General features: G+C 66.0%; 51 protein-coding genes (2 of these 51 cut by a window edge). 29 read left to right on the top strand and 22 right to left on the bottom strand.

The window, feature by feature from the left end; all coding sequences use genetic code 11:
* From nuoF to C8J47_RS08015, 13 genes are all read left to right on the top strand, one after another.
* A protein-coding gene (nuoF, locus tag C8J47_RS08075; protein ID WP_107955021.1) for an NADH-quinone oxidoreductase subunit NuoF crosses the window boundary here: on the top strand, positions 1–382 show its final stretch. 920 nt of this gene lie to the left of the window's left edge; the window shows 382 of its 1302 coding nt (coding positions 921–1302); its start codon lies beyond the left edge, outside the window; its stop codon occupies positions 380–382.
* Positions 382–2376, top strand: coding sequence for an NADH-quinone oxidoreductase subunit NuoG (gene nuoG / locus C8J47_RS08070; protein ID WP_121885194.1), 1995 nt, complete (start codon positions 382–384; stop codon positions 2374–2376). The genes nuoF and nuoG overlap by 1 nt, the downstream gene beginning before the upstream one ends.
* Positions 2373–3419 carry an NADH-quinone oxidoreductase subunit NuoH gene (gene nuoH / locus C8J47_RS08065; protein ID WP_056058320.1) on the top strand — a complete coding sequence of 349 codons (1047 nt, stop codon included), beginning with the start codon at positions 2373–2375 and terminating at the stop codon, positions 3417–3419. Before nuoG ends, nuoH begins: the two co-directional genes overlap by 4 nt.
* The gene (gene nuoI / locus C8J47_RS08060) at positions 3416–3901 is read left to right on the top strand and encodes an NADH-quinone oxidoreductase subunit NuoI (protein ID WP_055877898.1); all 486 of its coding nucleotides are present in this window, start codon (positions 3416–3418) and stop codon (positions 3899–3901) included. Before nuoH ends, nuoI begins: the two co-directional genes overlap by 4 nt.
* A gap of 119 nt (positions 3902–4020) precedes the next feature.
* Complete coding sequence (locus C8J47_RS08055) at positions 4021–4632, top strand: NADH-quinone oxidoreductase subunit J (protein WP_056048540.1); 612 nt, start codon at positions 4021–4023, stop codon at positions 4630–4632.
* Positions 4629–4937: an NADH-quinone oxidoreductase subunit NuoK gene (gene nuoK, locus C8J47_RS08050; protein ID WP_082441002.1), complete on the top strand. Its 309-nt coding sequence runs from the start codon at positions 4629–4631 to the stop codon at positions 4935–4937. Before C8J47_RS08055 ends, nuoK begins: the two co-directional genes overlap by 4 nt.
* 5 nt (positions 4938–4942) lie before the next feature.
* On the top strand, positions 4943–7048 hold the full coding sequence (nuoL, locus tag C8J47_RS08045) for an NADH-quinone oxidoreductase subunit L (protein WP_121885193.1): 2106 nt from the start codon (positions 4943–4945) through the stop codon (positions 7046–7048).
* The gene (locus C8J47_RS08040) at positions 7048–8580 is read left to right on the top strand and encodes an NADH-quinone oxidoreductase subunit M (RefSeq protein ID WP_121885192.1); all 1533 of its coding nucleotides are present in this window, start codon (positions 7048–7050) and stop codon (positions 8578–8580) included. Before nuoL ends, C8J47_RS08040 begins: the two co-directional genes overlap by 1 nt.
* The gene (gene nuoN / locus C8J47_RS08035) at positions 8580–10025 is read left to right on the top strand and encodes an NADH-quinone oxidoreductase subunit NuoN (RefSeq protein ID WP_056058328.1); all 1446 of its coding nucleotides are present in this window, start codon (positions 8580–8582) and stop codon (positions 10023–10025) included. Before C8J47_RS08040 ends, nuoN begins: the two co-directional genes overlap by 1 nt.
* A 2-nt stretch (positions 10026–10027) precedes the next feature.
* Positions 10028–10759, top strand: coding sequence for a biotin--[acetyl-CoA-carboxylase] ligase (locus C8J47_RS08030; protein ID WP_121885414.1), 732 nt, complete (start codon positions 10028–10030; stop codon positions 10757–10759).
* Positions 10760–10769: 10 nt separating this feature from the next.
* The gene (locus C8J47_RS08025) at positions 10770–11546 is read left to right on the top strand and encodes a type III pantothenate kinase (protein ID WP_121885191.1); all 777 of its coding nucleotides are present in this window, start codon (positions 10770–10772) and stop codon (positions 11544–11546) included.
* 63 nt (positions 11547–11609) lie between these two features.
* Entirely contained in the window at positions 11610–13247 is a 1638-nt protein-coding gene (locus C8J47_RS08020) for a ribonuclease J (RefSeq protein ID WP_056048555.1), read from the top strand.
* Between the two features lie 4 nt (positions 13248–13251).
* Entirely contained in the window at positions 13252–13533 is a 282-nt protein-coding gene (locus C8J47_RS08015; protein WP_121885190.1) for a DUF1467 family protein, read from the top strand.
* Positions 13534–13678: 145 nt separating this feature from the next.
* Here the strand turns inward: C8J47_RS08015 and C8J47_RS08010 are convergent, their stop codons facing one another.
* The gene (locus C8J47_RS08010; RefSeq protein WP_121885189.1) at positions 13679–14458 is read right to left on the bottom strand and encodes an SDR family oxidoreductase; all 780 of its coding nucleotides are present in this window, start codon (positions 14456–14458) and stop codon (positions 13679–13681) included.
* Positions 14459–14559: 101 nt separating this feature from the next.
* Positions 14560–16848, bottom strand: coding sequence for a hypothetical protein (locus tag C8J47_RS08005; RefSeq protein ID WP_259467436.1), 2289 nt, complete (start codon positions 16846–16848; stop codon positions 14560–14562).
* Positions 16849–16951: 103 nt separating this feature from the next.
* On the opposite strand from C8J47_RS08005, the gene C8J47_RS08000 reads away from it, so the two are divergent.
* The 4 genes from C8J47_RS08000 to C8J47_RS07985 all read left to right on the top strand — a co-directional run bounded on the left by C8J47_RS08000 (position 16952) and on the right by C8J47_RS07985 (position 21042).
* The gene (locus C8J47_RS08000) at positions 16952–17245 is read left to right on the top strand and encodes an Hpt domain-containing protein (RefSeq protein WP_121885188.1); all 294 of its coding nucleotides are present in this window, start codon (positions 16952–16954) and stop codon (positions 17243–17245) included.
* A gap of 106 nt (positions 17246–17351) precedes the next feature.
* A complete protein-coding gene (locus tag C8J47_RS07995) occupies positions 17352–18533 on the top strand; it encodes a hypothetical protein (protein ID WP_121885187.1) in 1182 nt (393 codons plus the stop codon).
* Positions 18534–18568: 35 nt separating this feature from the next.
* Positions 18569–19669, top strand: coding sequence for a DUF2336 domain-containing protein (locus tag C8J47_RS07990; protein WP_121885186.1), 1101 nt, complete (start codon positions 18569–18571; stop codon positions 19667–19669).
* Positions 19666–21042 carry a sensor histidine kinase KdpD gene (locus tag C8J47_RS07985; RefSeq protein WP_121885185.1) on the top strand — a complete coding sequence of 459 codons (1377 nt, stop codon included), beginning with the start codon at positions 19666–19668 and terminating at the stop codon, positions 21040–21042. The genes C8J47_RS07990 and C8J47_RS07985 overlap by 4 nt, the downstream gene beginning before the upstream one ends.
* Here C8J47_RS07985 and C8J47_RS07980 read toward each other — a convergent pair.
* From C8J47_RS07980 to gltX, 3 genes are read right to left on the bottom strand one after another with little or no spacing between them, the layout of a single operon-like run.
* Entirely contained in the window at positions 21016–21219 is a 204-nt protein-coding gene (locus C8J47_RS07980; RefSeq protein WP_060524735.1) for a hypothetical protein, read from the bottom strand. The genes C8J47_RS07985 and C8J47_RS07980 overlap by 27 nt on opposite strands.
* Entirely contained in the window at positions 21219–22502 is a 1284-nt protein-coding gene (locus tag C8J47_RS07975; RefSeq protein WP_056048581.1) for a citrate synthase, read from the bottom strand. Before C8J47_RS07975 ends, C8J47_RS07980 begins: the two co-directional genes overlap by 1 nt.
* Positions 22503–22527: 25 nt before the next feature.
* Positions 22528–23958 carry a glutamate--tRNA ligase gene (gltX, locus tag C8J47_RS07970; protein ID WP_183129050.1) on the bottom strand — a complete coding sequence of 477 codons (1431 nt, stop codon included), beginning with the start codon at positions 23956–23958 and terminating at the stop codon, positions 22528–22530.
* A 90-nt stretch (positions 23959–24048) separates the two neighbouring features.
* Between gltX and C8J47_RS07965 the strand changes: the two genes are divergently transcribed.
* Positions 24049–26232, top strand: a complete 2184-nt coding sequence (locus tag C8J47_RS07965) for a ComEC/Rec2 family competence protein (RefSeq protein ID WP_183129060.1) — start codon at positions 24049–24051, stop codon at positions 26230–26232.
* 710 nt (positions 26233–26942) lie between these two features.
* Here C8J47_RS07965 and lexA read toward each other — a convergent pair.
* Positions 26943–27617, bottom strand: coding sequence for a transcriptional repressor LexA (lexA, locus tag C8J47_RS07960; protein WP_121885183.1), 675 nt, complete (start codon positions 27615–27617; stop codon positions 26943–26945).
* 68 nt (positions 27618–27685) lie between these two features.
* Positions 27686–28867, bottom strand: coding sequence for a gephyrin-like molybdotransferase Glp (gene glp, locus C8J47_RS07955; protein ID WP_121885182.1), 1182 nt, complete (start codon positions 28865–28867; stop codon positions 27686–27688).
* Positions 28868–29448: 581 nt separating this feature from the next.
* Between glp and C8J47_RS19720 the strand changes: the two genes are divergently transcribed.
* Complete coding sequence (locus C8J47_RS19720; RefSeq protein WP_310886121.1) at positions 29449–30189, top strand: energy transducer TonB; 741 nt, start codon at positions 29449–29451, stop codon at positions 30187–30189.
* A gap of 91 nt (positions 30190–30280) precedes the next feature.
* Here the strand turns inward: C8J47_RS19720 and moaC are convergent, their stop codons facing one another.
* Genes moaC through C8J47_RS07930 form a run of 4 tightly spaced genes read right to left on the bottom strand, consistent with a single transcriptional unit; the run spans position 30281 to position 33195 of the window.
* Positions 30281–30748, bottom strand: coding sequence for a cyclic pyranopterin monophosphate synthase MoaC (moaC, locus tag C8J47_RS07945; RefSeq protein ID WP_121885181.1), 468 nt, complete (start codon positions 30746–30748; stop codon positions 30281–30283).
* Entirely contained in the window at positions 30745–31521 is a 777-nt protein-coding gene (gene trpC / locus C8J47_RS07940; protein ID WP_121885180.1) for an indole-3-glycerol phosphate synthase TrpC, read from the bottom strand. The genes moaC and trpC overlap by 4 nt, the downstream gene beginning before the upstream one ends.
* 1 nt (position 31522) lies before the next feature.
* Positions 31523–32515 (bottom strand): anthranilate phosphoribosyltransferase, encoded by a 993-nt coding sequence (gene trpD / locus C8J47_RS07935; protein ID WP_121885179.1) that lies wholly within the window; start codon positions 32513–32515, stop codon positions 31523–31525.
* Complete coding sequence (locus C8J47_RS07930) at positions 32512–33195, bottom strand: aminodeoxychorismate/anthranilate synthase component II (protein ID WP_121885410.1); 684 nt, start codon at positions 33193–33195, stop codon at positions 32512–32514. Before C8J47_RS07930 ends, trpD begins: the two co-directional genes overlap by 4 nt.
* A 211-nt stretch (positions 33196–33406) precedes the next feature.
* On the opposite strand from C8J47_RS07930, the gene C8J47_RS07925 reads away from it, so the two are divergent.
* A complete protein-coding gene (locus C8J47_RS07925) occupies positions 33407–33811 on the top strand; it encodes a hypothetical protein (RefSeq protein WP_121885178.1) in 405 nt (134 codons plus the stop codon).
* A 188-nt stretch (positions 33812–33999) separates the two neighbouring features.
* Here the strand turns inward: C8J47_RS07925 and trpE are convergent, their stop codons facing one another.
* Together trpE and C8J47_RS07915 are read right to left on the bottom strand one after the other, a co-directional pair.
* Positions 34000–35490 carry an anthranilate synthase component I gene (gene trpE, locus C8J47_RS07920; RefSeq protein WP_121885177.1) on the bottom strand — a complete coding sequence of 497 codons (1491 nt, stop codon included), beginning with the start codon at positions 35488–35490 and terminating at the stop codon, positions 34000–34002.
* 4 nt (positions 35491–35494) lie between these two features.
* Entirely contained in the window at positions 35495–37450 is a 1956-nt protein-coding gene (locus C8J47_RS07915) for a peptidylprolyl isomerase (protein ID WP_121885176.1), read from the bottom strand.
* 161 nt (positions 37451–37611) lie between these two features.
* On the opposite strand from C8J47_RS07915, the gene tpiA reads away from it, so the two are divergent.
* A complete protein-coding gene (tpiA, locus tag C8J47_RS07910) occupies positions 37612–38358 on the top strand; it encodes a triose-phosphate isomerase (protein WP_121885175.1) in 747 nt (248 codons plus the stop codon).
* Positions 38359–38500: 142 nt separating this feature from the next.
* Entirely contained in the window at positions 38501–39199 is a 699-nt protein-coding gene (locus C8J47_RS07905) for a hypothetical protein (RefSeq protein WP_121885174.1), read from the top strand.
* A 139-nt stretch (positions 39200–39338) separates the two neighbouring features.
* Here C8J47_RS07905 and C8J47_RS07900 read toward each other — a convergent pair whose 3' ends face one another.
* Both C8J47_RS07900 and C8J47_RS07895 read right to left on the bottom strand, forming a co-directional pair.
* Positions 39339–40724, bottom strand: a complete 1386-nt coding sequence (locus C8J47_RS07900) for a M17 family metallopeptidase (RefSeq protein ID WP_121885173.1) — start codon at positions 40722–40724, stop codon at positions 39339–39341.
* The gene (locus C8J47_RS07895; RefSeq protein ID WP_121885172.1) at positions 40721–42112 is read right to left on the bottom strand and encodes a serine hydrolase; all 1392 of its coding nucleotides are present in this window, start codon (positions 42110–42112) and stop codon (positions 40721–40723) included. The genes C8J47_RS07900 and C8J47_RS07895 overlap by 4 nt, the downstream gene beginning before the upstream one ends.
* Before the next feature lie 166 nt (positions 42113–42278).
* Between C8J47_RS07895 and C8J47_RS07890 the strand changes: the two genes are divergently transcribed.
* Positions 42279–42425 (top strand): lmo0937 family membrane protein, encoded by a 147-nt coding sequence (locus C8J47_RS07890; RefSeq protein ID WP_107954842.1) that lies wholly within the window; start codon positions 42279–42281, stop codon positions 42423–42425.
* A gap of 104 nt (positions 42426–42529) precedes the next feature.
* Here C8J47_RS07890 and rimO read toward each other — a convergent pair whose 3' ends face one another.
* The gene (gene rimO, locus C8J47_RS07885; protein ID WP_121885409.1) at positions 42530–43882 is read right to left on the bottom strand and encodes a 30S ribosomal protein S12 methylthiotransferase RimO; all 1353 of its coding nucleotides are present in this window, start codon (positions 43880–43882) and stop codon (positions 42530–42532) included.
* Between the two features lie 94 nt (positions 43883–43976).
* Here rimO and C8J47_RS07880 point away from each other — a divergent pair, with 94 nt between their 5' ends.
* On the top strand, positions 43977–45119 hold the full coding sequence (locus C8J47_RS07880; protein ID WP_121885171.1) for an anhydro-N-acetylmuramic acid kinase: 1143 nt from the start codon (positions 43977–43979) through the stop codon (positions 45117–45119).
* Between the two features lie 267 nt (positions 45120–45386).
* Here C8J47_RS07880 and C8J47_RS07875 read toward each other — a convergent pair whose 3' ends face one another.
* The 6 genes from C8J47_RS07875 to C8J47_RS07850 all read right to left on the bottom strand — a co-directional run bounded on the left by C8J47_RS07875 (position 45387) and on the right by C8J47_RS07850 (position 51382).
* On the bottom strand, positions 45387–45713 hold the full coding sequence (locus tag C8J47_RS07875; protein ID WP_056048621.1) for a hypothetical protein: 327 nt from the start codon (positions 45711–45713) through the stop codon (positions 45387–45389).
* An 89-nt stretch (positions 45714–45802) separates the two neighbouring features.
* Complete coding sequence (locus tag C8J47_RS07870) at positions 45803–46981, bottom strand: VWA domain-containing protein (protein ID WP_121885170.1); 1179 nt, start codon at positions 46979–46981, stop codon at positions 45803–45805.
* 12 nt (positions 46982–46993) lie between these two features.
* A complete protein-coding gene (locus tag C8J47_RS07865) occupies positions 46994–48907 on the bottom strand; it encodes a CocE/NonD family hydrolase (RefSeq protein WP_121885169.1) in 1914 nt (637 codons plus the stop codon).
* A gap of 213 nt (positions 48908–49120) precedes the next feature.
* Positions 49121–49687, bottom strand: a complete 567-nt coding sequence (locus tag C8J47_RS07860) for a CHAP domain-containing protein (RefSeq protein ID WP_121885168.1) — start codon at positions 49685–49687, stop codon at positions 49121–49123.
* Between the two features lie 107 nt (positions 49688–49794).
* Positions 49795–50649, bottom strand: coding sequence for a MoxR family ATPase (locus C8J47_RS07855; RefSeq protein ID WP_121885167.1), 855 nt, complete (start codon positions 50647–50649; stop codon positions 49795–49797).
* A gap of 67 nt (positions 50650–50716) precedes the next feature.
* Complete coding sequence (locus C8J47_RS07850; RefSeq protein ID WP_259467433.1) at positions 50717–51382, bottom strand: DUF6975 family protein; 666 nt, start codon at positions 51380–51382, stop codon at positions 50717–50719.
* Between the two features lie 311 nt (positions 51383–51693).
* Between C8J47_RS07850 and C8J47_RS07845 the strand changes: the two genes are divergently transcribed.
* The 5 genes from C8J47_RS07845 to C8J47_RS07825 all read left to right on the top strand — a co-directional run.
* Positions 51694–53967, top strand: a complete 2274-nt coding sequence (locus tag C8J47_RS07845) for a DPP IV N-terminal domain-containing protein (RefSeq protein ID WP_404969258.1) — start codon at positions 51694–51696, stop codon at positions 53965–53967.
* Between the two features lie 6 nt (positions 53968–53973).
* Positions 53974–54690, top strand: a complete 717-nt coding sequence (locus C8J47_RS07840) for an MgtC/SapB family protein (protein WP_121885165.1) — start codon at positions 53974–53976, stop codon at positions 54688–54690.
* Positions 54691–54783: 93 nt separating this feature from the next.
* A complete protein-coding gene (locus tag C8J47_RS07835; RefSeq protein ID WP_121885164.1) occupies positions 54784–55245 on the top strand; it encodes a VOC family protein in 462 nt (153 codons plus the stop codon).
* A gap of 179 nt (positions 55246–55424) precedes the next feature.
* The gene (locus tag C8J47_RS07830; RefSeq protein WP_121885163.1) at positions 55425–56450 is read left to right on the top strand and encodes an aspartate-semialdehyde dehydrogenase; all 1026 of its coding nucleotides are present in this window, start codon (positions 55425–55427) and stop codon (positions 56448–56450) included.
* Positions 56451–56519: 69 nt separating this feature from the next.
* Positions 56520–57108, top strand: partial view of an alpha/beta fold hydrolase gene (locus C8J47_RS07825; protein WP_404969257.1) — the 5' portion only. Its footprint extends 185 nt past the window's final position; the window shows 589 of its 774 coding nt (coding positions 1–589); the start codon lies at positions 56520–56522; the stop codon falls past the right edge of the window.

The raw sequence follows: 57108 nt of genomic DNA, 5'->3' as shown, positions 1-57108 counted from the left end.
CGACGGCCTGAAGGCGGTCGGGTCGGGCCTCGGCACCGCGGCGATCATCGTCATGGACAAGTCGACCGACATCGTCCGTGCGATCAGCCGCATCTCGTACTTCTACAAGCATGAGAGCTGTGGCCAGTGCACGCCGTGCCGCGAGGGCACCGGCTGGATGTGGCGCGTGATGGAGCGGATGCGCACCGGCGACGCCGAGCTGTCCGAGATCGACATGCTCCAGCAGGTCACCAAGCAGGTCGAGGGTCACTCGATCTGTGCGCTCGGCGACGCAGCCGCATGGCCGATCCAGGGCCTGATCAAGCATTTCCGCCCCGAGATGGAGCGCCGTATCCGTGAGCGCGGTGGCGACACCGCGCCGATGATGGAAGCCGCAGAGTAATGCCCTTAGTCAAAGTCGATGGCGTAGAGATCGAGGTGCCGCAGGGCGCCACCGTGCTGCAGGCGTGCGAGCTTGCCGGCAAGGAGATCCCGCGTTTCTGTTATCACGAGCGGCTGAGCATCGCCGGTAATTGCCGGATGTGCCTGGTCGAGGTGAAGCCTGGTCCGCCCAAGCCGCAGGCGTCGTGCGCGCTGCCGGCGGCGGACAAGCAGGAGATCTTCACCAACTCGCCGATGGTGAAGAATGCCCGCGAGGGCATCATGGAATTCCTGCTGATCAACCATCCGCTCGATTGCCCGATCTGCGATCAGGGCGGCGAGTGCGATCTGCAGGACCAGTCGGTCGCCTATGGCCGCGGTCATTCGCGCTACGACGAGAACAAGCGCGCGGTCACCGAGAAGTATATGGGTCCGATCGTCAAGACGGTCATGACCCGCTGCATCCAGTGCACGCGCTGCATCCGGTTCGCCGAGGAAGTGTCCGGCGTCGAGGAGATCGGTGCGATCTTCCGCGGCGAGGACATGCAGATCACCTCGTATCTCGAGAACGCGGTCAAGAGCGAGCTGAGCGGCAACGTCGTCGATCTGTGCCCGGTCGGTGCGCTGACGTCGAAGCCGTATGCGTTCGAGGCGCGTCCGTGGGAATTGCGCAAGACGCTGACGATCGACGTGATGGACGCGGTCGGCACCAATATCCGGCTCGACAGCCGTGGTCGCCAGGTGCTGCGCTGCGTGCCGCGGATCAACGAGGACGTGAACGAGGAGTGGGCGACCGACAAGACGCGCCACGCGATCGACGGCCTTGTCCGTCGTCGTCTCGACAAGCCCTATGTCCGGGTGAACGGCAAGCTCCAGCCCGCTACCTGGGACGAGGCCTTCGCGGCGATCAAGGCGGTCAACGCCGGGTCGAGCGTTGCGGCTGTCGCCGGCGATCTGGTCGATTGCGAGACGATGTACGCCGCCAAGGCGCTGCTCGCGAAGATGGGTTCGAGCCTGCTCGAAGGCCGTCAGACCGGCATGGATTATGACGCGACGAGCATCGCCGCGGTCAATTTCAACACGACGATCGCCGGCACCGAGCGGGCCGACGCGATCCTGCTGGTGGGCACCAATCTGCGCTGGGAAGCGCCGTTGGTGAACACGCGGGTGCGGAAAGCGATCAAGAAGGGCGCGAAGGTCTTTGCGATCGGGCCGGAGACGGACCTGACGTACAAGGTCGAGTGGCTCGGCGACGATCTGGCGCTGCTTGGCGCTCTGCCCGAGGCGGTGACCGAGGCATTCGGCAAAGCCGAGCGTCCGATGGTGATCGTCGGTGGCGGCGCGCTGAAGGGTGGCCATGCGGCTGCGCTGAAGCTCGTCGATACGCTGGGCCTCGTGAAGGACGGCTGGAACGGTTTCAACGTCGTCCACATGGCGGCTTCGCGGATGGGCGGGCTGATGCTCGGCTATGCGCAGAAGGGCGGCATCGCCGACGTGATGGGGGCGAAGCTCGGCTTCTTCCTCGGCGCGGACGAGGTCGATTACTCCAAGTTTGCAGGCTTCAAGGTGTTCGTGGGTCATCACGGCGACAAGGGTGCGGCGGCTGCCGACGTCATCCTGCCGGGTGTCACCTACGCGGAGAAGTCCGGCACGTGGGTCAATCTCGAAGGTCGCGTCCAGCGCGGCGAGCGCGCGGTGTTCGCACCGGGCGACGCGCGTGACGACTGGTCGATCTTCCGCGCGCTGTCCGACACGCTCGGCCACACGCTACCGTTCGACAGCTTCGAGGGTCTCCGCGAGGAAATGTACGCGGACGTGCCTGCGCTGCGTCATCAGGCGCTCGCGACGTTCGAGTGGAACCCGCCTTCGCTTAACGGGGCAGGTGAGGGCGTTCTTTCCGGCTATCCGATCAAGGACTTCTACCTGACCAACGCGATCTGCCGTGCGTCGCCGACGATGCAGCGCTGCTCGGCCGAACTTCTCCACGGGGAAGATTACGCGGAGGCAGCCGAATGATCTCCTGGTTCGAATCCTCGCTCGGTTACGACTGGGCGTTCTTCCTCGCGACGATCATCGACATCCTCGTGATCGCCCTGCCGCTGATGCTCGCGGTGGCGATGATCATCTATGCCGACCGCAAGATCTGGGCGGCGATGGCGCTACGCCGTGGTCCTAACGTCGTCGGTCCGTTCGGCCTGCTGCAAAGCTTCGCTGACGGCCTGAAGGTGTTCCTGCAGGAGACGATCGTCCCCGCAGCCGCCAACCGGACGCTGTTCCTGCTGGCACCGATCATCACCTTCACGGTCGCGCTGATCGTCTGGGCGGTGGTGCCGTTCGGGGTCGGCGTCGTGCTCGCGGACATCAACGTCGGGCTGCTCTACGTGCTCGCGGCCTCGTCGCTCGGCGTCTACGGGATCATCCTGTCGGGCTGGGCGTCGAACTCGAAATATCCGTTCTACTCGGCGCTTCGTGCGGCCGCGCAGATGGTGTCGTATGAAGTCGCGATCGGCTTCATCCTGATTTCGGTCGTGCTGTGGACCGGCAGCTTCAACCTGTCGGCGATCGTGATGGCGCAGAAGTCGCACGTCTGGTTCTTCAACGGGTACATCCTGAACCCGCTGATGTTCCCGATGGCGGTGATGTTCTTCATCTCGTCGCTGGCCGAGACGCAGCGTGCGCCGTTCGATCTGACCGAGGCGGAGAGCGAGCTGGTCGCCGGGTACCAGACCGAATATTCGTCGATGTCGTTCGCGCTGTTCTGGCTCGGCGAGTACGCCAACGTGCTGCTGATGTGCGCGCTCAACGCGACGCTGTTCTGGGGCGGGTGGCTGCCACCGGTCGATTGGGCGCCGCTGTACTACGTGCCGGGGATCATCTGGCTGTTCGCCAAGATCCTGTTCTTCTTCTTCCTGTTCAGCTGGGTGAAGGCGACCGTGCCGCGCTATCGCTACGATCAGCTGATGCGGCTCGGCTGGAAGGTCTTCCTCCCCGTCTCGCTGTTCTGGGTTTTCCTCGTGTCGGGCTATCTCATGCTGACGCGCGTTGGAGTGGGTTCATGAGCGTCGCTCAGATCATTAAGTCGTTTACCCTGTGGGAATTCGTGAAGGCGCACGCGTTGACGCTTCGCTATTTCTTCAAGGAAAAGGCGACGATCAACTATCCGTACGAGCGCAATCCGGTGTCGCCGCGGTTCCGTGGCGAGCATGCGCTGCGTCGCTATCCGAATGGCGAAGAGCGGTGCATCGCGTGCAAGCTGTGCGAGGCCGTGTGCCCCGCGCAGGCGATCACGATCGAAGCCGAGCCGCGTGACGACGGTTCGCGCCGTACGACGCGTTACGACATCGACATGACCAAGTGCATCTACTGCGGCCTGTGTGCCGAGGCGTGCCCGGTCGATGCGATCGTCGAGGGGCCGAACTACGAGTTCGCCACCGAGACGCGCGAAGAGCTGATCTACGACAAGTCGAAGCTGCTCGATAATGGCGACCGTTGGGAAAGCGCGATCGCGGCGAACCTTGCCGCCGATGCGCCGTACCGTTAAGCGAGCGCCGCGATGACACAGATTAACTCCGTCATCCCAGCGCAGGCTGGGATCTCCCCGTTTCAGAGCGCGCCCGCGCGGCTTGAGACCCCAGCGTTCGCTGGGGTGACGAGGACCTCATGATTCAGGCCTTAGCCTTTTACCTCTTCGCCTTCGTCGTCGTCCTGTCGGGCGCGCTGACGATCGCGTCGCGCAACCCGGTTCATTCGGTGATGTGGCTCATCCTCGCGTTCTTCAACGCGGCCGGCCTCATGATCCTGGTCGGTGCCGAGTTCATCGCGATGCTGCTCGTCATCGTCTATGTCGGCGCGGTCGCGGTGCTGTTCCTGTTCGTGGTCATGATGCTCGACATCGACTTCACCGAGCTTCGTGCAGGCGTCGCCCGGTATTTCGGGATCGGCCTCGCGCTTGCCGTCGCACTCGCCGCCGAGGTGATGATCGCGATCGGCGCATGGAGCACCGGCCCGATCCAGCTCGCACGTCGTGCCGCACCGATCGACGATACCGTGCCAAACATCCAGGCGATCGGTAACCTGCTCTACACGCGCTATCTGTTCGTGTTCGAGGGTGCCGGCCTGGTGCTGCTGGTCGCGATGATCGGCGCGATCGTGCTGACCCACCGCCAGCGTGGCGGCGTCAAGGCGCAGAACATCAGCCGCCAGAACGCGCGTCGTCCGCAGGATGCCACGCGCAACACGAGCCCGGTCGTCGGGCAGGGAGTCGAACTGTGACGATCGGTCTCGTCCATTATCTGGTCGTCGCGGCGATCCTGTTCACGATGGGGGTGCTCGGCATCTTCCTGAACCGCAAGAACCTCATCGTCATCCTGATGGCGATCGAGCTGATCCTGCTGGCGGTGAACATCAATCTCGTCGCGTTCTCGGCGTTCCTCCACGACCTCGTCGGACAGGTGTTCGCGATGTTCGTGCTGACGGTCGCCGCGGGTGAAGCCGCGATCGGCCTTGCCATTCTCGTGATCTATTTCCGCGGTCGCGGCACCATCGCGGTCGACGACGTCAACCGGATGAAGGGGTAATACGGTTGATCCAGCTTATCGTCTTCCTGCCGTTACTGGCCGCGATCGTTGTCGGGTTCGGCAATCGCGCGATCGGCAACGTTCCGGCGAAACTCGTCACCACGGCTGCGCTGTTCGCGTCGTGCCTGTTGTCCTGGCCGATCTTCATCGGCTTCCTCTCGGGCACCAGCACGGCGACCGTCGCGCCGCTGCTCGACTTCATCCACTCGGGCGACATGAACGTCGCGTGGTCACTGCGCGTCGATGCTCTGACCGCGGTGATGCTCGTCGTCGTCACGTCGGTCTCGGCGCTCGTCCACCTGTATAGCTGGGGTTATATGGACGAGGATCCCGACCAGCCGCGCTTCTTCGCGTATCTGTCGCTGTTCACCTTCGCGATGCTGATGCTCGTGACCGCGAACAACCTCGTCCAGATGTTCTTCGGCTGGGAAGGCGTGGGTCTCGCATCCTACCTCCTGATCGGGTTCTGGTTCCGCAAGCCGTCGGCAAGTGCAGCCGCGATCAAGGCGTTCGTCGTCAACCGCGTCGGCGATCTTGGCTTCATGCTCGGTATCTTCGGCACGTTCCTGGTGTTCGGCACCGTCTCAATCCCCGAAATCCTCGCGGCGGCTCCCGGCATGGCGGGCTCGACGCTCGGCTTCCTCGGCTACCGCTTCGACACGATGACGGTGCTCTGCCTGTTGCTATTCGTCGGCGCGATGGGAAAATCGGCGCAGCTCGGCCTGCACACCTGGTTGCCGGACGCGATGGAAGGCCCGACCCCGGTGTCGGCGCTGATCCACGCGGCGACGATGGTCACCGCCGGCGTCTTCATGGTGTGCCGCCTGTCGCCGATGTTCGAGATGAGCCCGGTCGCGCTGACCGTGGTCACCTCGGTCGGTGCCGCGACCTGTTTGTTCGCGGCGACCTGCGGCCTCGTGCAGACCGACATCAAGCGCGTGATCGCGTATTCGACCTGTTCGCAGCTCGGCTACATGTTCTTCGCGGCGGGTGTCGGCGCGTACGGTGCGGCGATGTTCCACCTCTTCACGCACGCGTTCTTCAAGGCGTTGCTGTTCCTCGGCGCCGGCTCGGTCATCCATGCGATGCACCACGAGCAGGACATGCGCTATTATGGCGGCTTGCGTAAGAAGATCCCGGTGACCTTCTGGGCGATGATGGCGGGTACGCTCGCGATCACCGGCGTCGGCATCCCCGGCATCTTCGGCAACACCGCGATCGGCTTTGCAGGCTTCCACTCGAAGGATGCGATCATCGAGGCGAGCTGGGCTGCGGGTCAGCCGGGCGTATGGTTCGTCGGTGTGCTCGTCGCGTTGCTGACCAGCTTCTATTCGTGGCGCGTGATGTTCCTGACCTTCTGGGGCAAGCCGCGCTGGGCCGCATCGGAGCATATCCAGCATGCGCTCCACGACGCACATGGTCATGACGACCACGCGCATGACGCGCATCATGCGGACGATCACCACGGCAACCCGGCGCAGGCCGAGGACGCAGGGCACGCGCCGCACGGCCATCACGAGGCGGCTCATGCGCCGGCCGAAGGCGATGGCGGGTATCACCCGCACGAGAGCCCGTTGCCGATGCTGATCCCGCTGATCGTCCTGTCGGTCGGTGCGGTGCTTGCCGGCTTCGTGTTCCACGGCTTCTTCATCGAGCCGACCGCAGGCGAAGAGTTCTGGAAGGGCGCACTCGCGTTCCGCGAACATCTAATGCACGAGATGCACGGCGTGCCGTTGCTGATCAAACTGTCGGCAACGATCGCGATGCTGCTTGGCCTGCTGACCGCCTGGTACGCCTATATCAAGGCACCGACGTTCCCGGCCAAGGTCGTCGAACAGTTCGGCGTGCTCTACGACTTCCTGCTGCATAAGTGGTATTTCGACGAGCTGTACGACCTGATCTTCGTCCGCCCGGCGTTCGCGATTGGCCGCTTCCTGTGGCACCGCGGTGACGAGAAGACGATCAACCGGTTCGGGCCCGACGGCGCGACCTGGGTCGTCCAGATCGGCAGCCGTGTCGCCAACCGCTTCCAGACGGGATACCTCTACACCTATGCCTTCGTCATGCTGATCGGGCTGACCGCAGCCGTAACCTGGGCGATCGGACTGTAATGACCGGCTTTCCTATCCTCTCCGTCCTGATCGCGGTCCCGATGATCGCGGCCGTCGCGTGCCTGTTCGTTTCGGCGAACACGGCGCGGATGCTGGCGCTGGCGGCGACGCTGATCGACTTCGTTCTCGGCATCATGCTGTGGATGAATTATGACATCGGCGGCGCGCAGTGGCAGTTCATCGAGCATGCCCCGGGCATCTTCGGTCCGTTCGGCTGGTCGCTTGGCATCGATGGCTTTGCGCTGATGCTGATCATGCTCAGCGTCTTCCTGATGCCGATCTGCATCGGCGCCAGCTGGCGCTCGATCACGACCCGCGTGCCGGAATACATGGCGGCGTTCCTGTTCACCGAAGTGCTGATGATCGGCACGTTCGCGGCGCAGGACCTGTTCCTGTTCTACGTGTTCTTCGAAGCCGGCCTGATCCCGATGTACCTGATCATCGGCATATGGGGCGGTGCGAACCGGATCTACGCGTCGTACAAGTTCTTCCTGTACACGCTGCTCGGCTCGGTCCTGATGTTCATCGCGATGTTGTACATGGCGAAGACCGCGGGCACGACCAGCATCCCGGCGCTGATGAACTACGACTTCCCGGCCCACGTTCAGACGTGGCTGTGGCTGGCGTTCTTCGCATCGTTCGCGGTCAAGATGCCGATGTGGCCGGTCCACACCTGGTTGCCCGACGCGCACGTTCAGGCGCCGACCGCAGGCTCGGTGATCCTGGCGGGCGTGTTGCTGAAGCTCGGCGGATACGGCTTCCTGCGCTTCCTGCTGCCGATGTTCCCCGAAGCCTCGGGGCAGCTGACCTGGCTGATCTTCGGCCTGTCGGCGGTCGCGGTGATCTACACGTCGCTCGTCGCGCTCGTGCAGTCGGACATGAAGAAGCTGATCGCCTATTCGTCGGTCGCGCACATGGCGATCGTCACGATCGGTCTGTTCGCGTTCAATCGGCAGGGCATCGAAGGCGCGATGATCATGATGCTGAGCCACGGCCTGGTATCGGGTGCGTTGTTCCTGTGCGTCGGCGTGATCTACGACCAGCTCCATACCCGGGAGATCTCGCGCTATGGTGGTCTCGCGATCAACATGCCGAAGTATGCGATCTTCTTCCTGTTCTTCACGATGGCCTCGATCGGCTTGCCGGGCACCAGTGGCTTCGTCGCCGAGTTCCTGTCGCTGATGGGCACGTATCAGGTCTCGACCTGGACCGCGCTGCTCTGCACTACAAGCATCATCCTGGGTGCGGCGTACATGCTGTTCTTGTATCGCCGCGTCGTGTTCGGCGAGATCAAGTCGGACGACGTCCGCGCGATGGTCGACCTGTCGGGCCGCGAAATGTGGCTGCTCGCACCGATCGCCGCCGTCGTGCTGTGGATGGGCGTATACCCCGAGAGCTTCCTGGCACCGATGCGCAAGGACGTGGGCGTGCTTCTCGCCCGGGTCGACCGCGCCAAGCCAGCCAGTGATTCAAACCCAACCGCGGGGAAGCCCGCCACCGTCCATAGTGCCGCGCACGGGGAGGCACACTGATGGATTATGCCGCTAACATCGCCATGACGCTGCCCGAACTGGTGCTGGCGTTGGGTGCGATCGCCCTGATGCTCGTCTCGGCCTGGGGCGGGGACAAGTCCACGCGGGCCGTTTCGATCGCCGCCGTGTTCGTCCTGGTCGGGGCAGGGATCGCACTGGTCGGTCCGGCCTCGTCGGGCGGCTATGCGTTCGACGGCCTGTACCGCGCAGACGCGTTCGGTGCGTTCGCCAAGGTGCTGATCTACATCGCCTCGGCGGTCGCGATCGTCATGGCGCCGAGCTTCTTCGCGCGTAGCCACGGCGACGATCTGCGTCCGGAATATCCGGTGCTGATCCTGCTGTCGGCCTGCGGCATGGGGATCATGGTCTCGGCCACCGACATGCTGACACTGTATGTCGGTCTCGAGCTCCAGAGCCTTGCTGCCTATGTCCTCGCCAGCTTCATGCGGCGCGACGGGCGTTCGGCGGAAGCCGGCCTGAAGTATTTCGTGCTCGGCGCGCTTGCCAGCGGCATCCTGCTGTACGGCATCTCGCTGGTCTACGGGTTTAGCGGCACGACGTTGTTCTCGGGTATCTCGGAAGCCTATGCCGGCACCAAGTCGCTAGGCCTGCTGTTCGGTCTGGTGTTCGTGTTCGCCGGGCTCGCGTTCAAGATCAGCGCCGTGCCGTTCCACATGTGGACGCCCGACGTGTACGAGGGCGCCCCGACACCGGTCACCGCGTTCTTCGCGTCAGCCCCCAAGGTCGCGGCGCTGGCGCTCAGCGTCCGCGTGGCGGTCGATGCGATGGGCCCGGCGACCGATCAGTGGCGCCAGATCGTGATCTTCGCTGCACTCGCCTCGATCATCCTCGGTGCGGTCGCGGCGATCGGCCAGACCAACATCAAGCGCCTGCTCGCCTATTCGTCGATCAACAATGTCGGCTTCGCGCTGATCGGTCTTGCGGCCGGGACGCCGGAAGGCGTGTCTGGCGTGCTGATGTACCTGACGATCTACGTCGCGATGACGCTGGGTTCGTTCCTGGTGGTGCTGCAGATGCGTGGTGACGACGGGCAGCCGGTCGAGACGATCGACAGCCTCGCCGGCATGTCGCGGACTCGGCCTGCGCTGGCCGCGGCGCTCGCGATCTTCATGTTCAGCCTCGCCGGCATCCCGCCGCTGTTCGGTTTCTACGCGAAGTTCGCGGTGTTCAGCGCAGCGGTCGACGCCGGGCTGTTCCCGCTCGCAGTCGTCGGCATCGCCGCCTCGGTGATCGGTGCGTATTATTATCTGCGCGTCGTCAAGACGATGTACTTCGACGATCCGGCACCGGCGTTCGCGCCGATGGAGAGCAAGGTCGAGGGTGGCCTGATCGCCATCGCCGCGGTGTTCGTGTCGCCAGCCGGCTATCTCCTCATCCCCGTGCTCGGCGCGTGGACGATGGCGGCCGCACGGGCGTTGTTCTGAGCATCATCCGCACCGTCGCGGAGACAGGATCGACCAACGCCGACCTGCTGGAGCTTGCACGCGGCGGTGCCGAGGACGGTCTCTGGTTGCGCGCGATCCGGCAAACGGCGGGGCGGGGGCGGCTCGGGCGCGAATGGTCATCGCCCGAGGGTAACCTCTACGCGAGCGCGTTGGTCCGGCTGCGACCGACGGATCCGCCCGCGGCCAGCCTCGCGCTGGTCGCTGCGGTCGCCTTGCAGGAAACCGTCTCGACGTTCCTCGTCTCCGGGATCTGCCAGGGCACGACCGACGCGAGCGAGACGCTGGTCCTGAAATGGCCCAACGACCTGCTGCTCGCGGATGCCAAGCTGTCGGGCATCCTGCTCGAACGTGCGGATGACGCGGTGATCGTCGGCTACGGCGTCAACATCGCGCATCATCCAGACTTGCCGGATCGTCTGACGACCGATCTCGCCGCGCACGGTGTGGTGGTCGAACCGGCAATGTTCCTCGACATCCTCGCCGACAGTTTCGCGCGTTGGATCGGGCGCTGGCGTACCGAGGGCATCGCGCCCGTGCGTGAGCGCTGGGTCGATTGTGCGCACCCTGCCGGGACCGCGCTGACCGCTCGCCTCCCCGATGGCAGCGGCATCGACGGCCTGTTCGTCGGGCTCGACACCGACGGCGCGCTGATCCTCCGCTTGGCGTCTGGCGAGCGGCGTGTCATTCACGCTGCCGACGTCTTCCTGCTTTGAGGCCCCGCTGATGCTGCTCGCGATCGATGCCGGCAATACCAATGTCGTGTTCGCGCTGGTGGATGCCGGCAACATCGTCGCACGCTGGCGGATTGCGACCGATCCGCGGCGGACGGCCGACGAATACGCGGTGTGGCTGAGCCAGCTGATGCAGCTCGGCGGGCATGATCGCACCGCGGTCGAGGGCGTGATCGTTGCCACCGTCGTTCCGCGCGCGCTGCACAACCTCCAGGTGCTCGCGTCGAAATACTTCAACACCGAAGCGCTGATCGCGGGCCATGCGCCGATCGAGTGGGGCATCGCGATCGACGTCGACGAGCCTGCCTCGCTCGGCGCCGACCGTGCGGTCAACACGATCGCCGCGCATGCGCTGCATCCCGGCGACTTGATCGTGATCGATTTCGGCACCGCGACCACGTTCGACGTCGTCGACTATAGCGGCGCGTACAAGGGCGGGATCATCGCGCCGGGGATCAACCTTTCGCTCGACGCACTAGTGACCGCCGCGGCGAAGCTGCCGCGGATCGCGATCGAGGCACCGACGGATACCAGCGTGATCGGGCTCAATACCGTCTCGCAGATGCACATCGGCATCTATTGGGGCTATGTCGCGATGATCGAGGGGCTGGTCGCGCGGATGAAGCGCGAGATCGGCCGTCCCGTGAAGGTCGTCGCCACCGGCGGCCTCGCCACATTATTCGAGAAACAGACCAACGTGTTCGACGTCATCGAAGCCGACCTGACGATCCAGGGGCTGGCGATGATGTGGGATCGTCACCATATCTAGGGCCATTGGGCTCGCGCCGACCGGCCTGCGGGCCATATTCCTGTATAATCCTGAAAGTAATCAATGACTCCGAAGAACGAACTCCTTTTCTGTGGCCTTGGCGGCTCCGGCGAAATCGGCATGAACGTCAACCTGTACGGCTGCCAGGGCAAGTGGGTGATGGTCGATCTCGGCATCACCTTCGCCGATCCGCAATATCCCGGGGTCGACGTGATCCTGCCCGACCTGTCCTTCATCGAGGACCGGATCGACGACCTGCTAGGCATCGTCATCACGCACGGCCATGAGGATCATATCGGCTCGCTGCCGTACCTCGCCGAAGACCTCGGCGTGCCGATCTACGCGACGCCGTTCACGATGGGCCTGATCCGCGGCAAGCTCGAGGAAGAGGGCATCGCCAACCGCGTGAAGCTCAAGATGATCCCGATGGGCGGCAATTTCCAGCTCGGGCCGTTCGGCTTCACCTTCGTCGAGATGTCGCATTCGATTCCCGAGGCGAACGCGCTATTGATCGACACGCCTTATGGCCGTGTGTTCCACACCGGCGACTGGAAGCTCGACAAGAACCCGGTGATCGGCAACCCGACCACGCCCGAGGGCTTCATGGCGATCGGCGACAAGGGCGTCGACGTGCTGGTCTGCGATTCGACCAACATCTTCAACACCACCGCGTCGGGTAGCGAGAGCACCGTCCGCAAGGGGCTGTTCGAGGAGGTCAGCAAGGCCAAGGGCCGCGTGATGATCACCAGCTTCGCGTCGAACGCCGCGCGTCTGCACACGTTCGGCGAAGTCGCGAAGGAAACCGGGCGCAAGCTTTGCGTGACCGGGCGTTCGCTCGACCGGATCATCAAGGTGGCGCGTGCGACGGGCTATCTGAAGGATTTCCCCGACACGATCAGCCCCGACGAAGCGATGCGCCTGCCCAAGAACAAGGTGTTGATTATCGCCACCGGTGGCCAGGGTGAAGAGCGCGCGGCACTGGCGCGTGTCGCCAATGGCCAGCACACGATCACGCTCGACGCCGACGACACGGTGATCTTCTCGTCGAAGCAGATCCCGGGCAACGAGGTCCAGATCGGTCGTATCCAGAACACGCTGGCGGCCAAGGGCATCCGGATGATCACCGAGCGCCAGGCGCATGTCCATGTCTCGGGCCATCCGGGTCAGCCGGAACTCGCGCAGATGTACGACTGGCTGCGGCCCGAGGTACTCGTGCCGACGCATGGCGAGATGCGCCACATGATGGAGCATGCGCGCTTTGGGCTCGAGCAGGGCATTCCGCGCGCGATCGTGCAGAGCAACGGCGACATCATCCGTCTGGCGCCCAAGGGCCCGGCGAAGATCGGCAACGCAACGGTCGGGCGCCTGGTGCTCGACGGCGACGTGATCCTGCCGGCGGACGGCGCGACGCTGAGCGAGCGGCGCAAGCTGGCGATCAACGGCCAGATTTCGGTCGGTGTCGCGCTCGGCAAAGACGGCCGGATGGTCGGCCAGCCGCAGGTCCGCGTGCAGGGCGTGCCGGTCGAGGAAGACCGGGCGGCGTTCATCGCCGATGCGGTGCAGGCGGCTGCGGACACGGTACGCGGTGGCAAGCGCGAGAGCGAGAAGATGCGCGAGCAGATCCGTCTCGCAGTGCGCAAGGTCGCCAAGCGCTGGACCGGCAAGCAGCCGATCGTCGATGTCCTGCTGATCGAGGGCTGATCGGGTGCGCTGGACCTCGGCACTCGCGATCTACGTCCTGTTCTGGTCGTTCTCGGTGTTTCTGGTCCTGCCATTCGGCGTGAAGACGACGCGTGAGGTCGGGGGCGAACACGTCCCCGGCCAGGCCGAAAGCGCGCCGCACGAGTTTCGGTCGGGGCGGACGGCGTGGCGGGTGACTGTGGTCGCGACGTTGCTGTTCGTGCTGTTCCAGCTGAATTATTCTTACGGGTGGATCACGCCGCAGACGGTCGACCTGTTCGACCGCGGCAACATGGTTACGCGCTGAGTGGCGGCTCCACGATCCTCCCCCGCAAGGGGGAGGTGGCTGGCTCTTGCCAGACGGAGGGGGAGGTAAGCGCAAACATCTGTTGCGTGTTCCTCCCCCTCCGTCGCTTCGCGCCACCTCCCCCTTGCGGGGGGGGGGGGGATCGTTACCCCGGCGACGCGGCTGAACCCGCCAACAACCCGCCATCGATATTGATCTCGGTCCCCGTAATATACGTCGCCTCGTCCGACGCGAGCATCACCGCGACCGCGGCCACTTCCTCCGGCATCCCGAACCGCTTCAACGGCGTATCGGCCACCAGCGCCTCCATCCGCGCCTCCCGGTCCGGCTCATCCCCCAGCATCGGCTCCCACATTGGCGTCAGGATCGCCGCGGGATGCACCGAGTTGGAGCGAATCTTCCACCCCTGTTGCGCGCAATATAGCGCCACCGTCTTGCTGTGATTGCGGATCGCCGCCTTCGACGACGCATAGGCCGCGGCGAGGGGAATGCCGACCAGTCCCGACCGCGACGAGATGTTGATAATCGAGCCCGTGCCCGCCGTTTTCATCGCACCGATCGCATAGCGGCAGCCTAGGAACGTGCCGTCTAGATTAACTGCATGAACGGCGCGCCAGTCCGACAAGCTCACATGTTCCGGATCGTGCGCGACCATGCCGTGCTCGAAACCCGTCACGCCGGCATTGTTCACAAGCACGTCGACCACCGGAACGACCGCCGCCAGGCGCTGCCAATCCGCCTCTTCGCGGACGTCGAGCCTTTCGAACCGGCAGCCTATCGCCGTCGCAGTCTCGACGCCGGCGGTTTCGTCGATGTCGGTGAGGATGACGATGGCGCCTTCGTCATGGAAGCGCTCGGCGATCGCGCGGCCGATGCCACGTGCTGCGCCGGTGACGACGCAGATTTTGGTGTTCAGTCTGGGCATGTAAGCCTCGAAATATGAGTCCGGTCGGCGGGTTGCTCCGCTGGCGAGGGCCGCGTTAGCGGTGACGCTGGATCATTTCGAAAGCTCCTGTGAGGTCCGGTTCAGCGCAGGCGTTCGATTGCCTGTGCCAGTGCCACGTACAGCTTGCCCATGTCCGACGACAGCAGCGTCACGCCGAGCGGCGAACCGTCGCGTTGCGTCAGGATCGTGCGGAGCATCGCTTCGAAGTCGTGGATGTAGCGATTGACCATCTTGCGGAAAGTCTCGTCCTCGTCGTAGAGGCCGGCGATCTCGCGGACTTCGCTGGCGTCGAGGATGCGCACGGCGCGACGTGTGAAGACGCCGCGGTCGCCCTTGAGATACGCGCCCCAGGCACTGTCGGAGATTTCGGGGGCGATCGCCTTGGTGATGTCGATGGAGGCTGAGTTGAGCGATTCGATCAGCAGCGAGACGCGGCGTGCGAACGTGTCCTGGTCGGCGTCCTCGCGCTCGGTTCGCGCTTCCTGGATCCGCGTTTCGACGATCGCGGTCTGGTCGACGATCGCCTGGACTTCGCGCGCGAGGCGTTCGGTCGCGCCGGTGGCGGCGTCGACCGCGGCGCCGGTGGCATCGGTAAGCGCCTTGACCTGGCGTTCCACCGTGTCGTTGGTCGCGCGGCGCATCGCGTCGGCGCTGGCGGCTTCGAGTGCGGCTGCGGCTTCGGGTATGACCTTCGACAGCGTCTCGCGTGCCTTGTCGGCGGCGACGGCGGCCGTCTCGCGCACGCGGTGAAGCGCCTCGATCAACTGCGGCGCGGCGTCTTCCGCGAAATGCTGCGTCCGGCCGATCGCCTCGTCGACCATCTGGCCCAAGGCATCGGCCTTCGCGCGGCCGGTGTTGAGCGTGTTGAGCAGGTCGGTCGAGAGCGTGTCGAGCACCAGGCGCTGCTCGCCGATCACGCCGGCAATCGCCTCGATCGCGTCGTGCGTGCTCTCCGCCGCGGTGACCAGCGCGAGCAGGTCGGGACGCGCGGAGACGACGATGCTCTTGCTGGCCAAGACCTGCGAATCGAGGCGGCCGAGGGCGGCCGGCATCGTCTCGTCGATCTCGCGTGCGGCGGCGTCGAGCGCGACGAGCAGCGTCTCGGTCGTGGCGATCGTCCGGTGCGCCATGTCGTCGCCGGTCCGGAGCGCCTCGGTCATCGCGTCGGCGGAACCGCCCAGCGCGCTGATCGATGCGGCGAGACCCTGCGTCCGCTCGGTACCGTGGCGGTGCAACAGTTCGATCCGCGCCTCGACGTCGCCGAGCCCGGCATGAAGGTCGTCGACGATCCGGTCGCCGGCACTGCGTTGCAGGTCGAGGCGGATCGCGACGCGTTCGATCGCGTCCTCGACCGCGGCGATGCGATGCGCGAGCGCTTCGGCGCTATCGCGCGCGGCGCTGTCGAGCGCGGATTGGTTGGCTCCGACCATCGCCAGCATCGCGTCGCCTTGCGCGGCGATCCCCCGCCTCGATAGATCGACGGCATCGGCGGTGCGGTTGAGTAGCGCGTCGACTGCGGCGGACATCCCGTCGGTGACCGATTCGAGATGGGCGCCCGCGGTCTGGCTGGTTGCCTCCATCCGGACGATATGCGCGGCGAGACGTTGCGCGGCACCGCTCGCCATTGTGTCGGCCTCGCGGCCGCGTTCCGCGAGCGCGACGATCTGCGCATCGAGGGCCGCTGCGTGTTCGCTCGCCGACAGACCGGTACGTTCGAGCCGCTTGGCGACGTCGTCGATATCCGCCTGCGCGCGGGGGAGGGTAGCGATCAGCACGCCGAGGCTGGTCTGCGCGCCGGCGGTCGATGTGGCGAGGTTGCGGGCGTGCGCGGCGGCCTGGTCGATCTCCGACGCCATGCCGCGACCGATGGCGGCAAGCTGCTCGGTCGCGCCATTGCCCATCAGCAGGAACGTATCGACTTGCTCGGCGAGCTGCGCGCGGTTGGCCTCGATCGTATTCGACAGGGCGGCGACGGTGCGCTCCAAGCTTGCCGCCTCGTCGCGCATCGCCTGAGCGGTGACGCCGAACCGATACGCTTCGGCGCGGCTGGTGCGCATCGCGAGGAGCCAGACGATCCCGACAAGCGCCGGAACAACGCAGAGTGCAGCAACGAACTGGACGAGCGCGAGGGGTTCGATCGTCGCCAGCGCATCCCGTGCGAACCAGACCATGCCGAACAGCCACGCCAAGACGCCGAAGATCGCAATCCCCGCAAACACCCGACCAAGGCCGCGTGCGGGATCATCCACCTCGAACGCTTCGAATGTTTCCTGATACGCGCTCTGGGGCATAGGGTCCGATACCGGTTCCATCACGATATCCGCGCGAATGGGATGGGCATTGCCTGCCGCCGCACGAAACCCGATCATTGGCGAACCCCCGTTCATGAGCTGTCGAAGTATCACGAAACGTGGCCGGACAAAACGTCTTGTGCAATCTTCCCTTAAGCATCCGTCCGGTAAGCAGGGCGACATGGCGTATGACCCCGGAGCAATCGATACCACGCTGGCGGCCGCGGTGGGTGACGAACCCATCCTGATCGCCGAGTTGCGAATCGCGTTCATCGAAAGCGCCGAACGGGCACTGACGGCGATGACGCTGGCGACCGACGTCGACGACTGGCGCGCCGCAGCGTGGCGGTTGAAGGGATTGGCCGCGAGCTTTGGCGCAATCCGGTTGATGACGATCGCGACGACGGTCGCGGACGGCGATCCACGCGATGCCGAAGGTCTGAAGAAACTCCGCCGGGCCGTCGCCAGTCTTTGATCCCACACCGGTCGATCCGTGCTTTCAAGCGGATTGAGCCGTATCGACGGACGTTCCACCCGAACCCGGGCTTTGCAGGACGCCATCGACCGCCTAACAGCCGACGATGCTTGCCGGCCTATTATTTGCAATTCACGACGCGGACGATCGCCCCGATCGTCTGGCGGCCACGCTGCCGTTCAGCGGCGTCACCCTTATCGAGTATCAGGCGCGGTTGCTGATCGCCGCGGGCGTGGCGCAGGTGATCGTCGTCGTCGCGCGGATGACGCCCGAACTACTCGGGGCGATCAATCGGATCGGACGGCGCGGCGTCAGCGTCGATACGGTGCGATCTGCGGCCGAGGCGGTCGAAAAGCTTCATCCACTGGCGCGTGTGCTGATGCTCGGCGACGGACTTGTCACGACCGATGCGATCGTCAAGGCGATGGCCGCCGAAGAGGGCGATTGCCTGCTCGTCGTGCCGGAGGCCGATGCCGGGCCGGGGTTTGAGCGGGTCGGCGGCCAGATGGCATGGGCGGGCGTCGCGCGGCTCAGTGCGAGCCGGATCGCCGAAGTCGCCGGACTGCCGCAGGATTACGACCTGCAATCGTCGTTGTTGCGGTTCGCGGTCCAGTCGCGGGCGACGCAGGTGCTGTTGCCGACCGATGCGGTGCGCGGCGGGCACGGCATAGAACGTCAGGCACGCACGCTGGAAGAGCGCGGACGCGCGGTGCTGATGACGATCGTGTCAGGGCGGCGCGGCTGGTTCGATCGGTTCGTGCTGGCGCCGATCGCGCGACTTGCCCTGCCATTGCTGGTCGATCGTGGCGCGGCGGGCGCAAGCGTCGGCGGGGCGGGGCTGGCGCTGGGCGTCGCTGGCCTGGTGACGATCGGGTTCGGTCTTGCCTCGACGGGTCTGGTGATCGCGCTGGTCGCCTGCGTCGCGCTCGCGCTCGGCTCGGTCCTGAGCGATCTTCGCGACGAGGCTCCACTGGCCCGGTGGCAGACGCTGGCGATCGGCGGCATCGCTGCGGCGTCGACCCTGGTCTTCGCGTTCATCGTCGCGGGACGTGCCGGCGAGAATACGGCGCTCGCGATCGGCACTGCGCTGATCGCGATCGGCAGCCTTGCCGAGCGCGCTATCCTCGAACGGGATCGCCGGCTCTGGTGGGGGAGCCCGGCGGCCTATCTGCTGATCGTGGGCGCGTTCGCGCTGCTCGGGTTTCCGGTATTTGGGCTTGGTTTTGCTGCAGTATATGCGACTGCGACCCTGGCGGATGCGATCGAACGACTTCGTCGCGATCCTTAGGCCGACATTAACGACAGGGGACTACCTACCGGATCATGTCTGTCGGCCAAGATCCTGTCCAAGACGCGATGCCGTCACCTGATGCGCCCGTCGCCCGTGCGGAAAGCGCGCGTCTACGTGCCGAAACGCGGCTGGCGGGAACGATCGCCGACTTCTTCCTCGATGCGGACGCTCGGCTCGACGATCGCACCCGGCTGATGCTTGCCCGGGTCCTGGGCGGAATCGTCGAAGCGATCGAAGCCGACATCCGTCGCCACGCGGCGCGGCTGTTGGCCGGGCAAGGGCTGCTGAAGGTTGGCGAGGCGGTCCTGCGGCCGAAAGGCGCGGGCGTCGTCGCCCGGTTGACCCGCGCCGGTCTGTTACGCGACGAAGATCTAATGGAAGAGCTGATCGCGCGGGTCCGCCATGACCTGATCGCCGCCTCGCTCCCCGTCGACATCGCCGATCCCGACGAGGCGAGCCTGGTGGTACGGCTGGCAGGCGTACCCGATCGCGTCGTCGCGTCCGCCGCGTCGGCCTTGCTGGCGGCGGAAAGTCGACGGCGCGTATCGAACGAACAGGGTCTGGCCAGTGGCAGCGAATTGCCCGCCGAACTCCATCATCGGCTCGTGTGGTGGGTTGCCGCGACGATCCGCGACGAGCAGCGCGTGACGACGCGTGAGGGCGACCGGGCGATTACCGACGCCGCCGAGCGCAGCCTGGCCGCGCACGACGAAGGCGAGCGGGCGGATGCGGTCGCGATGCGGTTGGCGGGCGCGATGGATGCGCGACCGAACGAGCTGGCCGCCGTGCTGGTCGAATCGATCGGCGATCGTCGGCTGTCGTTGTTCGTCGCGGTACTCGCGCATGCGCTCGGCATCGCGTTCGACCAGGCGAGGGCGATCACGCTCGAGCCCGATGGCGATCGACTGTGGCTGGCGTTGCGGGCGATCGACATGGATCGACCGACGATCGCCAGGATCGGCCTCGCCTTGTCCGAAGCGGACCCGCGGCGGGATATCGAGGCGTTCGCCGACGCGCTCGACGAAATCGCTTCGATCGACGTGACGGAGGCCCAGGCCGCGGTAGCGCCGTTGGCGCTGAACCGCGATTTTCGCCTGGCCTTGCGGGCACTTGCGCGTACGGACCGTCGATGACGATGTTCGATCCCACCATCGAGAACCCGATCGCGCACGCCATCGTTGCCGCCGATGGCACGCTGGTGTTTGCGGATCCGGCCTTGGTCGCGCTGAACCAGCGCGCTGGCGGCATGCGTGGTGCGCCGCTGGCAGTTCCGCAACTCGCGACGATCGCGCGTCTGGCGCGACGGCTCGGGATCGTCGTCTCACGCAGTGTGGTCGTCGCCGACGACGAGGCTGATGTCGACCTCTGGGTGCGCGCGCAGCCCGACGGCGAGAATGTCCGGCTGACGGTCAGCGGCTGGCGCGAGATCGCAGCGTGGCGCCCGACGCGGCCTTCGCCCGAGGTGCAGGGCTTCCTTGACAGCGATAGCGACTGGCGATGGGAAACCGATGCCGCGTTGCGACTGACGTTCGTCACGCTGGATGCCGGGCCCAAGCACGGCTTCGATCCATTCGCGTTGCTTGGGCAGCCGCTGACGGCGATGTTCGCGCTCGACTCCGGATCGGACGGCGGCTTGCCGATCCTCGATTCGCTCGCCCGGCGGCGTCCGATGACGGCACAGCCGGCGCGGCTGCGGAGTTCGGGGCGGGCGGTTATGCTGACGGCCAACGTGCGATACGATGTGTCGGGCGATTTTGCGGGCTTCGTCGGCGCGGCCCGCGTGATCGTCGAGGATACGCCAGCGCCTGCCGAGCCCTCCGTCCTGTCGGCCACTTTCACGACCGGGCTCGACAAGGCGTTGCGCGTGCCGCTGGCGCGGATCGTGGCGAATGCGGACAGCATTAATGCGCAGTCCGACGGCCCGGTGCAGGGCGACTATGCCGACTATGCCGCCGACATCGCGACCGCCGGGCGGCACCTTCTGTCGCTGGTCGACGATCTGGTCGATCTCCAGGCGGTCGAGCGCCCCGATTTCATGATCGCGCCCGAACCGATCGACCTGGCGGACGTCGCGCGTCGTGCAGCGGGGCTGTTGACCGTGCGCGCGGCCAATCTCGGTGTATCGATCGTGCGGCCTGCGACCGACGTACGCGTGCCGGCAATCGGCGACTTCCGCCGCGTGCTGCAGATACTGGTCAATCTCGTCGGAAACGCGCTGCGGTATTCGCCGCGCGGATCGGACGTGTCGGTGACGGTCACACGCGACGCGACGCATGCGGTGCTGACCGTAGCGGATCAGGGCAAGGGCGTCGCGCCCGAGGATCAGGTCCGGATTTTCGAGAAGTTCGAGCGGGTCGACACGTCGGAGGCCGGCGGCAACGGGCTCGGCCTGTATATCGCACGGCGTCTCGCGCGGGCGATGCAGGGGGATCTCACGGTAGAAAGCGCGTCCGGTGAAGGCGCGCGGTTCGTCTTGACGTTACCGACGGATCCGGCGCGCCACTAGGATCAGCGCGAGGCCGAACGCGGCGAGGAACGCGCCGCGATCCGCCCAAGGCCGCTGGTCGAGCATGAAGCTCGACTGCGGCCAGTGGACGTAACCGAGCCCCTGACCGATCCAGAGCAGACCCATCAGCGCGCTGAGCACGCCGACGATCATCAGGATCGGCCGGAGCGCTTTCATCAGCGTGACGCCATCGGGACGTAGTCACGTGCGGTCGGACCGCTGTAGAGCTGGCGCGGACGGCCGATCTTCTGGTCGGGATCGGTGATCATCTCGTTCCATTGCGCGACCCAGCCGACGGTACGGGCGAGCGCGAACAGGACGGTGAACATCGACGTCGGGAAACCGATCGCCGACAGGATCACGCCCGAGTAGAAATCGACGTTCGGGAACAGCTTCTTCTCGATGAAGTACGGATCGCTGAGCGCCAGACGCTCAAGCTCGATCGCGACGTCGAACACGGGGTCGGTGACGCCCAGCTCGCCAAGCACTTCCTTGACGGTCGTCTGCATGACGGCCGCGCGCGGATCGTAGTTCTTGTAGACGCGGTGACCGAAGCCCATCAGGCGGAACGGATCGTTCTTGTCCTTGGCGCGAGCGATGTACTCGGGGATGCGGTCGACGGTGCCGATCTCATGCAGCATGTTGAGCGCGGCTTCGTTCGCGCCGCCATGCGCGGGGCCCCACAGGCAGGCGATGCCGGCCGCGATGCACGCGAACGGGTTGGCGCCCGACGAACCGGCGAGACGGACGGTCGAGGTCGACGCGTTCTGCTCGTGATCGGCGTGGAGGATGAAGATGCGGTCCATCGCCTTTTCGACGATCGGGTTCACGACGTACTTCTCGGCGGGGACGCCGAACGTCATCTTCAGGAAATTGCCGGTGTAGCTCAGCGTGTTGTCTGGATAGACGAACGGCTGGCCGACGCTGTACTTGTACGCCATCGCGGCGATCGTCGGCATCTTGGCGATCAGGCGATGCGACGCGATGACGCGCTGGGCCGGATCGTGGATGTCGGTCGAGTCGTGATAGAAGGCCGACAGCGCGCCGACGACGCCGCACAGGATCGCCATCGGATGCGCGTCGCGGCGGAAGCCACGGAAGAACTGCGCGAGCTGCTCGTGCACCATCGTGTGGCGCGTGATCGTGTTGGAGAAGTTCGCCAGCTCGTCTTCGCTCGGCAGTTCGCCGTTGAGCAGGAGGTAGGCGACTTCCATGAAGTTCGACTGCTCGGCCAGCTCGCCGATCGTGTAGCCGCGGTGCAGCAGCGTGCCCGCGTCACCATCGATATAGGTCAGCTTCGACTGGCACGACGCCGTCGAAGTGAAGCCCGGATCATAGGTGAAATTGTCCGTCTGCGCGTACAGCTTGCGGATATCGATGACATCGGGTCCGACCGTACCGGACATCACCGGATACTCGAAATCCTTGCCGTCGACCTTGAGGGTTGCGGTCTCGCTCATGCTTGTATCCTTCCTCGAAATCTTATCAGCTAGCCATCCGGTCGGCGATCCGTCCCAGGCTCTCGTCGCGCCCGAGCAGGTCGAGCACATCGAAGATACCCGGCGACGTCTTGCGTCCCGTCAGCGCGGCGCGAAGCGGCTGTGCGACCTGGCCGAGCTTGACGCCCCGCGCTTCGGCCACGCGCCGTACCGCGCCTTCGAGCGCCTCCGTATCCCACGTGGCGAGCGCGTCAAGTTCGGCATGAACATTGACCAAAATCGCACTCGCTTCACCCTGTAAAAGGCTCGCCGCGGCGTCATCCATCGCCAGAGGACGCTGGCTGAACAGGAAATTCGAGCCTTCGGCCAGTTCGTTCAGGTTTGCGGCACGCGGCTTCAGGACGGGCATCGCGCGAGTCAGAAGATCGAGTCCGCCGGTCGGCAGGTCGTGGCCGAGGCGATCGGCGGCGAGGCGCGCAAGGCGCGCGTCGTCGGCTTCGCGGATGTAATGGCCATTGAGGTTCTCGAGCTTCTTCAGGTCGAAGCGCGAGGGCGACTTGCCGACGCCCGACAGATCGAACCATTCGACCGCCTGTTCGCGGCTGATGATCTCGTCGTCGCCGTGACCCCAGCCGAGCCGGAGCAGGTAGTTGTCGAACGCCTCGGGAAGGATCCCCATCTCGTCGCGGTACGCTTCGATGCCGACCGCGCCGTGACGCTTCGACAGCTTGGCGCCGTCGGGGCCGTGGATCAGCGGGATGTGCGCATAGATCGGCTCGGGCCAGCCCATCGCACGGTAGATCGGCAACTGGCGGAACGCGTTGTTGAGGTGATCGTCGCCGCGGATGACGTGCGTGACGCCCATATCGTGATCGTCGACGACGACCGCGAGCATGTAGGTCGGCGTGCCGTCCGAACGGAGCAGGACGAGGTCGTCGATCTCTTCGTTCTTGACCGTGACGGCGCCCTGGACGCGATCTTCGATCGTGACGGCGCCTTCCTGCGGCGCGCGCAGGCGGACGACGTGGGGGAGGTTCGGCGCTTCGCTCTCGGGACGATCGCGCCAAGGGCTGCGGATGCGGAGTGGCTTCTTCGCGGCCTGTGCCTCGGCGCGCATCGCGGCGATCTCGTCGTTGGTCATGTAGCAGCGATACGCATGGCCCTTCGCGACCATTTCGTGTGCAACCTGCGCATGACGCTCAGCACCTGCGAACTGCATGACGACGTCGCCGTCCCAGTCGAGCCCGAGCCAGCGCATCCCGTCGATGATCGCGTCGATCGCCGGCTCGGTCGAGCGGACCCGGTCGGTATCCTCGATCCGCAACAGGAATTTACCTCCGTTTGCTTTTGCGAACAGCCAGTTGAACAGCGCGGTGCGCGCGCCGCCAAGATGCAGGAACCCCGTCGGCGACGGAGCGAAACGGGTAACCACGGGTGCGGCCGGATTGGCGGTACCCGTATCAGATATTGCGCCCAACCGCGGGTGCTCCCAGACTGATGAAACGATGGATAAACGATGGCCATGACAGCCGCCGCCGCCCCTAGCATGCGTCCTTGGTGGCGACAAATGGGCGTGCCGCGATGGGGGGCTGCCGCCGGGCTTGCCGTGGAGCGCTGGCTGGAGGCGGAGCGCGACCAACTGGTATTGTGGCTGCCGGTGGTGCTGGGTGGCGGGATCGCGTTGTGGTTCGCGTTGCCGGACCCGGCGGCGTGGTGCGTGGCAATGCTGCTGTTGGTGGCTGGCGGGCTGGTGTGTCTGGCGGTGGGGGAGGGCGGACGCGCGGCGCGGTCGCTGGCGATCGGGTTGCTGACGGCGGCGCTGGGGCTGGGGCTTATCTGGGCGCGATCGGAGTCGGTGGCGCGACCCGTGCTGGGCGGACCGACGATCGCTAGCTTCTCCGCGACGGTGGAGGCGATCGAGCCGCTGGTGGCACGGAAGCTGGTCCGGCTGACGCTGCTGCCGATCGCGAAGGGCGTTGAGACCGACGGGCAACCGGTTGCCCTGCCATACCGCGTCCGCGTTAATCTTGCTGAAACGGATGCGCCGAAGTTGCTCGGGACTGGCGCGATCATCCGCCTAAGGGCGCGTCTGATGCCACCGCCTTTGCCCGCAGTGCCTGGCGCCTATGACTTTGCGCGAGTCGCGTGGTTCGGCGGGATCGGCGCGACTGGAAGAGGTTTCGCGCCCGTAGTCGTGACGACGCCGAGTGAGTCGGGAGCCGGCATCCGCGTCGCGCTCTCTCACCACATCGTATCACGTCTGGACGGCAGCGCGGGGGGGATCGCTGCAGCCCTCGCGACCGGCGATGTCGGTGCCATTAGCGAAGAAGATTCGGAGGCGATGCGCCGCGCTGGGCTCGCGCATCTGCTGTCGGTGAGCGGATTGCATATTACGGCTGCGGTAGCCGCGACTATGCTGATCGTGTTGCGTCTGCTGGCGCTAAGTCCTTGGCTGGCATTGCATGCGCGCCTGCCTCTGATCGCTGCGCTAGCGGGAGCGGCGGCGGCTATCGGCTACACGTTGCTGACCGGAAGCCAGGTTCCAACGATTCGGTCGTGCGTCGCTGCGTTGCTCGTGCTGGCGGCGCTGGCGATGGGGCGCGAGGCGATGACCTTGCGGCTCGTCGCGGCGGGGGCGGCGTGCGTAATGCTCGTCCTGCCCGAATCGGCGGCGGGGCCGAGCTTCCAACTCTCGTTCGCGGCGATAACCGCGATCATGGCGCTGCACGAGCATCCTTCGGTTCGCGCGTTTTTCGGGCCGCACGAGGAAAGCCAACCGCGCCGCCTCGCCCGTGGGGTAGTATCGCTGTTGCTCACCGGCCTGCTTGTCGAGTTCGCGCTGATGCCGATCGCGGTCTATCATTTCCACAAGGCCGGGCTCTACGGCGCGTTCGCGAACATCATCGCGATTCCTCTCACGACCTTCGTGGTGATGCCGCTGGAGGCTTTGGCGTTGTTGCTCGATGCCGGCGGGATCGGGGCGCCGATCTGGTGGCTGGTCCAGCGCTCGCTCGACGCTCTGCTATGGCTTGCACATTTTGTTGCCAGCGCACCAGGTTCGGTGCGGTCCTTGCCCGCGATGCCGACGGCGGCGTTCGCGTCGATGATCGTTGGTGGCATCTGGATAGCCTTGTGGCGGACGCGGTGGCGGCGGCTTGGGCTGATACCTTTGGCGATTGGCGCGGTCTGGGCGATGACGACGCCGGCGCCAGATGTTCTCGTGACCGGCGACGGGCGCCATGTCGCGGTGCGAACGGCGGCGGGGCTCGCAATGCTGCGCGATAGGGCTGGCGACTATACGCGCGACATGCTGGCGGAGAACGGCGGGGTGGACGGCGAGCCGCTGCTGCTGGCGGACCAACCCGACGCGCGGTGCAGTCGCGATCTGTGCGTCACCGATATCGCCGCACGGGGACGAATGTGGCGAGTCCTCGCGACGCGCAGCGCCTATATGGTTCCTATCGCTGAACTGATCGCCGCCTGTCGGGGCGCCGACGTCGTCGTCAGCGAACGTGGTCTGCCGAAGCGGTGCGTACCGCGGTGGCTGAAACTGGATCGCCGCGTTTTACGGAGGACGGGCGGTGTCGCGCTGACTTTTGGGGCGGGGACGGTCGTGACGATACTGAACGCGGGCGACCGCCACCCTTGGCGCGACCCGCCAATCCTCGAACGCACTCCATATTCTTTCAAGCCGCAGCGGGGCGGGTTTCGGGGCTCAGCATCGGCGTTTCGAGCACATGGGAGACGCTGACACGTAAAATTGATCACGCAAAGGCGCTAAGGTGGTGCGTTTCGGGAGACCGCGGCCGTTTCAATAAACGAGAGCGTCATGTCGGCTTCCTCTGTGCCCGGAAAGGACGGTGCGCTGGTCCAGACGCAACAGCTTTGCGCCTTTGCGCCTTTGTGCCTTTGCGTGAACACAATTATCCGTAGCCGTAGGCAATTGTAGTGAAATGAATGTTTACGCGGAGCCGCCGAGCCGCGGAGAAGTCTTGCAGGGTAGAGTAAATTTGGCGGGCGGTTGCCTAGGGTTCATTCCGAAGGCGTTTGGAACAGCGGCGTTCTTCTCTGAGCGGAGCACCTCTGCGTCTCTGCGCGAACCAATCTTCTGCTGCGCCGAGGGGCGTCGACGAGATGTTCGCGCAGAGGCGCAGAGGCGCAGAGATTATCTCTTTTTTGTCCAAGGCCCCGTTTTGTAATGGAATGCGGGATCGTCTTCCGAACGCCATGCCGCATCGGGAATAGACGTTCATGCGCTTCACAGAATTTTGTTAAGACTGCACCAAAACACTTGCGTCAGCTTCGATGCTCTTGAGCAAAATGCCAGCTCTGCCGAACAGTTCCGGCGCCCGTTTTCCGACAAACGGGGGCTTTGTCGTACCGTCCGACATACGGCCTCGTCGGCGCGATTAGAGAACGAGGCCGACGCGCCGAACAAGCACATCGGCCGCCCTCCGCGGTTCAGTCGTAGCGGCGGAGGATGCCGGAGAGTTTGCCTTGGACGCGGACTTGGGCGGGGGCGTAGCGTTGGGGGTCGTAGGCTCGGTTTGCCGGGTCGAGGCGGACCATGGCGCCTTCGCGGCGGAAGTATTTGAGGGTGGCTTCGCTGTCTTCAATCAGCGCGACTACGATCTCGCCGTCTCGCGCCGTTTCGGTGCGGCGGATCAGGGCGTAATCGCCGTCGAGAATGCCAGCTTCGACCATCGAGTCGCCGGATACTTCCAGCGCATAATGTTCGCCCGTGCCGAGCAACGCGGCGGGGACGGCTAGCATCGTGCTGCCTTCGAACGCCTCAATCGGGACGCCGGCGGCGATGCGGCCGTGCAAGGGAATCTCGATAACGTCGTTGGCCGGTTGCGGCGTCGCGGCGGCGGGGGCTGCCTTGACGTTCGACGCCTTCGACGGCGCCTTCTTCTCCGCACGCTCTGGCATTCGCAGCACTTCGAGCGCGCGCGCGCGGTTCGGCAGACGGCGGATGAAGTTGCGCTCCTCGAGCGCGCTGATCAGACGGTGGACGCCCGACTTCGACTTGAGGTCGAGTGCGTCCTTCATCTCCTCGAACGACGGCGAGACGCCGGTATCATTGAGGCGATCGTTGATGAAGCAGACGAGTTCGTGCTGCTTGCGCGTGAGCATGGCGGTTCTCCGTCCGGAACAGACTGGGAACTTCTATGGAACATAATTAACGGCGTCAAGCGCTCGCGTCACGCGATCACGAGGATTTCCGCCGATTCGCCTGTCTTTGCAACCGGAGCGTTGCCCGGGCGGACTATCAGGCAGGTCGAGCGGGCGAGCGTGAGCAGCATCGAACTGTCCTGGATCGTCGAGGCATAGGCTTTGCCATCGCGCAGTTCGGCGCGGAGATAGTCGGTGCGGGCGTTGTTCGCGGGCAGGTCTTCGCCGAGCAGTGCATGGGTCGACTGGGGGAGCGGGTCGCGCGCGCCGGCCATGTGCGCGACGACGGGTTTGACGAACAACGTCGCGGTGACGAACGCGGAGACCGGGTTGCCGGGGAGGCCGAGTACCATCATCTCGCCGATCCGGCCGGCCATCATCGGCTTGCCGGGGCGCAGCGCGATCCGCCAGAAATCGATGGTCCCGCCGGCGGCTTCGATCGCCGGGCGGACGAGATCGTGGTCGCCTACCGATGCGCCGCCGGTGGTGACTAGTAGGTCTGCCTGCACGCTGGCGAAGGCTTCGCGGAGGATCTCGAGATTGTCGGGGAGGATGCCGAGGTCGATGATGTCGACGGGCACGTCCGCAAGCATCGCGGCGAGCATGATGCCGTTCGATTCGGGGAGCGCGACGCCGTCGGTGGTCGAACCGGGGGGGACGAGTTCGTCGCCGGTGGCGGCGACGGCGACGCGGACGCGGCGGTTGACGGTGAGGCTGCCGTGGCCGCCGGTTGCGGCGACGGCGATCCGCGCAGGGCTGAGGCGGTCGCCGGCGGCGATCAGGCGGGTGCCGGTGGAGAAGTCGAGGCCCTTGCGGCGGGTGTTGCGGCCGAGCGTCGGGGGGCCTTCGCCGGCTAGGATCAGGGTTTCGCCGTCGCGTTCGGCTTCTTCCTGGACCAAGACGGTGTCGGCGCCGTCGGGCATGGCGGCGCCGGTGAAGATGCGGGTGGCTTCTCTTGGGCCGACCTTGCCAGTGAAGGGGCGGCCGGCGGCGCTTTCGCCGATGACTTTCCAGGGGCCGGGGAGGTCTTCGAAGCGGATCGCGTAGCCGTCCATGGCGGACAGGTCGGCGGCGGGTTGCGTGCGGCGGGCGAGGATGTCCTCGGCGGCCCAGCGGCCGGCGGCTTCGCGTAGCGTCACGGTCTCGTGGCCGACGCGGGGGGCCATGGCGAAGAGGCGGGACTGGGCTTCGGCGACGGGGACTAGGGTCATGCTTTTAGCTCTGATATTACGTGGTTTTCCTGCCGGAAGTGCAGGAAGTTCACACGCTGGGAGACTTTTGGCGGGAGCAGTTTTGGGGTTTCAGGTTTGGAACGGTTTCGTCCGGCAGAAGGTCCGGCGGGAGGGTGTGAGTTTCGGCCTTGTTTGGCGCTTTGCCATGGGTTTGGGATGTAGGACAGGTGTTGTCGGGACTGCGGCCGCTGGCAGGGCGGTCCGTCGCAGCTACTGCCTCCTTGTTCTCCCGCGAAGGCGGGAGCCCAGTCTGGGTCCCCGCCTTCGCGGGGAAACAGGGGTTGGGCAGACGGCGGTCGCTGTAATGTTGGCCTTCCCAACTGGGCCCGGGCCTTCGCCGGGGTGGTGCTAGTTCGCTGGTGTGGAGCTAGTTCGCTGGTGTGGAGCTAGTTCGCTGAGGTGGTGCCAGTTCGCTGGTGTGGTGCTGGCAGATTGGTGCCGCTGTTCTTTCGGGCCGGCGAGTGGATGCTGGTGATGGCCTTCGCGTCCTTCGTACGTTTGGCCAGCGCGGGTTCATCCGGTGCGGGGCTTTGTTTGGGGGAAAGAGACACCAGATCAGCATGATGACGCGTAATCAGCCTCGGGCGAGAGACAGGATCGGGGCAGCGCTAGGCGCGGTCCTTCTGCCGGGGGTGCTTGGCTACGCGCTGCTCAATGGGCTGGTGGTGACGATGCCGGCGGCGGTGACCGATGCGTTGAAGGTGTTCGATGCGGCGCCGCCTCCGTCACCGCCGCCCGAGGAGAAGGTCAGGCCTCGGCCTTCGCCTAGTCGCAAGCCGGAGGGGGCTGCGTCGCCGCCTAATTTGAGGTCGAAGGCTACCGAGGTGGTCGCGCCGCCGCCGGTGGTGCCGGTTGTGGTGCCGCCGCCGGTCGTGGTCGCGGAGAAGGCTGGCGTGGGTGCGCAGGCTACGGCGGGCGCTTCGGATGTGCGCGGGCCGGGGAGCGGGAGTGGCGGAGTCGGGAATGGCACCGGGAGTGGGGGATATGGCGACGGCGACGGTGGGGGTGGCGAGGAGACGCCGCCGCGGTGGCGCAAGGGGCGGTTGAAGGACTCCGATTATCCGCGCGAGGCGGCGGAGACGGGTATCCGGGGGCGGGTTTCGGTTCGGTATCTGGTGCAGACCGATGGGCGGGTGTCGCGGTGCCGGGTGACGCGGTCGAGCGGGAGCCGGGAGCTGGATGACCTGACGTGTCGGTTGATCGAGGAGCGGTTTCGGTATGATCCCTCGCTCGATGCGGCGGGGCGGCCGGTGGAGTCGACGATCGTCGAGGATCACGAATGGGCTATTGGCGGGGATTAAGGCCCTGAATTGACGGCAAACTGCTTGGCTTGCCCTCACCCTTGCCGCCTTTGGCGTCTATCCCTCTCCCCTTTGGGGAGAGGGTGCCTCGTTACGCGGTCCAGTTGCCGGATTTGCCGCCGGACTTGGCGCGGACGCGGATTTCGGTGAGGACCATCGTCTTGTCGATCGCTTTGGCCATGTCGTAGATCGTCAGGAGTGTGACCGTAGCAGCCGTCAGGGCTTCCATTTCGACGCCGGTCTTGCCTTCGGTCGAGGCGGTGGCGGTGGCGGTGACGCCGGTTTCGTCGACGACCAAGTCGATTTCCACCTTCGTGAGCGGGAGCGGGTGGCAGAGGGGGATGAGGTCGCTGGTGCGCTTGGCGGCCATGATGCCCGCGACGCGCGCGACGGCGAGGACGTCGCCCTTTTTCGCGGTGCCGGCGCCGATCGCCGCGGCGGCTTCGGCGGACATGGTGATACGGCCGGAGGCGACGGCTTCCCGGGCGGTGATCGCCTTGCCGCCGACGTCGACCATTCTTGCCGCGCCGGCTTCGTCGATGTGGGTGAGGCCGGTCATCCGATGAGCGCTCGTGTAGCGGCTTCGACGTCGTTCTGGCGCATCAGCGCTTCGCCGATCAGGAAGCAGTGGATGTCGTGTTCGGCCATCGCGTCGAGTTCGGCGCGAGTCGTGAGCCCGCTTTCGGCGACGAAGGTGCAGTCCTTGGGCGCCTTGCCGACGAGATCGTAGGTGCGCTGGAAATCGACCGAGAAGTCGCGCAGGTCGCGGTTGTTGACGCCGATAAGCCGCGACTTGAGCCGCAGCGCGCGCTCCATCTCGTGCGCGTCGTGGACTTCGACCAGCACGTCCATGCCGCATTCGAGCGCGGAAGCCTCGATCTCGGCCATCTGGATGTCGTCGAGTGCTGCGACGATGATCAGGATGCAGTCGGCGCCGATCGCGCGCGCTTCGGTCGACTGCCACGGATCGACCATGAAGTCCTTCCGCAGGACGGGGATCGAGACGGCGTCGCGCGCCGCGGTCAGATAGGCGTCGGAGCCCTGGAACCACTTTTCATCGGTGAGGACCGACAGGCACGCGGCACCGCCGGCTTCGTAGGCGCGAGCGTGGGCTACGGGATCGAAATCGGCGCGGATCAGGCCTTTGGACGGACTCGCTTTCTTCACCTCGGCGACCAGCGCGTAGCCGGTCTTCGCGTCCAGCGCGGCGCGGAAGCCGCGCGGCTTCGACATGCGGGCGATGCCGGCGTCGATGTCGGCGAGCGAGGTCGTTGCCTTGCGCGCAGCGACTTCGGCGCGCTTGGTCTCGAGGATACGGTCGAGCATGGTCATGTCAGTAGGCGATCCAGCGGGCGAGCAGCGCGTCGGCGCTGCCGGTGTCGAGGGCGGCGGCGGCTTTGGCCGCGCCGTCGACGAGAGTGGGGACGGTGCCGGCGACCATCAAGGCGGCGGCGGCGTTGAGCAGGACGGCGTCGCGGTAGGCGCCGGTCTCGCCTTTCAGCAGGCGGCGGAGTGCGTCGGCGTTGTGGTGCGCGTCGCCGCCGCGGATGTCGGTGATGGCGTGGCGGGTGAGGCCTGCGTCTTCGGGGGTGATGCTGGCGGGCAGCGTTACGGTGCCGACCGACGCGACGATGCTGGGGCCGGCGCCGGACAGTTCGTCGAGGCCTTCTTCGCCCGAGACGACGAGCGCGGCTTCGGTGCCGAGCTGTTCGAGGGCTTCGGCGTAAAGCGACACATAGTCGGGGCGGGCGATGCCGATGAGCTGCCGGGTGGTGCCGGCCGGGTTGGCGAGCGGGCCCATCAGGTTGAAGATGGTGCGCTTGGCTATGCGTTGGCGGATCGGCGTGATGCGCTTCATCGCCGGATGGTGGTTGGCGGCGAACAGGAAGGCGATGCCGATCTCGTTGAGGCTTGCCTCCGCAGTGGCGCCGGCGCGGTCCATGTCGAGACCGAGGACCTCCAGCGTGTCGGCGGCGCCGGCCTTGCTCGAGGCGGCGCGGTTGCCGTGCTTGGCGACGGGGACACCGCACGCGGCGACCACGAGCGCGACGGCGGTCGAGACGTTCAAGGTGTGGTGGCCGTCGCCGCCGGTACCGCAGACGTCGATCGCGCCGGCGGGGGCGTCGATCGGGATCATCCGGTTGCGCAGCGCGCGCGCGGCTTCGGCGATCTCGATGCTGGTTTCGCCGCGGGTCGCGAGGTCGGTGAGGAAGGTGGCGATCGCGTCGTCGCTCGCGCGGGCGTCGAGGATGTCGGCGAAGGCTTCTCGGGCGGATTCGCGGGAGAGGGGGGAGCTGGGGTCGGGAAGGAGCGTGGTGGTGGTCACATTCCCCTCCCGCTTGCGGGAGGGGTCAGGGGAGGGGCTACTTCCTTCGCCGAGGTCGTGGGTGCGGCGCTGCCCTCCCCCGACCCCTCCCGCAGGCGGGAGGGGAGCTGGTGGGGGATGTTCGCCATCTTGAGGAAGTTCGCCAGCATCGCGTGTCCGTGTTCGGTGGCGATGCTCTCCGGGTGGAACTGCACGCCGTGGATCGGCAGCGTCTCGTGGCGGAAGCCCATCACCGTGCCGTCCTGCGCGGTCGCGTTCACCACCAGCGTGTCGGGGACCGCGTTGACGATCAGCGAGTGATAGCGCGTGGCGATGAACGGTGAGGGCAGCCCTGCATAGAGCCCGGTGTCGTCGTGGACGACGGGCGAGGTCTTGCCGTGCATGAGGCCGCCGCGTTCGACCTTGCCGCCGAAATGCTGGCCGATCGCCTGATGGCCAAGGCACACGCCTAGCAAGGGCTTGCCCGCGTCCGCGCAGGCGGCGACCAAGTCGAGGCTTACGCCCGCCTCGGTCGGCGTGCAGGGGCCGGGGGAAATGAGGAACGCGTCCGCGCCCGACGACAGAGCCTGCCCGGCGGAGATCGCATCGTTGCGGACGACTTCGACCTCGACACCCAGTTCCATTAGGTAATGGACGAGGTTCCAGGTGAAGCTGTCGTAATTGTCGACGACGAGGATCATGGCGTCGCCATAGCCTAAGCGCGGCGTGGTGCAACATGGCAGCGCGCCCGGACGTCGTGCTTGATCGATGGCTGCGACCGATTGCCCCAGATTCGGCATGTGCTGGTCGCGGATGGTCGACGTCGTTCCTATATCGGCGGGGCAGGCGCGCATCATTCAGCGCGGAGCAATGCCGCGTGACGGACGTTATCCGTTCAAAGGAGCTTAACCGATGTTACGTACCGTCGTCCTCGCTGCACTGATCGCCCTTCCCGGCATGGCTTACGCGCAGGACGCGCAGGTCGACACGCCGCCCCAGCGGATCCGCAGCGTCACGCTGACTGGCGACCAGAAATGCCCGAAGTCGAGCAATGGCGAGATCGTCGTGTGCTCGACGCTCGACCAGCCGTACCGGATCCCGAAATCGCTGCGCGACGACAAGCCGATCGCCGCGAAGAACCAGAGCTGGGTGAACCGCGCGGCGACGATGGATCAGGTGGGACGTGTGGCTGGCGGGTTGCCGGATACGTGTTCGGCGGTCGGTACGGGCGGTCAGTCGGGCTGCTTCATGCAGCGTAACCAGGCGTATGCGGCGGAACGTCGGGCGTCGGCTAGCGAGTCGAACACGCAGCCTTAAGCTCTTTGTCGGGTCGGACCGCTCACTCCCTGAAAACCAACCACCCCGGCGAAGGCCGGGGCCCAATTGGGAACGAGGAGTAACGAGGGTTGCGGGCGATTACTGCGACCTTGCCATGTGGGCCCCGGCCTTCGCCGGGGTGGTATGACCGCTGGATGTGGCCATTTTCCTGCTACGTCATCGACGGTTTACTGGCCGAAGCCCGAACCCTTTGCCCTGCTGACCGCTTCGCGTGCGGCGGCGAGTATCGCGCCAGCCTTGGCTTCGCATTCGCGTTGTTCGTATTCGGGGATGCTGTCCGCGACGATCCCCGCGCCCGCCTGGACATGGATCGTGCCGTCCTTCACCACTGCCGTCCGCAGCACGATGCATGAATCCATCGAGCCGTCGGGGGAGAAATAACCGACCCCGCCCGCGTATGCGCCGCGGCGTTCGGGCTCGAGTTCGGCGATGATCTGGCAGGCGCGGACTTTCGGCGCGCCGCTGACGGTGCCGGCGGGGAAGCCTGCGAAGAGGGCGTCGAGCGCGTCCTTGTCGGGGGACAACGTGCCGACGACGTTCGACACTATGTGCATGACGTGGCTGTAGAATTCGACGCCGTAGCTGGCGGTCACCTTTACCGAGCCGGGTGACGCGGCGCGGCCGACGTCGTTGCGGCCGAGATCGAGCAGCATAAGGTGTTCCGCGCGCTCCTTCGGGTCGGCGAGCAGGCCTATGCGGTTGGCTTCGTCCTCCGCGGGGGTCTTGCCGCGCGGGCGTGTGCCGGCGATCGGGCGGATCGTGACTTCGTCGTCGCGGACGCGGACGAGGATCTCGGGGCTCGATCCGATCAGCGCGAAGCCGGGGAGGTCGAGGTGGTACAGGAACGGCGACGGGTTGATGCGGCGTAGCGAGCGGTAGAGCTCGAACGGCGGCAGCGCGAACGGCGTGCTGAAGCGCTGCGCGAGCACGACCTGGAAGATGTCCCCGGCGAGGATGTAGTCCTTCGCAGTGGCGACCATTTCGCCGTAGCGGCCTTCGGGGAGCGCTGGCGTGTAGATCGGTTCGGCGACGTCGGCTTGGACTGGCGCGGGAACGGGGGTGCTCGCGAGCTTGGCGGCCACAGCGTCGAGACGCTCTTCGGCCTCGGCCACGATCGAGTCCGCATCGCGCGTCGGATCCGGCCAGGCGGGCGCAACGAGATAGAGCGCGTCGGCGAGGCGATCGAACACCAGGACAACGCTCGGGCGCACGAAGATCATGTCGGGCAGGCCGAGCGGATCGACCGGCGGTTGCGGCAGGGCTTCGACCAGGCCGATCGTCTCGTAGCCGAAATAGCCGACCAGGCAGGCGAGCGCGCGGGGCAGTTCGGGTGGAACCTCCGCACGGCATTCGGCGACCAGCGCGCGCAACGCGTCGAGGGTCGGGACCGGGCACGGCGCGAACGTCTCGCGATCGGTCGCCCACTGGCGGTTGATCTCGGCGCGGTGGCCGTGCGCGCGGAACAGCAGGTCGGGGGCGAGTCCGATCAGGCTGTGGCGACCGCGGATCGCGCCGCCCTCGACCGATTCGAGCAGGAAGTCGCCACGCCCCGGCTCAATCAGCTTCAGCGCGGCGGCGACCGGGGTTTCGGTGTCGGCGACCTGACGGCGCCAGATGAGCGCGGGGCGCCCTTCGGCGAGAGCTTCACGCGCGCTCATGCGATCAGTTCCCGCTGCCGCCCTGGCCGAGCAGGTCGGCCCGGATGCGCGCGAGCGAGGCCGCGTTGATCTTGACGCCGACGTCGGCGCGGACCGCCTTGGCGAACTGCTCGACATATTCGCGACCGACCGAGCGGCCGATATTGGCGCGCGCCGCCTTGATCGCGGCGGCGTTGCCGGCCGCGTTGCCGCTGGCGATGCTGTCGAGCTTGATGACGAACCAGCCGCTGTCGTCGGGTGCCGCGAGCGTCTTGGCGGTGTTCGGCGCCATGCTGAACATCAACGCGAGCGCAGGCGGCGCACCGCGCGGATCCGCGGCGATCTGCGCGCGCGAGGCGGTCAGTGGGCGTGCGGCGGGCAGCTTCAGCCCGGTCTGGCCGAGCGACTGCTGGATCGGCATGCCCTTGTTGATCCGCGCCAGCACATCGGCAGCGACCTTCCGCGCCGCCTGCCGCGCGCGATCGGCGGTGACGTCGTGAAGCACCGCAGCACGAACCTGCGCAAGTGGACGCGGCGTTGCGCGGACGACACGACCGAGCGCGAAGACTGCGAAGCCGCCGTCGGTGCCGAGCTGGACGAGCTGCGGGGCATCGCCCTCGGCGGCCTGGAACGCAGCGGCGACGAGCGGCGCGATCGCGGCGTTCGGCTGGCTGGCGGGATCGTCGGGGTTGGCACCGCTTGCGATCAGCGCGGGCGTGGTGACCTGCTTGAGCTTCTGGTCGGCGATGACCTCGTCGAACGTGGCGTTCTTCGACAGCGAGTCGTCGATCTTGTCGTGGATGTCGGACAGCGCCGCGGCGGCCTTCTGGATGCCAAGAGCCGCGGCGATCTCGCCGCGGACCTGATCGAGCGAGCGGGCCGCGACCTTGTCGATCTTGTCGACCTTGGCGACGGTCCAGCCGAGCTGGGTACGGACCGGGCCGATCACCGCGCCGTCGACGGCGGCGAACACCGTGTCGGCGACCTGCGGTGAAGTGGTGCCGGCATAGGCGGCCTTTTCGACGCCGGTCTGCGTCGAGGCTTCGAGCCCGGTCGCGCGGGCGGCGTCGGCGAGGCTCGCGCCACCCTTAACTTTGGCGGCGAGCGCGGTGGCGCCGGCCTGATCGGCGACGACCACCTGCGTGATCGTGCGCTTCTCGGTCGCGGCGTAACGCGCGCGATCCTGCTGATAGGTCTTGGCGATCTCGGCGTCGGTCGGGACGGCCTGCGCCTTGACCTGCTCGGGCGTGATGACCGCGTAGCGGACGATGCGGCGCTCGGGCACCGTGTAGCGGGCGATGTTGCGCTTGTAGAATGTGGTGAGGTCGGCATCCGTCGGCGCGGGGCCGGCAGGGACGACGGCCGCGGGGATGAAGCCGATCGTGCCGGTGCGCTTTTCGAGCAGCAGCGAGGCGTAGGGGAGCGCGAGCTGGCTCGACACCTGCGTCGCACCGTTGCTGGGCAGCGTGAGCTGCTGTGCGAACGTGTCGCGGACCATGTCGCCGCGGATCTGCGCGTCGGTCAGCTTGCGCTGGGCGAGAATCTGACGGTACAGATTCTCGTCGAACTTGCCGGTCGGGCCCTGCAGTGCGGGGATGCTGGCGATCTGGCCATCGACCGAGCGCTTGCTGACGACCATGCCCTGCGCACGGCCGAACTGTTCGAGCGCCATGCTGGAGACGATCCGGTCGAGCGTGCCGTCGAGCCCGCCCTGGTTGACGAAGGTCGCCATGTCGAGCGTCGGCTGTTCCTGGCGGAAGCCTTCGAGCTGCGTCTGCGCCTGCGTCTTGAGTTCGTTCGCGGTCACCTCGGCCTTGCCGACCTTGGCGACGTCGCCGCCGGTGATCCCTGCGCCACCGGTCATCGAACTGAGCCCCGTGACATCGCCCGCCGCGAACGCGAGCGCGATGACGCCGAGCACCAGGAACGTGATGATCACGCCGGCCTTCGATTGGGTAAGACGGCGGAAGAAAGCGAGCATGGACAGCCGATCGACAGGGATAGGAACATGCGTGCTTTACGGGGGCGAAGGCGGCTCTTCAAGTCGGGGCGAGTCAAGGTGATGCTGGCCCGGATGGGCGCGCTTAGGGTTGTGCGCGGGCTGGCGGCGGCGCTATCGCTGGGCAAAATGCTCGGGAGAACATGATGCGGCGCAAGCTGGTAGCGGGAAACTGGAAGATGAACGGGTCGCGGGCGATGCTCGTCGAACTCGATGCGATCGCGGCGGCGGCGAGCGCTGCGCCGGGAATCGACGTATCGGTCGCGGTGCCGTTCACGCTGATCGCCGGCGCATCGGAGCGCGTGCCGGGGTTGGCGATCGGTGCGGAGGACGTGCACGAGGCGGATTCGGGCGCGCATACCGGCTGCGTGTCGGCGGCGATGGTCAAGGAAGTCGGCGCGTCGTTCACGATCGTCGGCCATTCGGAGCGGCGCGCGGACCAGCACGAGACGAGCCACGATGCCTGGGCGAAGGCGGCGGCAGCGCGGCGGCAGGGGCTCAACGTGATTTTGTGCTGCGGCGAGACCGAAGCCGAGCGCGACGCCGACCGTGCCGAGCGCGTGGTGCAGGCGCAGATCGAAAAATCGGTGCCGGACAATGCCGACGGCAGCTGGTTCACGCTGGCCTATGAGCCGCGCTGGGCGATCGGCACGGGGCGGACGCCGACGCTCGACGAGATCGCGGCGATCCATGCGATCGCGCGCGCGAAACTGCGGATGCTGATCGGCGATGCAGCGGCGGGCGTGCGGATCCTCTACGGCGGATCGGTGACGGGGGCGAACGCGGCGTCGATCCTGGATACGCCGAACGTCGATGGCGCGCTGGTCGGGGGGGCGAGCCTGACCGCGGCGAAGTTCGTGCCGATCATCGAGGCGGCGGCATCCCTGTAACGGGGCGCCGCGTACCAGTGCAAAGAAGTGCCCGTGTAAAGAATTGTTAAGTCCCGATAAACCCTATGGTCTTATGATTAATGGACGATTCGGCGAGATGATCGTCTGATCGGCGTGGATGGGTTTTCGTGCGAGGGTTGATATGGCCAAGTGGTTTCCCGGATGCGTCGGCGCGTCGATCGCGGCCTGCGCGGTGGTATCTGCGATCCCTGCCAGGGCAGAGACGCCGCGCGAATTGCTGACCCAGGCCGGGTTCGTCGACCGCGATCGCGGTGTCGCGCTGGCCCGGATCGACAAGGCGGCCGCAGCCGCGGGGCAGGCGCTCAGCCGTTCGCCGAACGATGCCGAGGCCGCGATCATGCAGGCGATGGCGAATGGGTATCGTGCCAAGCTGCTCGGCAATCGATCGCAGGCGATCGCCGCGCGGCGGCAATATGAGGCGTTGGTGACGCGCTATCCGCATAATGCCGAGGCGCAGGCTGCATTGGGCGCGTGGCATATCGGGGTGATCGCCAAGCTTGGGCGGTTCGTCGGGCGTGCGGTGGCCGGCGCGCAAAAGGCGACCGGGTTCGACGCGCTGGAACGGTCGGTGGCGCTGGGGGGTAATCGCGCGATGTTTGCCGGCTTGGCGGGGTTGTTGCGGCTCGAGCTCGATCCGAACGATGTTCGGGGACGCGCGCTGGTCGAGACGGCGAGCAGGGCGCCGACGCCGACCGCGATCGACGGGTATGTGCGCAAGGCGGCGATGGCGGTGCTGGTGCCGCTGCGCGCGGGTGATGCGACTGCGACGAAGGCGCTGGCGGACAAGCTGCTGCCGTTCGGGCAGTTCGCGACCGGGTGATAGCGGTTACTGCGTCACCGTCGTCATTCCCGCGAAGGCGGGAACCCATACTGGCTATCGTATCGGTGTGATCACCGACACCTGAGATTATGGATCCACATCTGCGCGGGGATGACGGCGTTATTGGTGTTCCCTTTGTTCAGCGTGCGTACCGCTTCGCCAACATCGCGAATGCGGCGCGGAGGGCATAGGCCTCGCCACCCTTCGGACGCCCCGGCTTGCCGGACGGCCGCCAGGCGAACACGTCGAGATGCGCCCACGCCGTACCCTTCGGCACGAACCGGCGGAGGAACAGTGCGGCGGTGATCGCGCCCGCGAATCCGCCATCGGGGGCGTTGACCATGTCGGCGATGTCCGACTTGAGCATCTCGTCATAACCGTTCCAGAGCGGCAGCCGCCACATCTGGTCGTTCTGTTCCAGTCCGGACGCGAGCAGGTCCGCCGCGAGCGGCTCGTCGTCGGTGAACATCGGCGGCAGGTCCGGACCTAGTGCGACGCGTGCCGCGCCGGTCAGGGTGGCGAAGTCGAGGATCAGTTCCGGATTGCTCTCGCCCGCCTTGGTCAATGCATCGCCGAGCACGAGGCGACCTTCTGCGTCGGTGTTGGTGTTCTCGACCGTCAGCCCCTTGCGCGTGGCGAGCACGTCGCCGGGGCGGAAGGCGTTGCCGGCGATGGAGTTCTCGACCGCGGGGATCAGGAGGTGGAGACGGACCGGGAGCTTGGCGGCCATCACGAGGCTCGCGAGCGCCAACGCGTGCGCCGCGCCGCCCATGTCCTTCTTCATTAGCCGCATGCCCGCCGACGGCTTGATGTCGAGCCCGCCGGTGTCGAAGGTGACGCCCTTGCCGACCAGCGCGATGCGGGGGTGCGCGAGCTCGCCCCATTCGAGTTCGATCAACCGTGGCGCGCGGTCCTTGCTCGCGGCCTGGCCGACCGCGTGGATCATCGGGTAGCCGGTCGCCAGCGCATCGCCGCGCGTGGTCGTGACGGTCGCGCCGTGGCGTTTGGCGAGCGTCTCGGCAGCGGCTTCGAGATCGGCGGGCCCCATGTCGGAGGCGCCGGTGTTGACGAGATCGCGGACGAGCGCGGTGGCTTCGGCGAGGCGGACCGTCTCGTCGATGTGCGCGGCGTCTTCGGTTAGCAGCACGCGCAGGCCGGTCGCGTCTGGCTTTACGTAGCGGGTGAACTGGTGCTGGGCGAGCATCCAGCCGAGCCCGGCAGCGCCGACCTGACCCTCCGCAAGTCGGTATGTGCCCTCGGGTAGCGAGGCGCCGAGCGATGCGATCCGCCACGGCGACGTTACCGCTTCGTTGCAGACCAGGAGCATCGACCAGTCATCCGCGGTCTCGCCGGGCAGGACCGCGCGGTCGCCGGCCTTGCCGGTCAGTCGGTGCGCGGCGATCGTCGTGCGGATGCGCTGCGACTGTTTGGCGAGCCAGCTTTCATACGCGTCGGGCTCGACGACGTGGATCGTCCGCGCGGGCTGGCCGCGGTCGGGTTGGAGCATCGAGGCGAAGTCGGTCATTGTGCGGGCGCCACCAAAAGTTGTTCGTATCGACCGTTCGCGCCGGGCTCGGCATAGGTGCTAAGCGACAGCGTGCGGTCGGGATAGGTGATGCGGTAGGTGCGGTTGACGAAGCCCCCGCGCAAGCGGGTCTTGCCGGTTTGTGCGAACGCGGTGGGCTCGCCGAGCGCGCTGAGGCTGGTCTTGTAGTCGGCGAGCGCGACCGGCTTGAAGTAATAGTTGGCGTCTTCGGTCAGGCCTCTGCGGTCGAGCGTGCCGGTGCGGAGCTGGTCGTAGACGGCGCGGGCCCGGCCGAGTGCGGCCGTGTCCTCCGCGCTGGCGGCGGCGGGCGGCAGGACGATCTTGGCGACGCCGGCGGCGATGCGACCCGTTGCGTCGCTGAACCAGCTGTTGGTGACGACGACGATGGCCGCCTTGTCGTCGGGATAGACGGTGTTCTCGGACAGGAAGCCGACCGCTTCGCCGCTGTGCTCGACATAGCGGCGGCCATTCGCGCTGCCGGTGAAGACGCCGAGGCCGTAGCCGTTGCTCGATCCGTCGGCGAGCTTGACGGGGGTTTCCTGCGCGGCCCAGTCGTCGGCGGGGAGCGTGGTGCGGTTGAGGCGCGCGACGTCCCATTTGGCGAGGTCTTCGGCGCTCATCGAGAGTTCGCCGGCGGCGTAGAGCCAGCCGTCCGCGCTGGGGGTCTCGGGGCGGACGGGGCCGAGGGCGAAGCGGCCATAGCCTTGCGGGAACGCCTTGCCGATCGCCTTGTCTTGGTCGAGCGCGCGGATGTCGAGCGGCTTGAAGATGCGTTGCTGGAGGAAGCTAAGCAGCGGCTGGTGCGCGATCTTCTCCACGATAAGCCCGGCGACGACGTAGCCGGTGTTGGAATATTGCCACTGCGTGCCGGGTGCGAAGTCGAGCGGCTTCTTGGCCCAGCGATCGACGATCTGCTGCGGCGTGACGGGCTTGGCCATCGCCGCGAAGCTGTAGTCCTGCGGCCAGTAATCCTGGAGGCCCGAGGTGTGGCTGAGCAACTGGCGGATGGTGATGCGGTCGCCGCCGGTGATGCCGGGGATGTATTTCGCGACGGTGTCGTCGAGGCTGAGCTTGCCCTCGTCCTCGAGCAGCAGGATCGCGGCGGCGGTGAACTGCTTCGAGATGGAGGCGATCTGGTAGGGGAGTTTGGGGTCTGCCTTGGCGATCGCCTCGGAGGGCTTCCCGTACGCCTTGGCGAACACGATCCGCCCGCCGCGGACTACGGCGATCGAGGCGGACGGCACACCGGTATCGCCGAGCGCGCCGGTGACCAGCGTATCGATCTGCGCGGTTTCGGTGGGGGTGAGCGATTGCGCGATGGCGGGAGTTGGGAGCAGCGCGGCGACGGCGAGGAGGCGGAGGATCATGGCGCGCAACGAAGCAGAACCGGCGTGCGCGCGCAACGCCTGCGATTTTTATTCCGTGGCGGTTGAAGGGGTTAGGCTAGGGCAGAAATGTTGACGGAACACGCCGTGTTACACGCACGTTTCATCGTCCGACCGGGAGCCTTTTCACGTCTTAGGGGACACAACCATGCTGTATACCATCGCCGTCATCCTGCTGATCCTCTGGCTGGCAGGCTTCGCCTTCCATGTCGCAGGCGGACTGATCCACATCCTGCTCGTGATCGCGGTCATCGTAGTTCTGGTAAAGCTGTTCACCGGCCGCAACGTCGTCTGACGGACTCGCGAACTTAGCCGTTCTCCCGCGGACGCGGGAGTCCAGGATCACCAACGGTATCGTTCGAGATTCCTGGACCCCCGCTTTCGCGGGGGAACAGCTAATTAGACGGGGACGCCGTAGAGGTCGTGATCGTCGGCGTCTTCGATCGTGACCGGGACGATGTCGCCAACCGTCAGATGGCCAGCGTCGCGGAGGAAGACTTCGCCGTCGATCTCGGGGGCATCCGCCTGCGAACGGCCGGTCGCGCCTTCCTCGTCGACAGCATCGATGATCACATCCAGCGTGCGGCCGATCTTGGCCTGCAACTTGGCCGCGGAGATTGCCGCGGTCTTTTCCATGATGCGAGCGTAGCGCTCTTCCTTGAGCTCTTCGGGCACGTGGTCGGGCAGCAGGTTCGCCGCCGCCCCTTCAACCGGCTCGAAGCGGAACGCGCCGACACGGTCGAGCTGGGCTTCGTCGAGCCAATCTAGCAGATACTGGAAATCTTCCTCGGTCTCGCCGGGGAAGCCGACGACGAAGGTCGAGCGGATCGTAATGTCGGGCGCGATCGTCCGCCAGTTATGGATCCGCTGCAGCACCTTCGCATCGTTGCCGGGGCGCTTCATCCGACGCAGCACCGACGGCGCGGCGTGCTGGAACGGGATGTCGAGATACGGCAGCACGAGGCCCTCCGCCATCAGCGGGATGACGTGGTCGACGTGCGGGTAGGGGTAGACGTAGTGGAGGCGCACCCACGGCGCGATCTTGCCGAGTTCGCGCGAGAGGTCGGTCATGTGCGCGCGGACCTCGCGCGCTTCGTTGCGCGACATCGGGCCGCCGGTCTTCACCGGCCAGCTGGCGTGGCGGAGGTCGACGCCGTACGCCGAGGTGTCCTGGCTGATGACCAGCAGTTCCTTGGTGCCGGCTTCGACGAGCTTTTCCGCCTCGCGCAGGATCGCGTCGGGGCGGCGGCTGACGAGGTCGCCGCGCAAGCTTGGAATGATGCAGAACGAGCAGCGGTGGTTGCAGCCTTCCGAGATCTTCAGATAGCTGTAGTGGCGCGGGGTCAGCTTCAGGCCAGCGTCGGGGATCAGGTTGAGGAACGCCGACGGCGGCATCGGCGCGGCCTCATGGACCGCGCCGACGACCTGCTCGTATTCGTGCGCGCCGGTGATCGCGAGGACCTGCGGGAAGCGCGCGCGGATCGCGTCGGCTTCCTTGCCCATGCAGCCGGTGACGATGACCCGGCCATTCTCGGCGATGGCTTCGCCGATCGCCTCGAGGCTTTCCTCCTTGGCGGAATCGAGGAAGCCGCAGGTGTTGACGAGCACGATGTCGGCGCCGGCGTAATCCGGCGACATCTGATAGCCGTCGCCGCGCAGCTGCGTGAGAATCCGTTCGCTATCGACGAGGTTCTTCGGACAGCCGAGCGAGACCATGCCGATCTTCGGCGGGGAGGGGAGTGTTGTTGCCATGAAGCCCGCGCACATAGGCGCAAAGTTCGGTTTTTTCTAGGCGGTGGAAAATGCATCCGCCATGGGTGGGGAGATTGCGCGGGAAGGAACCGATATGCTGGCGATTGGACTGATGTCGGGGACGTCGCTCGACGGGATCGATGCTGCGTTGATCGAGACCGACGGCGAGGCGTTCGTGCGGCCGATCGCGTTTCGTGGCGAGCCGTATTCGGATGCCGCTCGGGCGCAGTTGGCGGAAGCTACGCGGATGGCGCTGACGTTCGACAAGCCGCGCGCGAGTCCACCGGTGGTTGCCGCGGGTGAGTTGATTACGCGCGCGCATGTGTTTGCGGTGCACAAGTTGCTGGCGGATGCTGGCGTTGCGGCGGCGGATGTCGATGTGATCGGCTTTCACGGGCAGACGATCGCGCATCGGCCGGATCGGCGCTGGACGTGGCAGATCGGCGATGGGGCTGCGGTGGCGCGGGCGACCGGGATCACGACGGTGTCGGATTTTCGGTCGGCGGATGTGGCCGCGGGCGGGCAGGGTGCACCGTTGCTGCCGGTGTATCATGCGGCGTTGGCGGCGGGGCTGGAGGGGCCGGTCGCGGTGCTGAACCTTGGTGGGGTGGGGAACATCACCTTCATTCCGGGCGGGCTCGACGTGCATGATTCGCGCGAGATGTCGCCGGAGCGGGCGCAGATGGCGGATCGCGATGGGCTGGTGGCGTTCGATACCGGGCCGGCGAACGGGTTGATCGATAGCTGGGTCGAGGCGGAGACGGGTGCGCGGTATGATGCCGGGGGGGCGTTGGCGGCGTCCGGGCGGGTGGACGAGACGGTGCTGACGGCGATGCTGGATCACCCGTTTTTTGATGCGCCTCCGCCGAAGTCACTTGATCGGAATGACTTCACTATCCAGCCGGCTCGGGGGTTGTCCGCTGCGGATGGGGCGGCGACTTTGACGGCGTTTACGGCCGCTACCGTGGCTGAGGCTTTGCGGCATTTGCCGGCTCGGCCGGTGCGGTTGCTGGTCGCGGGGGGCGGTCGGCATAATCCGACGATGCTGGCGATGATTGCCGAGCGAACCGGGTTGGTGGTGGAGCCTACCGATGTGCTCGGGTGGAACGGCGATGCGCTCGAGGCCGAGGGGTTCGCGTATATGGCGGTGCGGACGTTGAAGGGGGTGGCGATTAGCTTTCCGGGGACGACTGGGGTTCCGGTGGCGATGGCTGGTGGGGTTGTGGATCGGGTTTAGTTTGCCGACTAGCGTCTAAAAGCTTGTTCTCCCGCGAAGGCGGGAGCCCAGTCTGGGCTCCCGCCTTCGCGGGAGAACAAGGAGGGGCGTTGCTCGGTTTATTGATCGCCTGCGCATTGGTTCGTCCCAAGTTTCCACCCCGGCGAAGGCCGGGGCCCAATTGGAAAGGTTGCAGTAACGAAGCGCGCCCTTAGTTAGCGACGTCCCCCAATTGGGCCCCGGCCTTCGCCGGGGTGGTGCTTAGTGGGGCGAGCGGGCGGCCCTCTATCAGTGCGGCTTCTTGGCCTTGGCCGGCTTCTTGGGCTCTGGCTTCTTCGGTGGCGCCTTCTTCTCTGCCGCATCCTTCGCGCGCAACGCCGGCGCCGCGATCGCTGCCGCAATCCCCGCGATCACCGTCGCACCAACCGCGATCGCGGTCTTCGGATGCGACTTCACCGCGTCCGTAGCCGTCGCGAGGCCGGCCTTCGCCGCGTCGGTCGCGTCCTCGACCCAGTCGCTGGTTGCCGCGGTCTTCTTCGCATCGGGCTTCGGCTTGTGGTCGTCGTCGTGATGGACCTTGGCGTGCGGCATGGCGGAGTTGGGGATCGACGACATAGGGCTTGTCCTTCGGTAAGGGATGATGCCCGATAAACCGATCGCGTCCGTGACGGTTCCGTTACGGTGACCGTACCCTCATTCGCCAATCACCGTTTGCGGGTCAGCTCGCGCATCGCGTCGTCGAGCCCGGCGAGGCTCAGCGGGTACATGCGGTCGGTCATTAGCTCGCGGATGATCCGCACCGACTGCGAATAGCCCCATTGCGCCTCGGGCACCGGGTTGAGCCATGCCGCCGCCGGATAGGTATTCGTCAGCCGCTGCATCCACACCGCGCCCGGCTCCTCGTTGAAATGCTCGACCGAGCCGCCGGGGTGGGTGATCTCGTACGGGCTCATCGACGCGTCGCCGACGAAGATCAGCTTGTAGTCGTGGCCGTATTTGTGCAGCAGATCCCACATCGGCGTACGCTCGGCGAAGCGCCGCGTGTTGTCCTTCCACACGCCTTCGTACGGGCAATTGTGGAAGTAGAAGAATTCGAGGTTCTTGAACTCGGTGGTCGCCGCCGAGAACAGTTCCTCGCAGAGCTTGACGAAGGGGTCCATCGAGCCGCCGACGTCGAGGAACAGCAGCAGTTTCACCGCATTGCGACGTTCGGCGCGCATGACGATGTCGAGATAGCCCTGCCGCGCGGTGCCGGCGATCGTGCCGTCGATGTCAAGTTCGTCGGCGGCGCCGTCGCGGGCGAAGCGGCGCAGGCGGCGGAGCGCCACCTTGATGTTGCGGGTGCCGAGTTCCTTGGTGTTATCGAGGTTGCGGAACTCGCGCTGGTCCCAGACTTTCAGCGCGCGCTTGTGCGTGCTTTCGCCGCCGATGCGGACGCCTTCGGGGTTGTAGCCGCCGTTGCCATACGGGCTCGTGCCGCCGGTGCCGACCCATTTGTTGCCGCCCTGGTGGCGTTCCTTTTGCTCCTCGAGGCGTTTCTTGAGCGTCTCCATGATCTCGTCCCACGAGCCAAGCGACTTGATCGCCGCCATCTCCTCGGGGGTCAGGAATTTCTCGGCGACCGCCTTCAGCCAGTCCTCGGGGACTTCGCCGGTGGCCGTGCCGTAGCTGGTGGCGAGCCCGCGGAAGACCTTGGCGAAGACCTGGTCGAACTTGTCGAGCAGCCCCTCGTCCTTCACGTACACCGCGCGGGAGAGATAGTAGAAATCCTCTGGCGTCCGCTCGATGACCTCGGCGTCGAGCGCCTCCAGCAGGATGAGGTGCTCTTTGAGGCTGGCGGGGATGCCGGCGCTGCGGAGCTCGTCGAGGAAGTTCAGGAACACAGGCTTACGTCCTCACTTTGCAGCCGCGATCGGCAGTTCGATCCCGCTCGGCTGCGCGGCCGAATGGAAGACGCTGATCGTGGCCTTGCGGTAGTCGGCGGGCTTCGCGTCGAAGATGTTGGGGACGTAGGTCTGCGGGTTGCGGTCGTAGAGCGGGAACCAGCTCGACTGGACCTGCACCATGATGCGGTGGCCGGGGAGGAAGACGTGGCTGGCGTTGGGTAGCACGACGCGGAAATGCGTGGGCTGGCCGGCGACGATCGGGGTCGGCTTGTCGAACCCGTCGCGGTAGCGGCCGCGCAAAATGTCCATCGAGACGGCGAGCTGGTAGCCGCCCATTTCGGGCTTGTCGGAATATTCGGCGGGATAGACGTCGATCAGCTTCACCACGAAGTCGCCGTCGGTGCCGGTGGTGCTGGCGATCAGGTCGGCGACGGGGGCGCCGGCGATCGCGACCGGACTGGTGAGTGGCGGCGTCTGGTAGGTTAGGACGTCGGTGCGATCGGAGAAGGGGCGCTGATCGTCGACGAGCCATTGCCGCCAGGTCGAGCCGGTCGCGTAGGTCGGGCGGATCGGGCGGAGGCGGTAGGGGATCGGCTTGGCGGGGTCGGAGATATAATCGTCGCGGCCTTCGCTCGCGGGGGCGGTCGGCGCGAGGCCGCTGGCGGGCTGGAAGTAGAGTTTCTGCGTGGCGGTCGAGTTCGGCCAGCCGGCGAGCGTCTGCCACTGGTTGGCGCCGGTCTGGAACGCGGTGACGGGGGCGAGCGCGGGCGGTGTCGCGCCGGTCTTCAGCGCACCGTCGAGGAACGGGAGCAGCACGTTCTTGCGGAACCAGAGCGCAGTGTCGGCATCGAAGCGGATCGCGCCGAGCGTCGAGCCGTCGCCGTTCGCGCCGCCATGCGCCCAGGGGCCGAGCGCGAGGTGGTTGACGTGGTTGGGGTCGACTTTCGATACGGCTTCGTAGGCTGCGACCGCGCCGTAAATGTCTTCCTGGTCCCATTGGCTGGCGACCCAGAGCGTCTGCACCGTCTGTGGCTGCTTCGGCAGGATCGTCTCGAGCGCCTGGCCTTGCCAGAACGCGTCATAGGTCGGGTGATCGTGGAGGCGGTTGACGAAGGGCAACTGCTCCAGCCCGCGGCTTTTTACGAATTCGCTCGCGGAACCGGCGCGCAGGAACGTGTCGTAATCGTCATACGCGTCGCGCCAGAGGTCGCCGGCTTCGCCCTTCGCGGCGTCCTGCGTGTAGTAATAGTCGTAGCCGATCTGCCGGAACGCGCCGCCGTGGAAGTCGTCGTCACCCTTCCAGGTGTTGATTACCGGGTTCATCAGGACGGCGGCTTTCAGCGCGGGGTGCGGGTTCACCAGCGCCATCGCGGCCATCATGCCGTCATAGCTGCCGCCGATGATGCCGACGCGGCCGTTGCTGTTCTTGAGATTCTTCACGAGCCAGTCGATCGTGTCGTAGGCGTCGGTGGAGTGATCGACTTTCGTTGTGTTAAGCGGGCCGATCAGCGGGCGTTCGTTGATATAGGCGCCGTTCGAGCCGTTCTTGCCGCGGACGTCTTCGAACACGCGGATATAGCCGGCGTCGAAGAACATCGCATCGGCGGCGCGCAGGTTCATCGCGCCGCTGGAACTGGAGGATCGGCTGGCGCTGCTCTCCGCATTGTACGGCGTGCGCTGGAGGAGGATCGGCGCGTCGGTGAGGCCCTTGCGCTGGACGATCACCGCGTGGAGCGTAACGCCGTCGCGCATCTTGATGTCGACTTCGCGACGGTCGAAATCGAAGCCAGCGTTGGCGGGGACGAACTTGCTCGGAATGTCGCCACCGGGCTGCGGCGCCTTTTCCTTCTGCGCGGATATCGAGGAGGGTGCCGACGTGGCGAGCAGGGCCAGCGTGATCGTCGTAAGAGCCTTGAACCGCATCGTTATCCTCACCGTCTTTTGCCGGATGGTGGTGGCACGGTTTCGAGGGTGGCGGCAATGCTTAGTATGGGAATGCGGGGGTCATCTAGCTCCCCTCCCTGGAAGGGAGGGGCTGGGGGTGGGTTGGCCGGCTCGGGCCACGCCGGTTCGGATATGCGGAAACCGACACACCCCCGCCCCCTCCCTTCCAGGGAGGGGGGAAGTTAGAAGGTGTCAGCGGGCTATCGGCTTGCCGCTGACGGGCACGTAGGCGTCGATCAGCGCACCAACGTAATCGGGGTTGCGGCTGGTGAGTTCGGGCGCGGCGTGCGTGTGGCCGTAGATGAAGCCATAGACCGGATAGACCCCGCCGCCGAGGCCGTCGACGTCCTTGTACCAGACCTTCACGTCGCTCCAGTCGTTGCGCGGCGAGACGTCGAACAGCGTCACGTCCTGCTCGGCATGGCCGCGCTCGCCGTTCTGCCGCGACCAGTTGGCGTGGGTGAGCATGACGACGCGCTTCTCGACCACCCGGCTGACGACCGCGACATGACCCATCGGCAGGCGTGCGGTCTTGGCGAAGACGATGACCGCGCCTTCCTTCGGCTTGTGCGTGCGTTCGTATTTGCCGTCCGCCTGCTCCCACCAGGTCCAAGCGTTGCCGTAGATCTGGATCCCCGAGGCGGCGCGCGCGAAGGGGACGCACTCGCCGACATAATTCAGCAACGACGTGGCATGGCCGCCGGTCGCGGACGCGGCGGCGATGACGAGGCTGAGGAGCGTTCGGGGGAGTCGCTTCATGCCGCTTGTCTACAAAGCACCGAGTGACTGGTCGGTTGCCGGCTTTGGTTAACGCATGGTCCTGCCGCGCTTTTCGGTCGGGTCGGCGTGGGTCGGTCTCGAAACGCTCACCCCTGATTCTTCTGCCGCTTCGCCATGAACGCCAGACGCTCGAACAGCATGACGTCCTGTTCGTTCTTCAGCAGCGCACCGTGCAAGGGCGGGATCGCCTTGGTCGGGTCGCGGTTCTGGAGGATGTCGAGCGGCATGTCCTCGTGCAGCAGCAGTTTCAGCCAGTCGAGCAGCTCGCTGGTCGACGGCTTCTTCTTCAGGCCCGGCACGTCGCGAACGTCGTAGAAGAGGTCCATCGCCTTGCTGACGAGGATCTTCTGGATGCCGGGAAAGTGGACGTCGACGATCGCCTGCATCGTGCCGCGATCGGGAAACTTGATATAGTGGAAGAAACACCGGCGGAGGAACGCGTCGGGCAGTTCTTTCTCGTTGTTGCTGGTGATGATGACGATCGGGCGCTCGACCGCGCGCACGGTTTCCTTGGTCTCGTAGACGTGGAACTCCATCCGATCGAGTTCCTGCAACAGGTCGTTGGGAAACTCGATATCGGCCTTGTCGATCTCGTCGATCAGCAGGACGGGCGGCGCGGGCTGGGTGAACGCCTCCCACAATTTGCCCTTGCGGATGTAGTTGCCGATGTCGTGGACGCGTGCATCGCCGAGTTGCCCGTCACGCAGGCGGGCGACCGCGTCGTATTCGTACAGGCCTTGCTGCGCCTTGGTGGTCGACTTGATGTTCCACTCGATCAGCGGCGCGCCGAGCGCTTTCGCGATCTCGTAGGCGAGGACGGTCTTGCCGGTGCCGGGTTCGCCCTTGATCAGCAACGGGCGGCGCAGCGTGACGGCGGCATTGACCGCGACCTTCAGATCGTCGGTCGCGACGTAGCTCTGGGTGCCCTCGAAGCGCTTCATGCGATGTCCCGTCCGGTTCTGAATACCCGGTATGGATAGAGGGGAAGCGTTGGTCAGTGCAAGCGCGTTACAGATCGCCGCGGGCACTCGCGCGGGCTTCGAGCAGCGACCACAGGCCGCGGTGCTGCGCGAACAATTGCTGTGCGCCGAACAGGATCGCGCGATCGCAACCGGGGGCTGCACCGAGGTCGACGATCGTCGCCGCCGTGACGGACTCGGCGGGGAAGCCGGTCGCGGGTACGGCCACCGAGAACCGTTCCGCCGCAGCATCGAGGACACGGCGGATCGCGGTCCAGTCGTAGACCAGCGCGGCGGCGGCGCCGGTGGCGCACCCGCGACGTTCGGACCGGGCCAGCATTTCGAGCGCGTGCCGTTCGTTGACCAGCGCGGTTTCGGTCAGGGCCTGGCCCGGCGTCGACGGCAACGGCCCGACCGCCGCGGTGAGTTGCGCGAGATAGGCGCGTTCCTCGGCAAACCCGACCGCGGCGGCGGCGAGCCATTCGGTCGCGGGCGGCTGCGCTGCCTGCGTCAGGACATCGGCGATCATGCCCGGATGGTCGCCGTGGATCGCGCACAATGCGTGGATCGCGTCGGAGAGCGTGCGTTGCACCGGCGTACCGAGCACGAGGCGGCGCATATGCGGGTGCGCGGCGCTGCCGTCGACCTCGCCCAGGCGGACGAGCGCGTCCCACGCATTCGACGTCCCGATCTGTAATGCCGCGTGGGAAACCATCGTGCTCCGGTCGAACAAGTCGTGCGCTGCGTATGCGCCACGCCGTTCCCTTGCGCCGCATCGCCTGTACGAAGCGCGTAGGAACATGGTGTACGTAAAATTAATTATAGCATCTTGGTCGCGAGGACGGTCGCAAATCCCGCATTTCCCGGACAATCACCGACGGTACGCGATCCGGTCTTTACGCCGTGACGCGTCGTCGCGATAACGCGCCCGGCGCCGGGACAGGATCGGCGACCTGATCCCACGGAGTCTACAGGATGCGCACATGGTTGCTCGGGCTTGCACTTGCTTCGGTCGGAACCGCCGCGATGGCCGCTGATCAGGTTACGCCCCCGGCCGCGCCCGCTACACCAGTGCCTGCGCCCGCACCGGCACGGCCGGTCGAGGCGGCCAAGCCCGGCGACCTGACGATGGCGCGCGTGTTCGGCAATCCGGACCTGTCGGGATCGCAGCCGAAATCGGTCCGGCTGTCGCCCGATGGCACATTGCTGACGAGCTTGCGCAATCGCGACGACGAGAAGGAGCGCTTCGACCTGTGGGCGGTCGACACCGCGACCGGGGCGGCGCGGATGCTGGTCGATTCGAAGAAGGTCGGCAGCGGCGCCGAACTGACCGAAGCCGAGAAGATGCAGCGCGAGCGGGCGCGGATCGGCGGCCAGAAGGGTATCGTCGCGTATGACTGGGCGCCCGACGGCAAGTCGATCCTCGTGCCGCTCGACGGCGACCTGTATCTCGCCGGGCTCGATGGCAAGGTCACGCGGCTGACCGACACGCCCGGCGGCGAACTCAACCCGGTGGTCAGCCCCAAGGGCGGCTTCGTCTCGTTCGTCCGCGACCAGAACGTCGTCGTCCAACCACTGAGTGGTGGCGCCGCGAAGGCGGTCACGACCGGTGGCGGCGGCACGGTGCATTTCGGCGAGGCGGAGTTCGTCGCGCAGGAGGAAATGCACCGCGACACCGGCTATTGGTGGGCGCCCGACGAGCAGCATATCGCGGTCGAGCGGTTCGACGAGGCGCCGGTCCATGTCGCGACCCGCGCCTCGATCGGCGCGACCGGGACCAAGGTCTACGAGCAGCGCTATCCCGCGGCGGGCACGCCCAACGTGCTGGTCGACCTCTACATCATGAAGCCGGATGGCTCGGGCCAGGTGAAGGTCGATCTCGGCCCCAACCGCGACATCTATCTGGCGCGCGTCGACTGGACACCCGATGGCCGGATGCTGCTGGTGCAGCGCCAGAGCCGCGACCAGAAGCTGCTCGAGATGCTGCGGGTCGATCCGGCGACGGGCAAGTCGACGATCCTGTTCACCGAGAAGTCGGGGGTGAAGAGCTGGCTCAACCTGTCCGACGCGTACCGCGTGCTGAAGGACGGCAGCCTGATCTGGCGCTCGGAGCGGAGCGGCTACGGTCATCTCTACCGGTTCGCATCGGGCAAGTGGACGCAGCTGACCAAGGGCGATTGGGTCGTCACCGATCTGGTCGGCGTCGACGAAGGGAAGGGACGCGTGTTCTTCCTAGGCAACAAGGACGACGTGCTCGAACAGCAGCTGTATTCGGTCGACGTCGCCAAGCCGAATGCGATCACCCGGCTGACCGAAGCGGGCTGGTGGAACAGCGCGACGATGGACGCCGCGGCCAGCCGCCTGATCATCTCGCGCTCGAACCCGAAACAGCCGACCCAGGTGTATCTGGCCGACGCGACCGGCAAGCGGCTGTCGTGGATCAACGAGAATGCGGTGGTCGAGGGGCATCCCTATTATCCGTATCTGGCGAGCCATCAGGAAACCAAGTTCGGGACGCTGAAGGCCAAGAACGGCATGACGCTCTACTGGGAGATGATCACGCCGCCGCTCGAGCCGGGCAAGAAATATCCGGTGTTCTTCGAGCATTACGGCGGGCCCGGCACCGGCCAGGTCGTTACGCGCGGCTGGCAGGGCGCGCTGCCACAATATCTCGTCGATCGCGGCTACATCTATTTCAAGATCGATAATCGCGGTTCGTACAATCGCGGCCGCGCGTTCGAGAACCAGATCTATCACGCGATGGGCACGGTCGAGGTCGAGGATCAGCTGACCGGCGCGAATTACCTGAAGTCGCTGCCGTTCGTCGAGCCGAGCAAGATCGCGACCTATGGCTGGTCGTATGGCGGCTATATGTCGCTGAAGATGCTGGAGAAGACGCCGGGCGTCTATGCTGCGGCCGTGTCTGGCGCGCCGGTCACCGACTGGCAGCTGTACGACACGCATTATACCGAGCGCTATCTCGGCGATCCGGCGACCGACCCGGCGAGCTATGCGACCTCGGCGGCGGTCGAGGACGCGAACCGCATCGTCGATCCGCTTCTGCTGATCCACGGCATGGCGGACGACAACGTGTTCCTCGACAATTCGACCAAGGTGGCGGCGCGGATGCAGGCGACCGATACGCCGTTCGAGATGATGTTCTACCCGGGCTATACGCACCGCGTGGCGGGGCCGGGGATCAGCGAGCATGTCTGGGGGACGATCCTGAACTTCCTCGACCGGACGGTGAAGGACAAGCCGGTGCCCGAAGCCACGCCGGCGTCGGCACCGGTGAAGTAAACGCCGATGCGGTTCGTCGAGACGTTTCACCTGTGGCCGTTCCTCGACACGCTGGTGAGCTATATCGCCGCGTTCGTCTTCGGGACGCTGATCGGGGCGGAGCGGCAATATCGCCAGCGCACCGCGGGGTTGCGGACGAACACGCTGGTCGCGCTCGGGTCGGCGGCGTTCGTCGATCTCGGGCAGCGGCTGGGCGGCGATGTCGAGTCGATCCGGATCATTGCTTACGTCGTGTCGGGGATCGGCTTCCTCGGCGCGGGCGTGATCATGAAGGAGGGGATGAACGTCCGCGGCCTCAACACCGCGGCGACGCTCTGGTGCTCGGCGGCGGTCGGATCGTGCGCGGGAAGCGACATGATCGCGGAGGCGGGGTTGCTCACCTTCGTCGTGCTGCTCGCGAACACCGCGCTGCGGCCACTGGTCGACGGGATCAACCGGATCCCGACCGAGGGGCGGACGATCGAGGCCACCTACAGCGTGATGGTGACGGTTGCGGCGGGGGATGCGGGACCGATCGGCGATCTGGTGGTCGAGCATCTTGAGGCTGCGCAGTTGCAGGTGGCGGAGTTGGCCGTGACCGAGCGCGGCGAGGACCGGGTCGAGATTGCCGCGACGCTGGTGGCGACGAACGTGCCGGCGGAGGAACTGGATGCGATCACGGATCACCTGGCGAAGGTGCACGGAATCGAGCATGCGACGTGGCAGGCTAAGACGCATGACTGACGGGTGCAGGACGCTGGACGATGCCTGAGTTGACGTTGCCAACGTCTGAAATGGCCCACACTTGGGACGTTCAGGTCCAGTGAGAGTGCAGCAATGAACGACGCCGCAAACGTAATTGCCGTGGACCACACGGGTTTCGCTGTATCGTCTTTGGACGAAGCCGTTCGGTTTTGGACGGGAGCGCTCGGTTTCACACTTGAGCGACAATCGGAGATGGGGGGCGACTTCCTGCATCAGGTGACAGGTGTCGATGATCCGAGTGTGAAAACGGCGATCGTCAGGGCCCCAGACGGCTACGTTGTCGAACTGTTGCAATATTCGAGAGGGCACCAGAACGGGGCGGTGCCTTCCAGCGCGGGATCGATCGGGGCGGCCCACCTGGCGCTGACCGTAAAGGATATTCATGCCGCTATTGCCCGCGTCGAGGCAGCAGGATGGAAGGCCAAGGGTAGTCCGCTACCGATCGCGGGTGGTCCCCGGAAGGGTACGTTGGTGGCATACGTTTCAGGCCCCGATCATATCACGATAGAGCTTATGCAGCCGCCGGCCCGTTAATACGCCTGCGGAAGTTTTCCCGCTTCACCATCCTTTTCGGGAAAGGCGGCAACTGCCTAATGTCGGCTATCACCACCCGCCCTCCCAAACTCCCCCTATCCGCGCAACAAGTCGAAAGCCGTTGGACCTCGTCGCGCAACGTCGGTACTGCCCGCCCCAAGTCCAATCGGAGTGACAACATGGGTTATCGGGTGGTGGTCGCGGGCGCGACCGGCAATGTCGGGCGCGAGATGCTCAATATCCTGGCGGAGCGCGAGTTTCCCGCCGACGAGATCGCCTGCGTCGCGTCGTCGCGCAGCCAGGGGTTGATGGTCGATTACGGCGACACCGGCAAGCAGATCAAATGCACGAACATCGAGCATTTCGACTGGAACGGCTGGGATATGGCGCTGTTCGCGATCGGCTCCGAGGGCACCGCGGTCTACGCGCCGATCGCCGCCGCTGCCGGCTGCGTCGTGATCGACAATTCGTCGCTCTACCGCATGGACCCCGACGTGCCGCTGATCGTGCCCGAGGTGAACCCCGAGGCGATCGACGGCTACAAGGTCCGCAACATCATCGCCAACCCGAACTGCTCGACCGCGCAGATGGTCGTCGCGCTGAAGCCGCTGCACGACGCCGCGAAGATCCTGCGCGTGGTCGTCTCGACCTATCAGTCGGTGTCCGGCGCGGGCAAGGCGGGGATGGACGAGCTGTTCGAACAGAGCCGCAACATCTTCGTCGGCGATCCCGCCGAGCCCAAGCTGTTCACCAAGCAGATCGCCTTCAACGTGATCCCGCACATCGACAGCTTCCTCGACGACGGCTCGACCAAGGAAGAATGGAAGATGGTCGTAGAGACCAAGAAGATCCTCGACAAGAAGATCAAGGTCACCGCGACCTGCGTCCGCGTCCCCGTGTTCGTCGGCCATTCGGAAGCGATCAACATCGAGTTCGAGAACGAGATCTCGGCCGAGGAAGCGCAGAACATCCTGCGCGAGGCGCCCGGCATCATGCTGGTCGATAAGCGCGAGGACGGCGGCTACATCACGCCGATCGAGTGCGTCGGCGACTTCGCGACCTACATCAGCCGCGTGCGCGAGGATCCGACCGTCGAGAACGGCCTCAACCTGTGGTGCGTCAGCGACAATCTGCGGAAAGGTGCGGCGCTGAATGCGGTGCAGATCGCCGAGTTGCTCGGGCGTCGGCATCTGCAGAAGGCGTGAACGCGCGGGGCGGCGACGGCGTGTCGCCGCCCTTCGATCTGGCGACGACAGGCAATGCAGGATGAGTTTGTGAGCAGCACCCCGAGCGAGACGCAGTTTTTCGAGAGCTTCGACGGCACGCGTCTGGCGTGGCACGAGGTCGGCCCAACCACCGATGGTACGCGCGCGGTGGTGCTGATCCACGGCTATTTCTCCGACGCGAAGACCAACTGGATCCGCTATGGCCACGCCGCCAAGATCGCCGCGAAGGGCTTTCGCGTGATCATGCCCGACCTGCGTGCGCACGGTGAGAGCGACAAGCCGCATGGGCTGGAGGCGTATCCGGCCGACGCGCTGACGCAGGACGGGCATGCGCTGATCGCGCATCTCGGGCTGACCGACTATGATCTGGGCGGCTATTCGCTGGGTGCGCGGACGACGTCGCGGATGCTGGCGACGGGCGCGACCCCGCGTCGGGTGATCTTCTCGGGGATGGGGCTGGAGGGGCTGACGCAGACGTCGCGGCGTGCCGGGCATTTCCGGAACATCCTGACCAGGCTCGGGCAGCATGTGCAGGGTACGCCCGAGTGGCTGGCGGAGGCGTTCCTCAAGACCACTGGCGGCGATCCGGTGGCGTTGCTCGGCATTCTGGAGACGTTCGTCGATACTCCGCTGGAAA

The sequence above is a fragment of the Sphingomonas sp. PP-F2F-G114-C0414 genome (assembly GCF_003688595.1).
Lineage (GTDB): Bacteria > Pseudomonadota > Alphaproteobacteria > Sphingomonadales > Sphingomonadaceae > Sphingomonas.
This window is presented reverse-complemented; position numbering and strand designations above follow the sequence as displayed.

Excerpts from the sequence above, each read along its gene's own strand:
- C8J47_RS07875 (WP_056048621.1), bottom strand. The coding sequence starts at position 45,713 with ATGTCGTCGATCCCCAACTCCGCCATGCCGCACGCCAAGGTCCATCAC.
- C8J47_RS08005 (WP_259467436.1), bottom strand. The coding sequence starts at position 16,848 with ATGATCGGGTTTCGTGCGGCGGCAGGCAATGCCCATCCCATTCGCGCG.
- C8J47_RS08055 (WP_056048540.1), top strand. The coding sequence starts at position 4,021 with ATGATTCAGGCCTTAGCCTTTTACCTCTTCGCCTTCGTCGTCGTCCTG.
- C8J47_RS07905 (WP_121885174.1), top strand. The coding sequence starts at position 38,501 with ATGGCCAAGTGGTTTCCCGGATGCGTCGGCGCGTCGATCGCGGCCTGC.
- C8J47_RS07830 (WP_121885163.1), top strand. The coding sequence starts at position 55,425 with ATGGGTTATCGGGTGGTGGTCGCGGGCGCGACCGGCAATGTCGGGCGC.
- C8J47_RS07915 (WP_121885176.1), bottom strand. The coding sequence starts at position 37,450 with ATGCTCGCTTTCTTCCGCCGTCTTACCCAATCGAAGGCCGGCGTGATC.
- C8J47_RS07965 (WP_183129060.1), top strand. The coding sequence starts at position 24,049 with ATGGGCGTGCCGCGATGGGGGGCTGCCGCCGGGCTTGCCGTGGAGCGC.
- trpC (WP_121885180.1), bottom strand. The coding sequence starts at position 31,521 with ATGACCATGCTCGACCGTATCCTCGAGACCAAGCGCGCCGAAGTCGCT.
- moaC (WP_121885181.1), bottom strand. The coding sequence starts at position 30,748 with ATGACCGGCCTCACCCACATCGACGAAGCCGGCGCGGCAAGAATGGTC.
- lexA (WP_121885183.1), bottom strand. The coding sequence starts at position 27,617 with ATGCTCACGCGCAAGCAGCACGAACTCGTCTGCTTCATCAACGATCGC.
- C8J47_RS07990 (WP_121885186.1), top strand. The coding sequence starts at position 18,569 with ATGTCTGTCGGCCAAGATCCTGTCCAAGACGCGATGCCGTCACCTGAT.
- C8J47_RS08010 (WP_121885189.1), bottom strand. The coding sequence starts at position 14,458 with ATGCCCAGACTGAACACCAAAATCTGCGTCGTCACCGGCGCAGCACGT.
- nuoH (WP_056058320.1), top strand. The coding sequence starts at position 2,373 with ATGATCTCCTGGTTCGAATCCTCGCTCGGTTACGACTGGGCGTTCTTC.
- C8J47_RS07840 (WP_121885165.1), top strand. The coding sequence starts at position 53,974 with ATGCGGTTCGTCGAGACGTTTCACCTGTGGCCGTTCCTCGACACGCTG.
- C8J47_RS07890 (WP_107954842.1), top strand. The coding sequence starts at position 42,279 with ATGCTGTATACCATCGCCGTCATCCTGCTGATCCTCTGGCTGGCAGGC.
- C8J47_RS19720 (WP_310886121.1), top strand. The coding sequence starts at position 29,449 with ATGATGACGCGTAATCAGCCTCGGGCGAGAGACAGGATCGGGGCAGCG.
- glp (WP_121885182.1), bottom strand. The coding sequence starts at position 28,867 with ATGACCCTAGTCCCCGTCGCCGAAGCCCAGTCCCGCCTCTTCGCCATG.
- nuoI (WP_055877898.1), top strand. The coding sequence starts at position 3,416 with ATGAGCGTCGCTCAGATCATTAAGTCGTTTACCCTGTGGGAATTCGTG.
- C8J47_RS07835 (WP_121885164.1), top strand. The coding sequence starts at position 54,784 with ATGAACGACGCCGCAAACGTAATTGCCGTGGACCACACGGGTTTCGCT.
- C8J47_RS07880 (WP_121885171.1), top strand. The coding sequence starts at position 43,977 with ATGCTGGCGATTGGACTGATGTCGGGGACGTCGCTCGACGGGATCGAT.
- C8J47_RS07850 (WP_259467433.1), bottom strand. The coding sequence starts at position 51,382 with ATGGTTTCCCACGCGGCATTACAGATCGGGACGTCGAATGCGTGGGAC.
- C8J47_RS07845 (WP_404969258.1), top strand. The coding sequence starts at position 51,694 with ATGGCCGCTGATCAGGTTACGCCCCCGGCCGCGCCCGCTACACCAGTG.
- tpiA (WP_121885175.1), top strand. The coding sequence starts at position 37,612 with ATGATGCGGCGCAAGCTGGTAGCGGGAAACTGGAAGATGAACGGGTCG.
- C8J47_RS07985 (WP_121885185.1), top strand. The coding sequence starts at position 19,666 with ATGACGATGTTCGATCCCACCATCGAGAACCCGATCGCGCACGCCATC.
- C8J47_RS07975 (WP_056048581.1), bottom strand. The coding sequence starts at position 22,502 with ATGAGCGAGACCGCAACCCTCAAGGTCGACGGCAAGGATTTCGAGTAT.
- C8J47_RS07865 (WP_121885169.1), bottom strand. The coding sequence starts at position 48,907 with ATGCGGTTCAAGGCTCTTACGACGATCACGCTGGCCCTGCTCGCCACG.
- C8J47_RS07995 (WP_121885187.1), top strand. The coding sequence starts at position 17,352 with ATGCTTGCCGGCCTATTATTTGCAATTCACGACGCGGACGATCGCCCC.
- rimO (WP_121885409.1), bottom strand. The coding sequence starts at position 43,882 with ATGGCAACAACACTCCCCTCCCCGCCGAAGATCGGCATGGTCTCGCTC.
- C8J47_RS07930 (WP_121885410.1), bottom strand. The coding sequence starts at position 33,195 with ATGATCCTCGTCGTCGACAATTACGACAGCTTCACCTGGAACCTCGTC.
- C8J47_RS07900 (WP_121885173.1), bottom strand. The coding sequence starts at position 40,724 with ATGACCGACTTCGCCTCGATGCTCCAACCCGACCGCGGCCAGCCCGCG.
- C8J47_RS07980 (WP_060524735.1), bottom strand. The coding sequence starts at position 21,219 with ATGAAAGCGCTCCGGCCGATCCTGATGATCGTCGGCGTGCTCAGCGCG.
- C8J47_RS08020 (WP_056048555.1), top strand. The coding sequence starts at position 11,610 with ATGACTCCGAAGAACGAACTCCTTTTCTGTGGCCTTGGCGGCTCCGGC.
- C8J47_RS07860 (WP_121885168.1), bottom strand. The coding sequence starts at position 49,687 with ATGAAGCGACTCCCCCGAACGCTCCTCAGCCTCGTCATCGCCGCCGCG.
- C8J47_RS07895 (WP_121885172.1), bottom strand. The coding sequence starts at position 42,112 with ATGATCCTCCGCCTCCTCGCCGTCGCCGCGCTGCTCCCAACTCCCGCC.
- C8J47_RS07855 (WP_121885167.1), bottom strand. The coding sequence starts at position 50,649 with ATGAAGCGCTTCGAGGGCACCCAGAGCTACGTCGCGACCGACGATCTG.
- nuoN (WP_056058328.1), top strand. The coding sequence starts at position 8,580 with ATGGATTATGCCGCTAACATCGCCATGACGCTGCCCGAACTGGTGCTG.
- C8J47_RS08000 (WP_121885188.1), top strand. The coding sequence starts at position 16,952 with ATGGCGTATGACCCCGGAGCAATCGATACCACGCTGGCGGCCGCGGTG.
- nuoG (WP_121885194.1), top strand. The coding sequence starts at position 382 with ATGCCCTTAGTCAAAGTCGATGGCGTAGAGATCGAGGTGCCGCAGGGC.
- trpE (WP_121885177.1), bottom strand. The coding sequence starts at position 35,490 with ATGAGCGCGCGTGAAGCTCTCGCCGAAGGGCGCCCCGCGCTCATCTGG.
- C8J47_RS07925 (WP_121885178.1), top strand. The coding sequence starts at position 33,407 with ATGTTACGTACCGTCGTCCTCGCTGCACTGATCGCCCTTCCCGGCATG.
- C8J47_RS08040 (WP_121885192.1), top strand. The coding sequence starts at position 7,048 with ATGACCGGCTTTCCTATCCTCTCCGTCCTGATCGCGGTCCCGATGATC.
- C8J47_RS08025 (WP_121885191.1), top strand. The coding sequence starts at position 10,770 with ATGCTGCTCGCGATCGATGCCGGCAATACCAATGTCGTGTTCGCGCTG.